This window comes from Streptomyces sp. NPDC003393 (assembly GCF_053589015.1).
In genome coordinates, this window is the sequence record NZ_JBSFRB010000028.1 from 1 (window position 1) to 55,696 (window position 55,696).

Here is a 55,696-nt window from a genome sequence, read left to right on the forward strand (position 1 = left end):
GGTGAGTCTGCTGCCTGATGCTGTGCGGAGGGAAGCGTTCGCGGAAGCGTCACGCTTCCGGGGCGAGTTCTACGAGTGTCTGACCGCCCGGCGCGATGAGTTGTTCGAGCTGGTGGACGCTGTGCTGTGCGCGGAGGGGGCGGTGAAGTCCCCGGTGGACCTGACGCTGCTGCCTGAGCACCGACGTGGGCACGGAGCGATGTACGGCGGCCTGAATCACGGCCGGATCGACACCGGCCGGCTGCGGACTGTCCTGGCCGGGCTGTCACTCCCGCGTTTCGACGGCGGGCGCCTGGTCCTGGCGGTCGACGTGTCGCCGTGGCTGCGTTCGGACGCGCCGTGCTCGGCGGAACGGCTGTTCTGCCACGTCTACGGCCGCGCGAAGACGGCCTCGCAGTTCATCCCGGGCTGGCCCTACTCCTTCGTGGCCGTGCTGGAGCCAGGGGCCACGTCCTGGACCGCGATCCTGGACGCGGTCCGGCTCGGCCCGGCGGACGACACGACCGCGGTCACCGCCGCCCAGCTCCGGGGAGTCGTCGAGCGGCTCATCACGGCTGGCCAGTGGCGGGCCGGGGACCCGGACATCATGATCGTCGGCGATGCCGGATACGACGTCACCCGCCTGGCCTGGGTCCTGCGCGACCTGCCCGTCGAGATGGTCGGCCGTGTCCGCTCCGACCGCGTCATGCGTCTGCCGAAACCACCCAGGATGCACGGCGTCAACGGCCGGCCTCCCAAGCACGGCCCGGAATTCCGCTTCGCCAAGCCGGAGACCTGGCCCGAGCCCGCGATCACCACCGTCACCGCCACCACCAACTACGGCAAAGCTCGGACCCAGGCATGGGACCGGGTCCACCCCCGGCTCACCCACCGCTCTTCCTGGCTCGACCACGACGGTGAACTGCCCCTGGTCGAGGGAACCTTGATCCGGCTGAACGTCGAGCACCTGTCGAAGGACCGGGACGCTCCACCGGTCTGGCTCTGGTCCTCGAGGACCGGCGCCGCCCCGGACGACGTGGACCGCTGCTGGCAGGCGTTCCTCCGCCGCTTCGACCTGGAACACACCTTCCGCTTCGCGAAGCAGACCCTCGGCTGGACCACTCCGAAACTCCGCAGCCCGGAGGCGGCGGACCGCTGGACCTGGATCCTGATCGTCGCTCACACCCAACTCCGGCTCGCCCGTCCCCTCGCCGCCGACCTCCGCCGCCCGTGGGAGAAGCCCACCGCCTCCGACAGGCTTACGCCCGCCCGGGTCCGCCGGGGGTTCAGGAACATCCGCGCTCACCTCGCCCGCCCGGCCCGTGTTCCCCAACCCCGAGGCGCCGGCCCCGGACGCCCACCCGGCACCAAGAACAGACACCGGGCACCCCGCTACGACGTCGGCAAAACCGTCAAACGCCCCGAGACCCTCAAGGCCATCGGCAAACCCGGAAGATCTTGGTAGATAAAGAACAAGCTTAGCGTCGGATAATCCGTGTCGCATCGGGAGCCAAGCCCGGCCCTCAGGGAGTACCCGAACGGAAATTAGCGGTAGCCGCTGACCCGGATCATGGTCTGTTGGACCATGGGGTTCAGCGCGGTTGCGGCAGGCCGGCCCAGGTGTAGGCGTCGTTGTAGAGGGTGGTGAGGTCGGCTGGCCGGTCGATGCCGTAGCGATCGTTGGGGACGGTGTAGCCACGTTCGGTCATCCACAGGCTCAGCATGCGGTAGGACGGCCGGCGCCCTTGCAGGTCTTCGTGGATCAAAGGGACGGTAGCCGCAGGGTTGACCGGGGTCATCGTGTCGTGGTCGAAGATCGCGACCGTCGCGTCCAGCCGCCAGGCGTCCCCTTCCCGTTCGGCGCGGTGCAGCATCCGCAGGTGCGCGGTGAGGTCGGTCTCGACGCCGCGGAAGGTGCCGCGCATCTCGATGGTCATCGGCATCTCGGCGATCGCACGAATGCCGTTGATGTCGATGACAGGCAATCCGAGGCGGTGGTTGGACGGGGTCTGCTCGAACACCCGCTTGGACACCTCGATGTAGTCCGCCGCGGTGCCGTCGAACCAGCTGGTCTGGATGGTCGCCTCCGCTGTGTAGCACCGCTCGAGGACCGACCACCAGCCCCGGTCGCGGGCTTGCCGCTCGTGGGTGAGCAGAGACAACACCCTCGTCAGCTCGGAGTCAGTTCCGGACATGAGCCGCATCTCCTTCAGTCGGATCAAAGCCTGGTCGCGTCGCCTTGACACTCTTCCCGTAACATCTATGGTTCAGTATATACCAACCAATGCATAGGAGTACTCATGACACGCTATGTCATCGAGGGTGCCCAGGTGTTCGACGGTGAGCAGATGATCGGCATGCGGACCGTGGAAGTGGAAGGCTCGCGAATCGTCGCGGTCGGCGAACCCGGTGGGTCCGGGCCTGCCGCGGCCGAGCGGATCGAGGGCAGCGGCGCGACCCTGCTGCCCGGCCTGATCGACACGCACACCCATTCCGACGTGGAGACACTCGGCCACGCCCTGCGGTTCGGAGTGACCACCGAGCTGGACCTGTTCTCCTTCCCGCACCAGATGGACGAGGTGCGCCGCGCCGCCGCAGAGCGGACCGACATCGCGGATGTCCGTTCGGCCTCAGTAGGCCTAACGGCACCCGGCGGACACCCGACCCAGCTGCGCGGCAGCCGCAACGACCCGGAGCTGCCGGTGGTCACCCGCGCCGAGGACGCCGCCGGCTTCGTCGACGAGCGGATCGCGGAAGGCGCGGACTACATCAAGGTGATGATCGAAAGAGGCGAGACGCTCGGAAAGGACGTGCCCGTCGTCGAAGACAGCGTCGTCCGGGCGGCGGTGACCGCCGCGCACGAGCGCGACCGCATGGTGATCGCCCACGCCCTGACCATCGAGACGACCCGGCGGGCGCTGGCCGCCGGTGTCGACGGGTTCGCGCACCTGTTCATCGACGGCCCGTGCCCGCCCGACCTCCTGGAGGCGATCCGCGCGGCAGGGGTGTTCGTCACCCCGACACTGAACCTGCTGGCCTCGCTCACCGGCCAGCACCTCGGTGCCGACCTGGCGCGCGACAACCGCGTCACCGCCGTCCTGCCCCAGCCCTGGCTGGACAACCTCAGCCGCGAGTTCAACACCTATCCCGACGGGGATTTCACCGCCGCCCTAGCCACGGTGAAGGCCCTGCACGCCGCCGGCGTCCCGATCCTCGCCGGCTCCGACGCCAACCAGCTCCACGCCCTCGGCATGGCCCACGGGGCGAGCCTTCACGGCGAACTGCGACTGCTCGTCCGGGCCGGACTCACCCCGACCGAGGCACTACGGGCCGCCACCAGCCTGCCCGCCGCAACGTTCGGCCTCCACGACCGCGGCCGCATCACGCCGGGCGCACGCGCCGATCTGCTGCTGGTCCAGGGCGATCCCACCAGCAGGATCGAGGACGCCCTGTCGATCAAGGACGTGTGGCGGAGCGGATCCCGAACCGTTCGCTGAGATCGTCGTGCGACCCGGACGACTTTGGAAGGGCGGCCTGCGCGACCGACTCAAGCGCAGTCCGTAGGGCCTGACGGGCCTGATCACTGAGACCGGCGAGCAGCCGGGTCATCACATCCTCGACAGTGCGGTTGCAACGTTGCACGAGCTCGTCGCCCTCCGGAGTGATCCGGTGCAGGATCGCCTTGCCCGTGCCGGGCCTGCGTTCGAGCAACCCTCGCCGCTGCAGACGGGCGACCACCGCACCCGCGGACTGATCGGACTGCCCGACGAAGACTGCCAGCGCATGGGTCGAGGAATCAGGCTCGGTCGCGACGGCGTACAGCATCCCCCACTGCGGCAACGTCAGCCCCGCCTCGGCGAGCGCGGCTTCGCAGGCCACCTGCTTGCGCAACTGCGCCCGCCGCAGGAGCATCGCGATATCCACGCCACTGGGGACATCCTGATCAGTTGTCATCCCCCCAGTCTAGAACCATCCCCTACTCCTTATATATAAACTCGTAGATGCGGGTCGGCTGGGAATAGCGGCCAGGCAACAGCGACTCGCCCGACATCCTCGGCCTCTACGCCCTCCGCACTTCCGGCCGCGTCCAGGCCGAGCTGTCCCGTCGCAAACGATCAAGTCCGTGGCCGTGGCTGTGACCTGCGACGACCAGGAGACGGAGTCAGCCAGCGCGTCTCAGCCCGGATCCAGGCTCTTATCAGGTCACGTCCGGCCGGCGGCAGCGTTTGCTGCGTGCCCGGCCGGACGGTCGACAGATCAACGCCAGGACACCCTCAGGGTCGGTCGTAGCAAGAGTCAGACCGTCACGGCCGGGGCCACCGAATCCTTGCGGGATCCGGTGCCAAGAGACTGACAGTCGTACGAGTCACCCTTGGAGCCGACCGAGGCCACGGCGGCCTCGTGTTCGAGACGTTCGGTGTAGCGCAGAGCCCGGTATTGGACTCCGCGGTCGGAGTGGTGCGTGAGGCCGGTGAGGTCGGCGCCGGTGTGTCGGCGGCGCCAGATCGCCATCTCCAGCGCGTCGAGGGCGAGGTCGGTGTAGAGGGAGGTGGCGACCTGCCAGCCGACGACCATACGGGAGAAGACGTCAATGACGAAGGCGGCGTAGACCCAGCCGGAGAAGGTTCTGATGTAGGTGATGTCCGCGACCCATAGCTGGTTCGGCGCACTCACGGTGAACTGCCGCTCGACCAAGTCGGCGGGCCGGTCGGTCTCGGGTGCGGGGCGGGTGGTGCGTGGGCTCTTGGCCCGGATCACCCCGCGCAGACCGGCCGCGCGCATGAGGCGCTCGACCGTGCAGCGGGCCACCTCGAACCCCTCGCGCTGGAGGGCGGCGTGGACCTTGCGGGCCCCGTAGACGCTGTAGTTGGCCCCGCGGATCCGGCGTATCTCCCTGGTGATCTCCTCGTCTCGCAGACTGCGGGCCGAGGGCGGGCGGGTGCGGGCGGCGTAGTAGGTGCTCGGCGCGATCGGCGCGTCCGTCTCAGCGAGGACGTCGCAGATCGGCTGGACGCCGAACGTCTCCTTGTACTGGTCGATGTAGGCGACCTTCATCGCAGTGGACGGTCCAGCTCCGCGGCGAAGAAAGCCGAGGCAGACTTCAATATCGCGTTCGCCCGCCGTAGTTCCTTCACCTCCCGCTCCAGCTCCGCGATCCGAGCGGCGTCACCGCTGGTGGTCCCGGGCACGATGCCCTCATCGGTCTCCGCCCGCTTGACCCAGCCGCGCAGAGCCTCGGGGTGCACGTCCAGCTGGTCGGCGATCCGCTTGATCGCACCGGCACGACCGGCCGGGTCCTTGCGGGCCTCGACCGCCAGACGCGTGGCACGCTCGCGCAGTTCGTCGGGATACTTACGGGGAGCAGCCATGATCGGCATCCTTCCGGGTCTTCGATGTCTCCATCAAACCCGGGGCGATTCAGCGGTGGCCAGGCCGTGCCCGCCGGCGCCGACGACGACCACGTCGTACGACGGCCTGGGGTCGGGGTTGCGCCACAGGAAGACCGGGAGCTCGGGAGGGACGTCACCGGGCGTGGCGGGAACGTCGGCGTACCGGCGCGTCACCGAGGACCTTCTTGTGCCGAGAGGTGCGGGCCGGGGGTGTGGACAGTCATGGGAACTCCCTCGAACGAGGCCGGACGGCCACTGGTCGTCGACTGATGGGAGACTGAAAGGAAACTGATATATCAACTGCCGTGTCGCGATACGCTAGGAGGATGGATCGGGCCGCGTCAAGGGAGGATGTGAGCGTGACGTCGACGACCTCCGCCGCCGGGCGACCCGGAACGCTGGCCGACCAGGCCTATCGCGCCATCGCGGACCGCCTGGTGACCCTCCGGATCCGTCCCGGGCAACCCGTCAACGACGACCGGATCGCCGCCGAACTCGGCTTCGGGCGCACCCCCGTCCGCGAGGCGCTCAAGCGGCTGGAACACGAACGCCTCATCGTCGCCTACCCCCGGCGCGGCACCTTCGCCACCGAGGTGCAGATCGCCGATCTCGGCCATATCTCCGAGGTACGCCTCCAACTGGAGCCCCTCGCCGCGGGCCTGGCCGCCGAACGGGCGAGCGAGGCCGACCGCGCCGGACTCACCCGGCTGCTCACGCAGTTGGCGAAGTCCCCCGACCGCGACGAGAACGAGCTGATCCGGCTCGACATGACCCTGCACCGGGCGATCTACGCCGCCACCCGCAACCCCTACCTCGAGGACACCCTGATCCGGTACGACAACCTGGCCACGCGGATCTGGTGCCTCTTCCTCGACCGGCTGCCGGGACTCGCGGGGCATGTGCACGAGCACGGACCACTGCTGCGCGCCGTCGTCGACCGCGACGCGGAGAAGGCCCGGGCGCTCGCCGCCGCCCACGTGGAGGGCTTCGAGACGGCGATCCGCGGCGTCATCTGACGACCGGGATACGGTGATCGTCGTACCTGCCCGCGGCAGGCGTGGGCGGTGGTGGTCGGAGCACCGCGAGACGAGGGGGGCGATGGATGCGGGTCGAACAGATATGGCGGTATCCGGTGAAGTCGGTGGGCGGTGAGCCGCTGACCGCCGCAGCGGTCGGTCCGCTGGGCGTCGAGGGGGACCGGGGTGTCGCCGTTCGCGACGAGCGGGACGAGGTCACCTGGGCCGGTGCGGTGCCCGCGCTGATGCGGGTGCGGGCGGTCGCGGTCGGGCCGGGACTGGCCGAGCTGATCCTGCCCGACGGCCGGCGGTTCCGCTCCGACGCGCCGGACGCCGCCGACCGGCTCAGTGCCGCCGTCCAGGCCCGCGTCACGCTGGCCCGGCACCGGCCTGCGCATCCTCCGCAGGCCGCGCTGCACGTGATGACGACGACGGCGCTGCGCAGCCTGGCAGCGGCGCTGCCGGACAGTGCGCTGGACGCCAGCCGGTTCCGGCCCAACCTGGTGCTCCACGGGGTGCAGGGGGAAGGCGACCGGGACGACACGGGCGGGTACCCCGAACACGGCTGGATCGGCCGGCGCATGGCCATCGGTTCGCTGCGGTTGCGCTTCACCGAGGGATGCGACCGCTGCGTCATGATCACCAAGGAGACCCCGAGCGTCCCGCACGACCGCTCCGTGCTGCGCTGGGTCGCCCGCGAACTGGGCAATAACCTCGGCGTGTACGCGGCGGTCGAGGCACCGGGCCGGGTCCGTGTCGGGGACACGGCGCGCTGGCTCTGAGGGCCGGTCCTCCCGCCCCCTGCGGGCCCGCGCGGCGGGCCCGCGCCGGCCCGCTCAGGCGGTGGCCTCGTCGAGGAGTTCCAGTACGTGCCGGTAGGGGCGGCCGGTGGCCCGGGTCATGCCCATCTCGCAGGTGCGGTTGCAGGAGGCGTACGCGTCGTAGCTGCCCGCGGTGATCTCGGCCGCCTGCGCCGACGTCGCCGCCGCGGTGATCTCCGGGTGGAGCAGGCCGCGGTCGCCGGCGAACGCGCAGCAGCCCCAGTTGTCGGGAACGGTGACCGCGTCGCTCACGGCCGCGGCCACGGCGCGCAGCGAGCCGTCGATGCCCAGGTGGACGGTGGAGCAGGTGGGATGCAGGGCGAGGCTGCCCAGGCGGCGCGGTTCGGGCAGGGCGGGCAGCAGGTGCTCGGCGGTGAACACGACGCTGTCGACGAAGCGCAGAGAGGCGAAGCGGGCGCGGTCCGGTTCCGGGACCGCGTCGAGCAGTTGCTCCAGGCCGTGGGTGCACGAGGAGGCGTCGCAGACCACGGGCAGGCGGCCGTGGCCGCTCGCCTCCCACAGCGCCTCGAGCGTGCGGGCGGCCATGGTGCGGTGCCCGGCGGTGTACCCCTTGGACTGCCAGGGTGTGCCGCAGCACAGGTCCGCCAGCCCGGTGGGCACGGTGACGGGAACGCCCGCCCGTTCGCACAGCCGCAGGAAGGCGGCCGCCGCGCCCTTGGTTTCTCCGGTGGCCGCCTCGGGGGCGAAGACGCTGCCGATGCAGGCGGCGAAGAACACCGCGCGCGCGTCCGCGGGCCGCCGGGGCGCGGGGCGGGCCGGACCGCCGCGCGGGATGTCGTCGGTCCAGGCGGGCACCAGCTCCCCCGCCCCGAGCCGCCGGACCGCTCCGGTGGCGGCACGCAGTGCGGGGACGGGCAGGACGTGCGCGGTGTCCAGCGCGGCGCGCACGCCCTTGACCGCCGTTCCCCAGTGCCGGGCCGCGGCGTTCCCGGCGCGCTGCGCGGTGGCGCCGTGGCGTTCGGCGCGCAGGCGCTTCATGACCGCGCCGGTGTCGATGGTGACCGGGCAGGCGGTGACGCACAGGCTGTCGGCCGCGCAGCTGTCGACGGCCGCGTAGGTGTAGTCGTCCTCCAGGGCGCGGCGGCGTTCGTCGTCTCCGGCGGCGGTGGCCAGCGCGATCTCGCGCTGGAGGGCGATGCGCTGGCGGGGTGTCGTGGTGACGTCGGCGGTGGGGCAGACGGGCTCGCAGTAGCCGCACTCCACGCACGCGTCCACGGCGGGGTCCACCTTGGGCACGCTCTTGAGGCTGCGCAGGTGTGCGGCCGGGTCGTCCTCCAGGAGGACACCGGGGTTGAGGACGCCGTGCGGGTCGCACAGGTGCTTCAGCTCGCGCATGATGTCGTGCAGTTCGTCGCCGTACTGCCGGCGGACGAAGGGGGCCATGGCGCGGCCGGTGCCGTGCTCGGCCTTGAGCGTGCCGCCGGCATCCAGGACCAGGTCGACCATGGCGTCGGTGAACCGGGCGTAGCGTTCGGTCTCCTGGGCGGAGTCGAAGTCCTGGGTGAGCATGAAGTGCAGGTTGCCGTCGCGGGCGTGGCCGAAGATCACCGCGTCCTGGTAGCCGTGCCGGTCGAAGAGGCCGATCAGGCCCTCGCAGGTGCCGGTCAGCCGTTCCATCGGCACCGCGATGTCCTCCAGGAGCGCGGTGGTGCCGGGGCGGCGGGCGCCCGCGACCGCGGTGTACAGGCCCTTGCGCAGGTGCCAGAGCCGGGCCCGGACGCGCGGGTCGCGCACGAGGGAGGTGCCGGTGACGGCGGGCAGGCGGTCCAGGACCGGCTGCGCGGTCGCCACCGTCTCCTGGAGCAGTTCGGCGCTGTCCTCGGCGAACTCGACCAGCAGGGCGGCGTGCCGTTCGACGCGCAGGCCGCGCAGTTCCTCCACGGGATCCGGGGACTGCTGGGCCACGCGCAGCGACGCCGCGTCCAGGAGTTCGGCGGTGCGGGCGCCCGCGGCCAGCAGTGCGGGCAGCGCGTCGGTGGCGTCGGCGAGTGAGGGCAGCACCAGCAGGCCGGTGGCGGTGTGCGGCAACAGGGGAACGGTGCGGAAGACGGCTTCGCCCACGAAACCCAGGGTGCCCTCGCTGCCGATCATGAGGTGGGCGAGGATGTCGGCCGGCTCGGTGTGGTCCAGGAACGAGTTCAGGCCGTATCCCATGGTGTTCTTCATGGAGAACAGCCGCTCGAGGGTGGCGCGTGAGCCGGCCGAGTCGCGGATGCGGTCGCGCAGCCGCAGCAGTCCCGCGTGCAGTTCGGGCTCCTTGGCGCGCAGCGCCTGGTCGGCGTCGGGGGCCGCGGTGTCGACCACGGTGCCGGAGGGCATCACGAACTGCAGGGACTCCATGGTCCGGTAGGCGTTGTCCCGGGTGCCGCAGTTCATGCCGCTGGAGTTGTTGGCCACCAGGCCGCCGATGGTGCAGGCGGACTCGCTCGCCGGGTCGGGGCCGAGCCGGCGGCCGTACCGGGCGAGGCGCGCGTTGGCCTGACGTACCGTCAGGCCCGGTTGCAGCCGGATGCGCCGGCCCTCGTCGAGGACCTCGGCGGTGCGCCAGTGGCTGCGGACGTCCACGAGGATGCCGTCGCCCCCGGCCTGCCCGGCCAGGCTGGTGCCGCCCGAGCGCAGGGTCAGCGGCAGTCCGGCGGCGCGCGCCCCGGCCATCAGGGCGCCGACCTCGGTCGCGGACGCGGCGCGCACGACGGCCCGGGGTGTGAACAGGTACGGCGAGGCGTCGTGGGCGGCCGCGATGCGGCGGGGCAGGTCGGTGCTCACCCGGGCCGGGTCGCTGACGCACCCGGCGAGGAGTTCGGCGAGACCGGCGGCCGGGGCGGCAGGTGTGGCGGCGGTGCGGCTCATGGGTCCTCGGTGCTGGAGTGGGGTGTCAGGGGGCGATCCGCAGCAGCCGCGGCGGACGTGCGGCGGGTTCGGGCAGACGCAGCGGTCCCCGGCCGGGGGTGATGCTGCCCAGCAGTGTGGCCCGGCGCGCTCCGGTGCCGGACGTCAGTGTGCCGGGCAGGCCGTGGGCCGTGAGGAAGCCGAGGACCGCGAAGGCGAGGGCCTCCTTGGCGTCGGAGGGCAGGCCCAGGTCGTCGCTGGGGCGCAGCGGCACGCCGGGCAGTTCCTCGGCGATCATGCGCATCAGCACGGGGTTGCGCGTGCCGCCGCCGGAGGCGACCAGTTCGGTGACCCCGTGGGCGCGGCACGCGTCGGCGACGGTGACGGCGGTCAGCCGGGTCAGGGTGGCGATCACGTCGTCCGCTTCGGGGGCCGGCGTGGGCAGCGCGTCCAGCGCGTTGTGCAGGTAGGGCAGGTGGAAGTGTTCCTTGCCGGTGCTCTTCGGGGCGGGCCTGCGGTAGTAGGGGTCGTCCAGCAGGATGCGGAGCAGCTCGGGGTGAGTGTGTCCGGCGGCTGCCCTGCGTCCGTCCTCGTCGTAGGCGGCGGCGCCGTCGGTGAAGTGCCGTACGGCCGCGTCGAGCAGGGCGTTGGCCGGTCCGGTGTCGAAGGCCAGCGGCTCGGCTCCGGGGACGAGGACGGTGATGTTGGCGATGCCGCCGAGATTGAGGGCCGCGGGTGTGCCGGGGAGGCCGCGCAGCAGCAGGGTGTCGGTCATGCCGACCAGCGGGGCGCCCTGCCCGCCCGCGGCCACGTCCCTGCTGCGCAGGTCGGACACGACGGGGAGGCCGGTGGCCTCGGCGATCCAGGCGGGCTGTCCGAGCTGGAGCGTGCCGCGGACGGTGCCGTCCTCGACCCAGTGGTGCATGGTCTGGCCGTGGGAGACCACGAGGTCGGCGGTGCCGTCGCACAGCTCGCGCAGGGCGCGCTCGGCGGCGCCGGCGAAGGCCTGGCCGATGCCGGTGTCCAGGGCGCAGATGTCCTGGGTGGTCGTGGCGGCCGGCGGGAGGGTGGCGGCGATCAGGTCCCGCAGTGCGTCCGGGTAGGGGACGGACAGGTGGCCGAGGAAACGCAGCAGCAGGGTGTCGGCGTCCAGGGTGAGGTCCGCGGCGGCGGCCTCGATGGCGTCGTAGGAGGTGCCCGACATCAGGCCGATCACACGCACGGCGTCTCCCGGGGTTCGTTCCGCCACGCCGGCGGGGTCGGTTGTGACACGGCTGTCTCCTTCGGAGGGCGGTGCGGGGCCGGAATGCCGCCGCGGGGCCGCCGTGGCGGCGGCCCCGCGGCGGGCGGTGGTCAGTCCCGGCCGGCGGCCACGACGCGGTCGGGGCCCAGCCCCGGCTCGTCGTCGGCCGCGGGGACCTCGGCGATCTCGGGGGCGCGGTGGAACAGGCTCATCACGCCGCCGACGACCAGGGTGACGACGACGCCGATCGGCACCAGCCACTGGGCGGCGATCGCCGTGGGCACGGTGGCGCCGGCCACGTGCACGTCGATCTTCACGCCGCGCACGATGTACGTCATGAGGCCGACCGTCACCAGGAACGCCACGATGGAGTCGACCTCGTTGGCACGGCGGACGAGCCGGCCGAGCAGGAACGCGCCGAGCAGCGCGCCGTAGGTGTAGCCGGCGATGGTCAGACCGGTGAGGTAGACGTTGCCGGTGCTGGTGCTGAAGGCGCAGGCGAAGATCGCCATCAGTACCGCCCACACGAGCGTCATCACGCGGGCGAGCTTGAGCAGGAACTCCTCGGAGGGCGTGCCGCGGAAGAAGCTGTGGATGATGTCGGCGACCGTCGAGTTCGACATGGAGTTCAGCGCCGAGGACAGCGAGCCCATCGCGGCGCCGAGGATGCCGGCGACGAGCAGGCCGGAGATCACCACGGGCAGCCCGTGCAGGATGAAGTTCGGGTAGAGGTTGTCGGCGCTGGTCAGACCCAGGTCCTTGAAGCTCTTGCCCTGGTTGTAGGACCACAGCAGGGCTCCGACGAGGGAGAAGGCGGCGAACTGCAGGGTGACGAAGACACCCGAGGCGATCATGGCCTTCTGGCCGTCGCGCAGCGAGCGGGTGGCCAGGACGCGCTGGACGATCAGCTGGTCGGAGCCGTGGCTGGCCATCGCGAAGATCGCGCCGCCGATGATCGCGGTCGGCAGGGCGAACGGGCTGGTGAGCACGTGCGCGAGGTCGAAGTTGGTGTCGAAGAGCTTGAAGTGGCCGGTGTGCAGGGCGTTCGAGAATCCGTCACCGCCGACGTGGCCGGAGAGCACGGCGATGGCGAGGATCGCGCCGCCGAGGTACAGGCCCATCTGGATGGCGTCGGTCCAGATGACGGCCTTGATGCCGCCGAGGTAGGTGTAGACGACGGTGATCAGGGTGAGCACGATGATGATGGCCCGGTAGCCGGCGTGCACGCCGAACTCGTCGAGCAGCAGCTTGATCGGGATCGCGGAGGCGAACAGGCGGACGCCCTCCGCGAGGAGCCGGGTGAAGACGAAGGTCACCGAGGCGAGACCCTGGAGTTTCAGCCCGAACCTGCTGCCCAGGTACTGGTAGGCGCTGACGAAGCCGCCGCGCTTGTAGAGCGGGATCAGCACGGTCGCCACCACCACGCGGCCGATGACGTATCCCAGCGCGAGTTCGACGTTGCCGAAGCCCTGTCCGCTGTAGGCGCCGCCGGGGACGCTGATCACGGTGAGCACACTGGTCTCGGTGGCCACCACGGAGAACGAGACGGTCCACCACGGCATGTGTCCTTCGCCGACGAAGTAGTCCTTCGCCGTCTTCTGGCGGCCGGCCAGGCGCAGTCCGATCACGGCGATCGCCACCAGATAGACGACGACCACCACGAGGTCGAGTTGGCGCACGCTTACTCCTAGGCAGTGGCCGGCGGGGTCGCCGGCCGGGTGGGGACAGGGGACGGGGACGTCGTCCGGCGCAGGCGGACGACGTGGGGTTCGTGCGGTGCCGACGTGTTCAGCGCCAGCAGGCGGGCACCGTCCAGCGGGTCCCCGAGCGGGGGCCGCAGGTGCAGGGGGTGCGGGGAGGCGGCGAGTGCCGAGCGCAGCGGGCCGAGGAGCGGTTCGCCGAGGCCGGTGAGCCCGCCCGTGACGGTGACGGGGAGGGCGTCGCCGCCGATGCGGCGGGCGGCGGCGGTCACCGCCGCACCGAGTGCGGTGGCGGCGTCCTGGATGATCGCGGCTGCGGCGGCGTCACCCGCGGCGGCCGTGCGGGCCACGTCCGGGGCGAAGGAGGCCGCGGTGCGGGCCGGATTCCCGTCCCGCCCGACCGCCGAGGGCAGCCGGTCCGGGTCGCCGAAGCGCTCCGCGGCGGCGGCCAGCAGCGCCGTGTCCGGTCCGCGTCCGTCGTGGGCGCGGAGCGCTGCCCGCAGTCCGGCGGCGCCGATCCAGGCACCGCTGCCCTCGTCGCCGAGCCAGGGGCCCCAGCCGTCGACGCGGGCGTAGGAGCCGTGGTCGCCGATGCCGACGGCGACCGATCCGGTGCCGATCGCGAGCACGACACCGGTGCTGCCGCCGAGGGCGCCCGCATGGGCGGTGACCGCGTCGCTGGTGACGGCCACCTCGTCCGCGGGCAGGTCGTGCAGGAGCAGACCGGCCAGTTCGCGAGCCGCCTCCGGTGCGGTGGCCGCACCCGCCGCGCCCACGCAGAGCGCCGCCAGCCGGGACGGCGGCTGCCCTTCCAGAAGTGGCAGGACGGCGGCGCGCACGGCGGCCAGGGCCCTCGCCACACCGTCGTCGGCGGCGAGCCCGGGGGCTCCGGGCACTTCGTGGACGTGGGAGACGGAACCGGTGCCGTCGTGCCACAGCACGGCACGGCAGCCGGTCTTGCCCAGGTCCACCGCCACTGCTGCTGTCATGCGCCACGCCTTCGTGTCTTCGGGGATCCGCCGCGTCCGGCGCGGTCACGGACGGCCGGCGGATGCCGGGGACCGGTGACCGGTACGGACGCGGTCCAGCGAGTATCGGAAGGCCAACATCCGGATGTCAATAAGTAACTTCAGGCAATTCAGTGCGTAACTTTTTGACGAAGCGTCCGGCGCATGGTTAACGTGTCGCCCAGCCACTGTGAAGGGAACCTCCCATGGCCCGCCAGGAACCACCCCGTGGACCAGCCCAGCCGGCGCAGGACGCCTCCCCCGCCGCGACCCTGGCGCGCATCCACGCGGCACTGCCCTCCCTGCCCCCTTCGGAACGTCGGGTGGCCGAGGCCGTACTGAGCGATCCGGCACAGGCGTCGGAACTGTCCATCAGTGCGCTCGCCGGGCGTGCCGCCACATCCGTGGCCACCGTGATGCGCTTCTGCCGGACCATAGGGATCGGCAACTACCCCCAGTTGCGCCTCACCCTGGCCGCGGCCGCGGCCCGTGAGAGCGCCCTCGGCGGGGAGCGTCCCGCGCCGAGCACCGACATCAGCGCCACGGACACGCTCGGCGAGATCGTCAGCAAGATCATCTACAACGAGGTGCGTGCCCTGGAGGACTCCGGGGAGGAGCTGGACATCGAGGTGTTGCGGGGCGCCGTCGACGCCGTGGCGGCGGCCCGGCGGATCGACATCTTCGGCGTCGGGGCCAGCGCGTTCGTCGGCCAGGACCTGCACCAGAAGCTGCACCGCATCGGCCGCATGGCGTTCGTCTGGACCGACCGGCACGCCGCCCTCACCGCCACCGCGCTCCTCGGCCCGGGTGACGTCGCCCTGGCCATCTCCCACTCCGGGGAGACCGAGGACACCGTCGAACCCCTCCAGGCCGCCGCCGACCGCGGCGCCACCACCATCGCCCTGACCAACGTGTCGCGCTCCACCCTCGCTCGGAGCGCGGACCTCGTGCTGACGACCTGCGCCCGGGAGACCCCCTTCCGCTCGGGCGCGACCGTCAGCCGCATCGCCCAGCTCGCCGTCATCGACTGCCTGTTCGTCGGCGTCGCCCAGCGCTCCTTCGACGCCACGACCGCGGCGCTGGAGAAGACGTACCGGGCGGTCTACCGCCGCAGGCGCCCGCAGGCGCAGCGCCGCGCCCCGGCCGGCGACTGACCGCCTGCGCGCGCCTCCCCTGAGCACCACCCCGAAAGGACGACCCGCCCCGTGGACCTCAGCACACTCGGCACCGAAACCCGCAACGACCGGACCGCCGAACTCGACCGCATGCCGGTCACCGAACTGCTCTCGGTCATGAACGCCGAGGACCAGACCGTCGCCCTCGCCGTACGCGACGCCCTCCCGGAGATCGGCGCCGCCGTCGAGGCGATCACCGAGTCGCTGCGGCGGGGCGGTCGGCTGATCTACCTCGGGGCCGGCACCAGCGGGCGTATCGGCCTGCTCGACGCCGTCGAGTGCCCGCCGACCTTCGGCACCTCCCCCGACCAGGTCGTGGGCCTGCTCTCCGGCGGCCCGAGCGCCTTCGTCACGGCGGTCGAGGGGGCGGAGGACGAGCCCGAGCGGGCGGTCGTGGACCTCGACGAGATCGGCGTGAACGAACGGGACACGGTCGTCGGGCTCGCCGCCAGCGGCCGCACGCCGTACGTCGTCGGCGGCCTGAAGCACGCCGCCGCCAAGGGCGCCGCCACCGTGTCGGTCGCCTGCAACCGCGACGCGCTGATCAGCCGTTACGCGGACATCCCGATCGAGGTCCCGACCGGCCCCGAGGTCCTCACCGGATCGACCCGCCTCAAGGGCGGCACCGCCGAGAAGATGGTCTGCAACATGCTCTCCACCGCCTCGATGGTGCGGGTCGGCAAGGTCTACGGCAACCTCATGGTCGACGTCCGGGCCAGTAACGACAAGCTCGTCGACCGGGCCCGCCGCATGGTCGTCCAGGCCACCGGTGCCGACCCCGAGACGGCCGCCGAGGCCCTGCGGGCGGCCGACGGCCATGCCAAGACCGCCGTCGTCATGCTCCTCGCCCACTGCACGGCCGCCGAGGCCGCCCGGCGCCTGGAGGCGTCGCACGGTGACACCCGGACGGCCGTCGGCCAGTCCTGACCAGGTGCGTCCCTCTCCGCGGCGCGGCCCCGCGCCGGGCGGGACCGCGTCACCTCGCGTCGGTCACCCGGCCGTGCGCCCTCCCCGCCGGAGGGCCTCGGCGAGGATCTGCACCAGGTGGCGGCCGTCCAGGCCGGCGAGGTCGCGCACCTGGGTGCGGCAGGAGAAGCCGTCGGCGAGGATCTGACGGTCCCCTCCGGCGGATGCCTTGGCGAGGATGCCGTCGCGCGCGATCTTCTCGGACAGCTCGTAGTGGCCCTTCTCCATGCCGAAGTTCCCGGCGAGACCGCAGCATCCCGCGGAGATCTCGACATCGCAGCCCATGGCCTCCAGGAGTGCCCGGTCCGCGTCGTATCCCATGACGGAGTAGTGGTGGCAGTGCGGCTGGACAAGGAGTTTGTGCGCCGCTCGGGGCGGCGTCCAGCCGATGGAGGTGAGGAACTCGGCGACGGTCCTGACCGAGCGGGACAGCTCCGCTGCGCGGGGGTCGTCGGGGAGGAGCTCGAGCAGGTCCGAGCGCAGCGTGGCGGTGCAGCTGGGCTCGAGGCCCACGACGGTCCGGCCCTCCCTGACATGGGGAAGCAGGACGTCGACGGTCTTTCGGAGAGCGGCCTTGGCGGCGGTGAGCTGGCCGGTGGAGACGAGGGTCAGTCCGCAGCAGGCGCCGGGGCCGGCGATCTCGACGTCGCACCCGGCGGCGAACAGCACCTCGAGGGCGTCCCGCGGGATGTCCGGGGCCAGAGCGTCCGAGAAGGAGTCGACCCAGAGCAGCACCTTGGGACCGCCCGGGGCGACACCGCCGGTTCTCGGCGGCTTCCGCCGGCGGAACGGCGTCCTGGGCAGCGGCGGCAGCGACCGGCGGGTGTCCGCGCCCATCATCGTCATCATCGCTTTGCGCAGCACCGGAATCCGGCCGGCGAGGTTGACGAGCGGAGCCAGCGGCGCGGCCAGCCTGAGCCACTGCGGAAGCCGGCCCAGCGTGTAGTGGCTGAGCGGGCGCAAGCGCCCCTGGTAGGTCCGGTGCAGGGCCTCCGACTTGAACATCGCCATGTCGATGCCGGTGGGGCAGTCGCTCGCGCAGGCCTTGCAGCTCAGGCACAGGTCGAGGGCCTCGTGAACCTCGGGAGAGGCCCAGCCTCGCGTGACCACGCCGCCGTTGAGCATCTCCTGGAGCGTCCGCGCGCGGCCCCTCGTGGAGTCCTTCTCGTCCCGTGTCGCGGTGTAGGAGGGACACATGAAGCCGCCCTGTCCGCGGAGATCGGCCCGGCACTTGCCCACCCCGACGCATCGGTGGACGGAGTCGGTGATGTTCCCGCCGTCGTGCGCGAAGGCGAAGCCGTCAGCGGCACGGAGCTCGAGCGCCTGGGGACGGCGCAGGTCCGCGTCCAGCGGAGCCGGGCGGACGACGACCCCTGGGTTCATGAGGTCCTCGGGATCAAGGAGGGCCTTGAACGCCTCCATCGCCCGCAGCGCTTCGGGGCTGTACATGGTGGGCAGCAGCTCGGAGCGGGCGCGCCCGTCCCCGTGTTCCCCGGACAACGAGCCGCCGTGCTCGGCGGCCAGGGCCGCGGCGCGCTGGAGGAACCTGCGCATGAGCCCGCCCCCGTTCTCCAGGGGAAAGTCGATGCGGACGTGCACGCATCCGTCGCCGAAGTGGCCGTAGGCCAGTCCGGACACCCCCTCCTCGGCCATGAGGGCCTCGAGCCCGCGCAGGTAGTCTCCGAGTCTTTCCGGGGGGACGGCGGAGTCCTCCCAGCCCGGCCAGGCCTGATGGCCGTCGGCGGTGCGTCCGGCGAGGCCGGCGCCGTCGGCGCGGATCTGCCAGAGCCTGGTCGCCTCGGGACCCGCGGGCAGGACCACCCAGTCGGTCGCGCCGGACGCGGCGACGAGCTTGTGCGCCGCCTCGACCGCGTCGTGTGAGGTCGCGCCGCCGACCTCGGCCATCAGCCATCCCCCGCCCGCGGGCAGCGGCGGGACGCCGGCGCCGCCGTGCGCCCGGCGGACGACGTCGACGAGTTGTGCGTCCAGGCCTTCCAGCGCGAGTGGCTCGAAGGGGAGCAGGTGCGGCACATCGTCGGCGGCGGCGGCCATGTCGCTGTAGCCGAGGACAGACAAGGCCGGCGCCGACGCGCGCGGGACGAGCCTGACGGTGGCTTCCAGGAGGATTCCGCAGCTTCCTTCGGTGCCGGTGAGGGCGGCCGCGAGGTTGCGTCCGTTCTCCGGCAGCAGGTGCTCGAGCGAGTAGCCGGAGATCTGGCGTCCGAAGCGTCCGAACTCGGTGCGCAGCACGGCCATGTGCTCCGAGACGAAGGCGTCGAGACCGGGAACCGCGGTGAACGCGCCGGTTCCCGAGCCGGCGGTGACGACCTCGCCGCGGCCGGTCAGCCAGGTCATCGAGACCACGTTGTCGGCGGTACGTCCGTAGGAGAGACCGTGCGGACCGCAGGCGTTGTTGCCGATCATCCCGCCGATGGTGCAGCGGGAGGCGGTGGACGGATCGGGGCCGAACCGCAGCCCGAAGGGCAGGGCCGCGTCCTGGAGCGTGCTCAGGACGACCCCGGGCTCCACCACGGCCGTGGAGGACTCGGGGTCGATCGAGAGGACACGGTGCATGAACCGGGAGAAGTCGATGACGAGGCCGGGGCCCACGGCGTTGCCTGCGCAGGAGGTGCCGGCACCCCTGACGGTGACGGGAACGCGGTGCGCGCGGGCGATCCGGACGGCCGCCACCACGTCGTCCTTCGATCTGGGTGTGAGCACCGCCAGCGGGACGACCCGGTAGTTCGATGCGTCGGTCGCATAGAGCGCCGTGGTCAGGGACGAGTCGTCGACCAGGCCGCCGAGGCGCGCGCGAAGGCCGTCCAGGAACGCCTCGGCGTCGACCGAGGGACTGTCTGTTGCGTCTGTCGGGGTTGAGGCCATCTCCTGCTGTACTCCTGCTGTTGCTGCGCCTGGATGTGCTGGTGTCGGTGGGGAGGCACGCGGCGGGGTGGTTGTCCGCGGCGCGTCCGCGCGAGCCTGCGGCCGGGCCCGGACCGCGGCGGCTTCTCCGGGCTCGGCCGTCGCCGTCAGGGGAGAACGAGCCTCCTGGGCGTGTCGCCGGCGGCGTCCCGAAGCAGTCCAGGGTCCAGTCCCTGACCGGCGAGGGTGTCGATGAGCTGGTCGAGGGCCATGGGGGGCTGCGGGCTGTCGGGCTGTCCGGCGTCGGAGGCGAGGACCAGTCGTGGCCCCGCTGCCCGCGCGACGGCGGCCAGCCTGGAGGCTGTCATCCCCGGCTGGTGGAGGAGTTGGTACGCGGTGATCTCGACGTAGGCGCCCCTGCCGGCGAGTTCGGCGATCTCCGGCACGGCCATGTCGGGGACGGTGTAGGAGGGGTGCGTGAGCAGGAATCTGCTGATGCCCCGGTCGAGGGCCTGTTCCAGCAGCCACCCGCACTCCGCTCCGCTGAGATGCCCGGTGCACAGCACGGCATCGTGCTCGGCGATCAGGTCCAGGACGAGGCCGATGTTGTTCGCGGCCTCGTCGTCCGCGGACAGGACCGGGGGAACGGCCAGCACGGAGCGGTCCAGTCGCTGGTCCAGGTCCCCCAGCCGCGGCAGGTGGGCGCTCTCCTGGGTGTGGGCGTCCGCGGTGGGAAACCACACGACCCGGCCGCCCGTGGACAGAGCCGAGAGGACGGCCGCCGGGTTGATTCCGCCCACGGCACGGTTGAGGACGACTCCCCCGACGACGTCCAGCCCCGAGGAGCGGTGCAGGGCACTGGCCCGGCCCACGGTGGACTCGTGGTGCGCCTTCAGGACGAAGCCGCTGTAACCCGCGGCGGCGTAGCTCGCGCCGATCTGGTCGTCGTAGCCGATCCGTTCCAGCACGTCGGGGGCGGCATGGACATGGACGTCAAACACGCGTCTGCTCCCGTTCGGGGATGTGGTGGGCGCCGAGCGCGGCGGCCAGAAACCCGGTCCGGGACTCCGCGAGCACGGGGACGTCCTGGCGCAGTCGGCGCAGGGCCGTCATGTCGAGTTCGGCCACGGCGGTCCCCGGCCGGTCTCCGAGGCGGGCGAGCACGCCGCCGTCGGGGCCCAGGACGCGTGAGCCGCCCCAGAACCGGTTTCCCTCGTCCGTGCCGCAACGGTTGACGAAGACGACGTAGCACTGCAGCAGCACGGCGGCGTGCTCCAGGATCACCTCCCAGGTGCGGCGGATTCCCGTGGGGTCGGCGCCCTCCATGCTGGCCACGGGTACGACGAGTACCTCGGCTCCGCCGTGGGCGGCCAGCCAGGGGACGACGGGGTGCCACATGTCGTTGCAGATGGCGGTGGCGATGGTGGCGGTGCCGATGTCGGCGGTCGGCAGTTCGGTGCCGGGCTGGAACGTCAGGTGCTCGTTCCACGGCGCGTACGAGACGGGATGCAGCTTGCGCTGAAGGTGCCGGACGCCTGTCACGGGGTCGGTCAGGAGGTAGGTGTTCCAGGGCAGACCGGAGTCGTTTCGCTCGGCGAAGCCCACCGCGACCCCTTGCGAGGTGAGTCCCGCGAGCCGGGGGTCGTCGCTCGTGAACAGGTCCGACTCGCTGTGGGGGGTGAATCCGTAGCCGTTGACGGACAGCTCCGGGGTGAGGGCGAGGTCGACCGGGCCGAGGCCGGCGCGCAGTTCGGCGATGTGGGCGAGGTTGTCCTCCACGGCGCCGAAGACCGGCGCGGTCTGGAGGAGTCCGACGCGCAGCGTCCCGGACGCGGGCCCGCTCGTCACTTCAGCTTGTTGTCGCTGAGCCACTGGCTTGCGACCTCCTCGGGAGTCTTGCCGTCGACGTCGATCCGTGCGTTGAGTTTCTGCAGCTGGGACGTGGTGAGCAGCTTGCTCACCGGGGCCATCACCGTCGATATGTCCGGATTCTTGTGCAGGACGGCGCCTCGTACGTCGAGCGAGAGGTTGTAGGGCGGGAAGTATTTCTTGTCGTCCTTCAGGACGGTCAGCCCGAGGGCGGAGATCCTGCCGTCGGTGGCGAAGACCTCACCGAAGTCGCAGGGGTTGCCCTTGGCGACGGCGTTGTAGATCGGCCCTTCCGCGAGCTCGGCCACCTTGTCCTTGGGGAGCCGGAAGCCGTAGGTCTTCTGCAGCCCGGGCCACCCGTCGTCGCGGCCGAAGAACTCCGAGGCGCCGCAGAAGCCGGCGCTTCCGGGGTCTGCCGCGGCGAGCCTGGCGTAGTCGGACAGGGTGGAGACATGGAGCTTCTTCGCCGTCTGCGTCTTCGCCGCGACCGCGTAGGTGTTGTTCGCCGCCGCGGGCGGCAGCCACACCACGTCGTTCCTGGCCTTGTCCATGGCGCTGAGCTTCCGGTACAGGGTCTGCGGGTCGGTGACGGCCTCCTTCTGCTGCAGGGCCAGCCAGCCGGAACCGGTGTACTCCCAGTACATGTCGACCGCGCCGCTGGTCAGTGCCGCGCGGACGGCGTTGGTTCCGCTCATGCCGCACGTGCGCTTGACCTTCGCTCCCTGTGACTCGAGCCGCTGGGCGGTGATCTCACACAAGAGCAGCTGCTCGGTGAAGTTCTTGGAAGCGACATTCAGGGTGACGCCCTTGAGGGGGCCGTCCTCGGCGGGGCCGCCGCCTCGGCCGGGGGGACTGCTGGTGAGGGCGCAGCCACTGCTCAGCGCGGCGCACAGCAGGGCTACGGCCGCGGGCATGACCTTGCGCATGCGAAACACCTCCTACGGTGAGGAACGGGGGTCGGGGGTTACGGGAGCGAGCTCGGTCTCAGATGCCGCGCGGGCGCAGCACACGCTCGGCCAGGCCGGCCAGCCAGTCGACGGTCAGGGCCAGGGCCATCGTGAGGGCGCTGCCGACGATGAGCACCGGCATCCGGTCGAGGGCGATGCCGGAGGAGATGACGGAGCCGAGGCCTCCGGCGTTGGTGAACGCCGCGAGGGTGGCCACGCCGACGTTCAGGATCAGTGCCACGCGGATGCCGGCCAGCATCACCGGGACGGCCAGGGGCAGTTCGATGGTGCGCAGCACCTCCGCGGCACTCATCCCCATTCCGCGGCCCGCGTCGATCAGCGCGGGGTCGACCTGCCGGATCCCCACCATGGTGTTGCGCAGCACGGGAAGGAGGGCGTACAGCACCAGCGCCACCACCGCCATCCAGAAGCCCACGCCGAAGATCATGGCCAGCACGACCAGCACTCCGATGGACGGCACCGCCTGGCTGGCGTTGGCCGCCGCGAGCACGATCGCGCCGGCCCTCTTGGTGCGGGGCCTGGTCAGGAGCACTCCCAGGGGGACGCCGATCGCGATGGTCAGGACCGTCGACGCGACGACGAGCTGAACGTGCTCCCAGAGCGCGGTCAGGACGACGTCGGGTGCCAGACTGCGCGCCTCGATGGAGTCCATGTGGAGGGAGTGGACATAGGCCCAGACGACGCCCAGCAGGACCAGCACGACCAGTGGCAGGGCCCATGTGCTGGAGCGGGGCGTGCCGGGTGCGGGGACTTCCTCGACTGCCGCGCTGCTCATGACAGCACCTTCGTCGGCTGAGCGGCGCAGGTGAGCAGGGTCTGGAGATCCAGGCAGCGGCTGCCGCCCCCGGCGACGTCGACCTTGATGCCCTCCGCGCCGGAGGCCAGCACGAGTTCGAGCGCCCTGTGGACGGTCTCGGCGGCATCGACCGGAACCACGTTCGCCGTGCCGGGCAGGTCGGCGGGGGACGACTCGACGACGTCCGAGACCGTCAGGAGGGACAGCCTGCGGACCGATGCGCCCGAGCCGACGAAGTCGCGGACGAAGTCGTCGGCGGGATCGCTCAGGATCGCCAACGGCGTGTCGAACTGGGCCAGGCGGGAGCCGGGGCCGAAGACGGCGATGCGGTCGCCCAGTCGCAGTGCCTCGTCGATGTCGTGAGTGACCATCACGATCGTCTTGCGGATACGGGTCTGGAGTTGCAGGAACTCCGCCTGCAGCTTCTCCCGCACGATGGGGTCGACGGCGCCGAACGGTTCGTCCATCAGCATCACCGGCGGGTCCGCGGCGAGGGCCCGGGCCACACCGACCCGCTGCTGCTGTCCGCCGGAGAGCTGCTTGGGGTACCGGCCGGCGTAGACGGCCGGATCGAGCCCGACCAGCTCCAGCAGTTCCTCCGCCCGCCGATGACGCTCCGACTTCTTCGCCCCGAGCATCTTGGGCACCAGAGCGACGTTGTCGGCGATGGTCAGGTGGGGCAGCAGGCCGATCTGCTGGATGACGTAGCCGATGCCGCGGCGCAGACTGTCCACGTCGGCGTGGGTGACGTCCTTGCCGTCGATGAAGATCCGTCCCCGGGTCGGCTCGACCAGGCGGTTGATCATTCGCAGAGTGGTGGTCTTGCCGCATCCGGACGGGCCGACCAGGACGACGAACTCTCCTCGCCCGATCTCCATCGACAGCTCCGAGACGGCTGCCTCGGCCTGACCTGGGTACTGTTTCGAGACGCCGTCAAGGAAGATCATGGCGTCCTGGCTCGGGGCGGGCCTATCTGACATTCAGTCCTCGCAGAGCGGTGATCTTGGCTATCACGATGAACAACAGGTCGAGAATCAGAGCGACGAGTACCACTCCGATCACTCCCGAGAGGGCTTCCTCCAGGGCGTTCGCTCCCCCGATGCGCTCCAGGCCCCGGAAGATCTCCTGGCCCAGGCCGGGGCCGTGCACGACGGCTCCGATGGCCGCCGTCGCGACCAGCATGATCGTCGCCGTCCGGATCCCGTTGAGGATGACGGGCCAGGCAAGAGGCAGGACGACGGTGCGCATCCTGCGGCCCGCGCTCATGCCGAGGCCGCGTGCGGCCTCGACGACGGCGGGGTCGACCGCCTCGATGCCGGTGACCGTGTTGCGCAGGATCGGGAAGACGCCGTAGACGGCGAGGGCCACGATCGTCGGTGCGACGCCGAGCCCCAGGAGCGGGATCATGAGGGCGAACAAGGCGAAGGACGGGATGGTCAGCAGGGTTCCCGTCAGGGACAGCAGCGCGTGCCGCAGACGCGGGGCGGACTGGGTGAGGAGGGCGAGCCCGATCCCGATGACGGCGGAGATCCCGACGCTGACCAGCACGAGTTCGATGTGCTGCTCCGTCAGGAACAACAGCAGGTCGGCGTTGTCGGTCATATAGGCGACGAGTCTCATCGGCCGGCCGGGCCTTTCCGGTCACGGCGCGAGGCCGCGGCCAGGAGCGGCCGGCGCGGGCCGGTGGCGCCGGACTCGGTGAGCGGTTGGGCTGGATGTTCCATGGTTGTCGTCCTGGGCTCTGGTCGATGGGTGTCTGTGGTCGTCCCGCGAGGGACGGGTACCGGCGGGTGCCGGCGGCCGTTCAGGGATCGCCCGGGTCGGCGCCGGAGCGCACGTCGGAGCAGAGGGAGGCCTGCAGGGCCTGCACCGTCGAGAGCAGGTGGCCGGCGAACGCCTTGATGCGCGGCTCGATCCGGAACGCCGGGCCGGAGATGTTCACCGCGGCGTCGATCCGGCCGGAGAAGCCCCGCACCGGCACCCCTATGCCCAGCAGTTCCGGATCGAAGATCCGGTTCGCCACCGTGTATCCCCGTTCCCGGGCCTGCTGTACGCGAGCCAGGAACTCGCGGGCTGCGCGAGGCGAGACCCCGTCCTCCCGCTGGACCATGGCGAGGATGTGCTCGTCGTCGTGGTCGAGCAACAGGGCCATGCCACTGGAACTCTTGTGCACGGGCACCGTGCGGCCCACCCAGTCCACGGCCTCGATCGAGCGTCGCGAGCTCTCCGAGTGCACGGTGAGCACCTCGCCGTCGCTGAGAACGGTCAGGTAGCTGCGCTCCCGCACGGTCTCGGACAGTCTGAGCAGCAACGGGGCCGCGAGTGTGGTCAGCCGCTGGTCTCCCGCGCGCACCGCCAGCGCGAACAGGCGCCAGCTCAGCTCGTACCGGCCCGAGGGGCGCCTGGCGATCAGACCTGCCTCGAGCAGACTCCTCAGCTGCCGGGAGACCACGGACTTCTCCCGCCCCAGTGCCCTGGCCACGTCCGCGACGCTCATTCCGTCCGGGAACGCGGCAGGGTCGGCCGAGGAGAGTGCGTCCAGTATCGCCATCACCCGCGAAGCGCCGCTCTGCGCCGCGGGACCACGCTTCTGCTCCAGAACCATCCCGGCACCTTAGAAACAGGTTGTGAAACACGCAACGGCGTGTTGCATGTTCTGCATCACAGGGCGGCGGGGCGCCCGCTGCGCGGTCGCGGTCAGGCCGAGACGCTTCGGTCCGGAGCGACGCGGGCGTTGAAGGCCTCGTCGAAGAAGTCCCTCAGGCGGTCGCACAGGAGCAGGAACTCAGGGTGGTCGCTGTACATGAAGTCGTTGTGCCGCCCGTCGACCGTGTAGAGGGTCTTGGGTGAAGCGGCGGAGGCGTACAGGGACAGAGCCTCGTCGTAGGGGTGCAGCGTGTTGCGCTCGCCGTGGGCGATGAACAGCGGTGTGGGCGAGAGGCCGGCCACCACGCTCTCGACCTTCAGGTCCATGATGGACTCGGTGAACTGCAGCCGCGTCGGGTGCCCGAAGCCGTAGACCTGGGCCAGCTCCTTCTGGACGTAGTCATCGGTCGCGGGGTCCAGCGGGTAGTGGACAAAGGTGTCCGCGAGCTTGGACTCGCCCTGGAGGACCCGGCGCACCCGGTCCTCCCGCACCTCGTCGACGATCTTCAGATACTCGTCGTAGGTGTGGATGGACTTCAGCCAGCGCTCCCCGTCGTAGAAGCCGTTCAGGGCGGCCACGCCGGCGACATCGCCACCCTTCTCGGCGGCGAGGACGACGTTCGCGGCCCCCATGCCCCAGCCGACGAGGCCGACACGGCGGGGGTCGACGTCCTCCTGTGCGCGGATGAACGTCACGGCGTTGCGCACGTCCTGGACCTGCTCCTCGATGAGGACCCGGCCCTTCTCGCCCTCGCTGTCGGCCATGCCCCGGTAGTCGAAGCCCAGGCAGACGAACCCGCGCTCGGTCATCCGACCGGCGAACATCTTCGGGTAGAACTCGTTGAACCCCTGGTAGCCGGAGTTGATGACCAGGGCCGGGTGCTGCCCGCCCTCCGGCAGATCGTCGGGGTAGTAGACGGTGGCCTTGAGGCGGCTGCCCTCGCTGTAGAAAGTCGTTTCCTTCTCGATCACCGCGGTGCTCCTTGCGCTTGGTGCGTTCGACGGGTTCACCTTCGGCATACGATGCAGTGAGCGCAATGACACGATGCGTTTTCTGCAACCTCCGGGTGTCCGGCACCACTTCGGGCTTCGGGTGTTCCGGATGAGGTGGGTGCGCCGGGCATGCCGCCCTCCGGCCCGGTGCGTTCCCTCGGCCGGTCGCACCGGAGCGGCCGTGGCCCGGGTGGGGCGCACCCGCGACGGATCTCGGAGCACGCACGTACCGCAGGTGGACGCGTTCATCCATGCGCTGGTGTTCCGGCGGCATCGCGGCACTCTGAACAGCGTTCGACATCACGAACGACGGCTGCGGCGCAGTCGGTCTCGGTACCGGCGTCTATCGTCGTCCTGCTCGACACCCTGTGAAGCACCAGAGGAGAACCCTCCGTTGACCTCCCACTCCGACACCGGCAGCTACTACACCCGGATCGACGCGTCCCGCTACAAGCCCACGGCGCACGCCGGTGGCGCCTGGGACCCGGACGAGCAGCACTTCAGCCCGCTCGGCGGCCTCGTGGCCCACGCCGTGGACCGTCACGTGGCCGCGCGCCCCGACGGCGGTCGGCTGCTGCCCGCCCGGATCAGCTACGACATTCTCGGCCGCCTCGCCCTCGACGAGTGCGAGATCGAGGTAGAGACCGTCCGGCCCGGCCGCACCATCGAACTCCTCGAAGCCACCGTCCGCATCGCCGACCGTCCGGTGGTCAGGGCCCGCGTCTGGCTCCTCGCCGCCCTCGACACCTCGGCCGTCGCCGGTGACCCCGCCGAGCGGCTCACCCCACCGGAGCGACTCGCCCCCTGGCCGATGAGCGAGCTGTGGCCCGGCGGTTACATCGCCTCCCTCGACGTCCGGCCCCTCACGCCGCCGCGGCCCGGCCGCACCACCGCCTGGGTGTCCACCCCGCTCTCCCTGGTGGCCGGCGAGACCAGCAGCCCGCTCGCGTCCTACCTCGCCCTGGTGGACACGGCCAACGGCATCGCCGTACGGCAGCCGCCCACCGCGTGGATGTTCCCCAACGTCGACCTGACCGTCCACCTCCACCGGCAGCCCGTGGGCGACTGGACCGGCCTGGACACCACCGTCACCTTCGGCCCCACCGGCCAGGGCCTCACCAGCACCGTCCTGCACGACACCACCGGCCCGGTGGGCCACGCCCAGCAGATACTCACCGTCCGCCCCCTGGCCCACTGACCGGCTGTTGCGTCCGTCTCCGGCCACGGGACCGGTCCGGGTTCGAAGGAGCGGCGGGCGGCAGCCCGAAGGGCGGCCCGTTCGCCTGCCCGGCGTTCCGAGCGCGGCCCGGCGCGCCGGGCGGTCACCCCGCCCCGACGCGGATCAGTGCCCCCGCGAGGGACAGGTGGGCGCCGGACTGTGCGAGGGGGGAAACGGTCACGTCCACGAAGGTGAGGCTGCGTGCGGGGGTGGGCGGCCCCGCCAGCCAGTAGGGCACGGAGCCGGGTGTGACGGTGACGGTGCGCTCGGCCGGGAGCGGGGTGCCGCCGAGGGCCGTGAGCGTGCCGGACAGCGAGCGGACGTAGAGCGTCACCTCGTTGTCTTCGCCCCGGCCCTCGAGCGTGGACGTGCTACCGGCTCCCGTCCGCAGCCGCATCACCGCGCGGCCCCGGCCCACGGTCATGTCGAGGCTGACGACGTCCACCGACCGCGCGGTGAACTTCAGCGACTCGACAGCGCCGGCCCCCGTGCGTACGACGACGACGCCGCGGAACACGGCGGCCCGCAGTACGAGTCGGTCGGCGCGCACCGTCCAGGGGACCTCCGCGGGGCGAACGGCCGGCTGCTCGGCCGGCGGTGCGCCGGAGGGCGAGGGCGAGGTGCCCGTCACCGCCGGCGTGGAACTCCCGGACGCCTGCGCCTCGGGCGCGGGGGTCGCCACGTCGGCATCGGAGATCGCCGGCCAGGAACCGGCCGGGCTGGGGACCGTGCTCCTGGGGGCCGGTGTGATGCCGGGTGACGGCGGTGGGGTGAGCCCGGGTGCCGGCAGGCCGCTCACCACTGCCATGGGAGTGCCCGTCCCGCCGGGGGTGGCGAACGGAGCCACCGGCGAGGGCCAGGGGGCGGGAAGGTGCAGGGCCAACGGCACGGTGGCCAGGGCGAGCGCGCGGGCGACGGGCCGTGGCGTCCGGCCGGACGCCAGACCGAAGAACGGCCGGACAGGGCCCGGCCGGCGGGGTGCGGGGCCGTGACGGTGCGTGTCCCGGGGGGCGCGGTCAGGTGCCACGTCGGCTCTCTCCCGACGGCACGGTCGTGGACTCCTGGTGCGCGGTGACCGGGGGCGGTTCGGTCGCGGTGGGCGGTTCGGTGTCGTCGGGCGGGATCCAGGAGCAGGCGAGACTGCCGCCGACCAGGCCGCTGATCAGCCCGAGGAACAGGCCGCCGAGGTTGGCGACGGAAAAGGAGACGAGGGTGAGCAGCAGCGTGCTGATCCCCGCGAACACGCGAAGATGGGGGCGGGACCAGAGGGTGAGGCCCAGGACGACGAGCAGGGTTCCGATGACCAGGGATCCGGCGCCGGATGTGGTCGACAGGGCCAGCGGGATTCTGCCCAGGTTCAGGTCGGCGTACGGCCAGTACAGGATGGGCAGGCCCGCCGCCGACGTGAACAGCCCGGCCCAGAAGGGGCGTTCGCCGCGCCAGGTTCTGAATGCGCGCCGGGCGCGCGCCACGAGGACACGCGGGCGGGGGCGTGGGCCGGAGTGCGCTCGCGGGCGTCCGGTGGGGCGGTGAGGGATCACGTACCGTCCTGGTCAGCGGTGCCGCGTGCACGGAGAGCCGAGTGGGGTGGACGCCGGGCCCACCGCGAGTGTTCCCGCCGGGGTCAGGAGCAGCGGGGTCAGAAGCATGCCTGGTGGCCCTTCTCGAACTTCAGGTGCAGGCCGGGGATGGTGAACGTGCCGGCGGAGACGGCGACCGCGGTCAGGCGCACATGGGTCAACGTGGTCGACACGGCCTGCTGCCCGACTCCGTTGGGGTCGAAGAACCGCGAGTTCCTGTCACCCGGGTCGACCGGCCCCTTGGTGATCGCGCCCTGCGCCACGCCGATGTCGACGTCCTGGAAGTCCGCCTGCCCGACCGTCTCGCTCGTCGCGTCGATGAACATGTTCGACGCCGTGGCGGGACGCTCGTCGCCGCCGGTGAGCTTCAAGGTGAGCGGGCCCAGCGGCGGAAGGTCGATCGGTACGGACTGGCACAGTCCGCTGATCGTCGCATGCCGGGCACCGGTGACCATGACCGGCACCCGCTCGCCCTTCTTGGTCACGTCCACGATGACGTAGGAACTGAACCCGCGTACGGTCAGGGTGTCCACGCTGATCTGGAACCGCTGGCCGGAGATGAGGAACGACGCGGCGAGTGCTCCCTGGGCCATGGCGATGCCGAGAGCGGCGCAGGCCGCGACGCTGGGAGTCAGGATGAGCGCGAAGCGTCGCCACCGGGTTCTGCCGGCACGATGCGACATCCTGTCTCCTTCGCTACACCACCCGCAACTTGCCGGTTCCAGGCACCGCAGACATCTGTTGCCCAGTGACGGATCCTAGGCTTGCGGGCAGGTCGATCCCCTGCACGTCAGGCCCGGCGTACGGGTGATGCCGCTCCCACCGGGCCCTTCGGGCCGCGGGTGCGGGTCCGGACGAGTGACGGGCGGCTTCCCCGCGGGACGTGACGGCGGCCGGGTTCCTGGAGCTCCCGCGCGTCGCCGAAGGAGCTCGGGGGCAACGCTTCTCGGAAGGGCGGGCGCCCTGTGCACGGCGGCGGCCTGCCCCGGAATCGTCCGGGGCGGCCGCCGCGGTGGTACGGGAACGGTGGCCCGTCAGGACACGGTGCAGCCGGCACCGTTGAGAGTGAAGGCGGTGGGTGAGGTGGTGCCGGAGCCCGTCCCCTGGAATCCGAAGCTGGTGGAACCGCCGGGCGGGATGGTCCCGTTGTAGCCCAGGTCGGTGGCGGTCACGGTCGCGCCGGACTGGGTGGCGTCGGCGTTCCAGGCGCTGGTGATCTTCTGGTCGGCGGGGAAGGTCCATGTGAGCGACCAGCCGTTGACGGAACCGCTGCCCGTGTTGCGCACGGTCACATCCGCGGTGAAGCCGCCGTTCCAGGCGCTGGCGACCTTGTAGGTGACGGAGCAGGAGGCGCCGGCCGGCGTCGTGGGCGGGGTGGTCGTCGGCGGGGGCGTGGTGGGCGGGGTGGTGGTCGGCGGGGGCGTCGTCGGTGGGGTGGTCACGGGCGGGGTCGGGTCCGAGGATCCGGCGGAGGCCAGCGCGTACGCCCCGTCCGGCAGGAAGGTGCCCGCGGCGCCGGCACAGCCGTCCGCCTCACCCGGCGGCTTCACCCAGAGGAAGGCGTCGATCGCCGGGTCCCCGGTGTCGGCCGTGGGGTAGTCGCCGATCGCCCGGCCGGACGGGTCGCACCATGCCCCGCCGGGGGCGGGGCCGTTGCCGTTGCGGCTGGTGTCCACCACGGCGTGCAGATCGGCCGGATTGCCCAGCGCGGCCAGCACGTTCTTGGCGTAGCTGACCTCGTTCGCCGTGGTGTTGAAGTTGGAGACGTTGGTGAAGAGGCCGTCGGCGTTGGTCAGGATGCCGGCGCTGCGCAGTCGGCCCGCCTGGTCCGAGGCGCTGTTCCAGGCGGAGTGGCCGCCGTCCAGGTAGACCATGGCGTCGGGTGAGGCGGCGTGGATGGTGGCCGCCGCCCGGGAGAGCGAGGCGAATCGGTCGGCCTGCTGCTGTGCGGAGAGGCAGGTGGTCAGGGCGATGGAGTCGGGCTCCAGGATGATGATCGACCGGCCGCTGCCCAGCCCGGCGGCGAACTCGCGTACCCAGGTGTCGTACGAGGCCAGGTCCGGCGCGCCGCCGGCGGAGGCACCGCCGCAGTCGCGGTTGGGGATCTCGTAGACGGCGAGTACGGGCACCTGTCCGGCGGCGGCAGCGGCTGTGGTGACGGCTCTGACGTCGTCGGTGACGGTGGAGGGGCGGTAGTCGGAGAACCAGATGGCCTGCGGCTGGGAGGCGATCCGCCGGGAGATGACCGGCTGGCGGGAGTCGCCGGGATGGGCGGCGACCCACCGGGCGACCTGGGAGTCGGGGTCCTTGTAGAACTGGGTGCCGGCGGGGATGCTGCCCTGCACCGCGGCGCCCGCGGTGACCTTGGTGCCCAGCGCGATACCGGCGGCGGCCAGGCCCGCGGCCAGGCCGATCGCCGTGGCCCTGCGCAGCCGCGACCCGCGCGCGGGGGCGGCCGCCCCGGCGGGGTGTGGGGTGCGGATGAGGGGTGTCACAGTCGTCCTCCGTGCTCTCGGGTGAGGGCCCTCGGGAGTGAGGGTGGGCTGCGGCCATCATGGGAGCGCTCCCGCAACTGCCGGGCCGAGCCTAGCCAGCTTGACGTGGGCACGTAATCCTTGAGCGGGGTGCATTTTTGGCCATCATGGGAGCGCTCCCGCCTTACGGAGAGGCGACGGGGTCGCCGTCATGGCGCACCTGGCGGCCGCGACGCCGTCGGCCGTCCTCGCGCCGCAGCCGGCGCCCCCCGGACGGGGGCCGCCGGCTTCCGCCAGGGCCGCTCGGGCCTCAGCGACCGCGCCGGATCATGTCGAGGTCGACGGCGTCGGCCATCACCTGGTAGCCCGGGTCGCCCGGGTGCAGGTGGTCGCCCGAGTCGTAGGCCGGGAGCATGGACGACGGGTCGGCGGGGTCGCGGACCGCCTTGTCGAAGTCGATGACGCCGTCGAACGCGCCGCTGGTGCGGATCCAGTGGTTCACGGCCAGGCGCTGCCGCTCGCCGTAGGCGCTGCCGTAGTCGCCGCCGAAGCGGCCGTTGGAACCCATGAAAGGCGTCAGCGTGCCGCCGTAGATCTTCAGTCCGCGGGCGTGCGCCCGGTCGATGATCTCCTGGTAGCCGGAGATCAGGGACGGCGCGCTCGCGCCGGCCGCGCCGATGTCGTTGATCCCCTCCAGCAGGATCACGGACTTGACGCCGCTCCGGCCGAGCACGTCACGGTCCAGGCGGTGCAGGGCGCTGATCCCGTAGTAGACCGGGACACGGTCGACCAGCACCTCGTTGCCGCTGATGGCGGCGTTGGCCACGGCGGGAACGGATCCGGGCAGTGCCGACAGACGCCGGACCAGGTAGTCGGGCCAGCGGTGGTCGGTGTTCAGGGTGGAGGCGGCGCCGTCGGTGATGGAGTCGCCGAGGGTGACGACGGTGCCGTCGGCGCCCCGGTTGCGCACCACTTCGACGCCGTCGACCAGCATCATGCAGGTCATGGACGTCGGGTAGCCCGAGCCGTCACCGCTGCCGGCGTGGTCCCCGGCGGCGGACAGGAAGCTGTGCTGCATGCCGAGGCGGTGGTTGGTGACGGGCCCGGTGGAGCCCGGCACGTAGACGCTCACCGACAGGTGCGCGAGCTCCTCGACGCTCAGGTTCACCGGATCGCTGAACCGCTCCGCCCCGGCCGGCACGTCGACGGACTTCCTGCCGGAGAAGGTCAGTTCGCGCAGCGTGCCGGGCTCGAGGGAGGCGCCGCTGCTCTGACGGGCGACGGTGGCGTGGCCGACGTGCAGTGCGCTCGTCCCGAAGGAGTTGCTCAGCCGCACGCGGATGCGGCCCCCGGCCGCCCCGGTGGTGACGACGTTGCGGACGGTCCGGTCGGTCAGACCCTCGGCGCTGGGGCAGGTGGATTGCGAGGTGATGCCCTGTACCGGGCTGCCGGCCCAGGCCGTGGCCCACGGGCCGGCGGCGACCCCGGACGCGGCCGGGGAAGGGACGGCCCCGGTGAGCGAAGCGCCCGTGGCGAGCAGGGCCGAAAGGGCGACGACGGCGGTGCGTGCGCGCGGTCTGGTCATGAAGCCTCCTGTCCGGTACCGGCGTTGATTCTCGCGGTCGCGCACGTGCGATGGGGACGGGGAAGGGCCGGGCATCGGCACCTGAGAATTGAACATCAAGGGTTCACATTTGATTGCCTACGGTGTTCGACAAGCTGGTGTGCGCTCACATCAACAGTCCCTGTCCGGTGCGGACTTCGCAGTGACACAGGTCGGTCGCGCCCGCGCCGCCCCGGGGGGAGCGCGACAGGGCGGACGAATCCGGCGCACCCGAGGATGTTCGCTTCACAGAAAACGAACAGGAGTCATCGGTGGGGGAAGAGGTGCGGACGCCGGCCGAGGAGGGCGGGCGAAAGCCGCGCGAGCGACGGGAGCGGATCAAGGGCCGTGTCGTGGACGAGGGCTTCGTCCGCATCGAGCAACTCGCCGAGGAGCTGGGCGTGACGCCGATGACCATCCGGCGCGACCTGGACCACCTGCAGAGCAAGGGATGGCCGCGCAAGGTGCGCGGCGGGGCGACGGCGCAGCCGTCGACGGCGTTCCACGGGGATGTCCGCCACCGCACACGGGCCATGGCGGAGGAGAAGGAGGCGCTCGCCCGCACCGCGCTGCCCCTGGTCAAGCCCGGACAGTCGGTCATCGTCGACGACAGCCACCACGGCGCTCGCCCTCGCCCGGCTGCTCACACAGCGCGCGCCGCTGACGGTCATCACCAACTTCGTGCCCGCGACCCAGGTCCTCGCCGGCAGCCCGGGCATCGAGCTCATCTCGCTCGGCGGCACCTACTTCCCCGCCTACGACGCCTTCCTCGGTGTGCGCACCGTCGACGCCGCGGCCAGCCTCCACGCCGACCTGCTCTTCGCCTCCACGACGGCCATCACCCGCGGCCACTGCTACCACCAGTCGCAGGAGACGGTGGCGGTGAAGCGGGCCCTCATGGCCGCCTGCCACCGCAAGGTCCTCCTGGTGGACCACACCAAGTTCCGGCGCCGCGGGCTCTACCAACTGGCCCCCGTCAGGGCGTTCGACCTCGTCGTCGTCGACCCCGGCATCCCCCCGGCCGACCTCGACGCGCTCCAGGCCCAGGGCGTGGACGTCATCGTCGCCGGCCGGGAGTGACGGGCCCCGGTCTCCGGTGGACGAGGTGTCCGCTCCGCAGGGCCGGGATCGATTGTCAGTGGTGGGTGGAACGATCGGAGCATCGACTCGGAACGAAAGAGGGGGAGCCGTCATGTCCGGAACCCAGAACTACATCAACCACGTTGCTCTCGTGCTGGACGCCAGTTCGTCCATGTCCCACCTGAGCCGCACGGTGGTCGACGTCGCCGACCGGCAGATCGCCTACCTGGCCCGCCGATCGAGGGAACTGGACCAGGAGACCCGCGTCACGGTGTACGTCTTCGCCGACAAGGTGGAGTGCGTCATCTACGACAAGGACGTGCTGAGGATGCCGTCGCTGAAGCAGCTGTACCGGGTCGGTGGGATGACCGCTCTGCTGGCGGCCGCACTGAAGTCGCAGCGGGAGCTGGCACAGACCGCTCAACTCTACGGGGACCACAGCTTCCTGACGTTCATACTCACCGACGGCCAGGAGAACGCGAGCCACCGCTGCCCGGACGCCCCCGCCAGGGATCCGCGTGAACTGGTCGAGGCCGTGGCCGAGATGATCAAGACGCAGGAGGACAACTGGACGCTGGCCGTGCTGGTGCCGGACCAGATGGGCAAGCGCGAGGCCGTGCAGTGCGGTTTCCCGAAGGACAACGTCGCCATCTGGGACGCCACCAGCACCCAGGGTCTGGAGGAGGCCGGGCAGGTCATCCAGCTGGCCACCGAGAAGTTCATGGTGGGCCGCACCAAGGGCATCCGGGGATCGCGGGCGGTGTTCTCCACGAGTGCGGACGCGGTCAACAGGGACACCATCGAGGCGGCCGGCCTCACCCCGTTGAACCCGTCGGACTACCAGCTGCTCGCGGTGGATCGTGACGCGGCGATCCGCGACTGGGTCGTCGAGCGCGGGCACACCTACCGTACCGGGGGCGCGTTCTACCAGCTGAGCAAGTCGGAGAAGATCCAGGCCCGCAAGCAGATCGCGGTGCTGGAGAAGAAGACGGACCGGGTGTACACGGGACCGGAGGCCCGCGCCCTGCTCGGCCTGCCGGACGTGGAGGTGCGCGTCAGGCCGGACCACAACGACGACTTCACCATCTTCGTGCAGAGCACCAGCGTGAACCGCAAGCTGGTTCCTCACACACGGCTGCTGCTGATGCTCTGACACCCAGTGGGCGTCGCTCGCCCGCCGTGCTCGCCGGCCCGATGATCGTGGTGCGGGTGGGCCCGGTGTTCCTCCGCCCCGCCGACATCAAGGACGCCTACCCCAGGGACCGGAGCCTGGTCACGCTGTCGGCGAGGGTACGACGGCAGAAGGCGAGATGGTCGCCGCCGTAGCCGCGGGGGCCGCACTCTATGACGAGCAGCAGCCCGAGATAGAGATGGTAGAGGGCGAGCCGGTGGTGGAACGCGGGGCCGAAGTCCAGGCTTCCTCCGGCCTCGGTGTAGCCCGCGACGAGGTCGCTGTCCGGACCGGTGTCGCCGCCGAAGGCCAGGGAGACCAGTTCGGCCGCGGGATCGCCCCAGAACGCCCGCTCGTGGTCGATGAGACCGGTGATCCGGGTGTTCGTCCCGTCGTCGGCGAGGTGGACGAAGATGTTGCCCGGCCACAGGTCGAAGTGGACCAGCCGTGGTTCGGTGACCTCGTCGAGGGCGTACCCGCCTTCGGCGACCAGTTCGCGTATGTCCTCGGGGGACACTCCGAGCGCGGACTGCCAGTGCTCGGCGTCGTCCAGCAGCGCGTTCACCATGGCGGTGAACGCCGTCCGCCAGTCGGCGGCGGACAGCGCGGACTCGGCGGCCGGGTATCCGAACCGCCCGTCCTCCGGCGCCAGGGTGTGCAGCCGTGCGGTGATCGCGCCCAACTCACGGCGCAGCGCCGCCTGGACGGTGGGTGCCAGGCTGTCGGTCGCCTTGTCCCAAGGGGTGCCCGCCAAGTGGGAGAGGACGAGGAACTCCTTGCCCGCGTGCAGCAGGGAGGGGCCCGGCACCGCGCCGTCCGGCAGACCGGCGATGCGCCGGTAGACCATCGCCTCCGTGCCGAGGATGCCCAGTTCGTAGCGCAGGACCTCGACGTCGACGGGCGGGGCGATCTTGACCACGGCGGCCCGGCCGTCGTCCAGCGTGACGCGATAGGCGGTGTTGAACCAGCCGTCGGCCAGTTCGGCCTCCAGGCGGCACCCGATGCCGGAGGAGGCACGCAGCATGGAGTCGAGTTCGTCGGGGGTCACGCTGCGCTTGGTCTGACTCTGCATGAGGCACGCCTTCGGACACGAGACATGGAAGCGCTCCCATCGTGCCGGTCGCCCGCGGTCCCGTCCAGTGGCACCGGGGCGCGTCCTGATCGGTGGGCGGTCTTATCGGATTGCCGCCGATCGGCCCGGTCGGATAGGAAGCCTGCATGCTGAAGGGCGACAAGGTCGGGCTCAGGGCCCGGCACGAGGAAGACATCCCGGTCCTGCGGGCCGAGCTCTACGACGACGTGGTCAACGCCTCGCGGGCCGAAAGCGGACCGTGGCGGCCGATCTCGCCCGGCACGAAGGATCCGCGGCTCGTGGTGGACGACAAGGAGCAGCGTCACGTCCCGTTCTCCGTCGTGGAGTTGGACGGCGGCACACTGATCGGTGCGGCGACGCTGTGGGGCATAGACAATCACAACCGGTCCGCGCACATCGGGCTGGGGCTGCTGCCGTCCTGCCGCGGGAAGGGTTACGGCACCGACGTGGTCGCGGTGCTGTGCCACTACGGTTTCGTGGTGCGCGGACTGCACCGCCTGCAGATCGAGACCCTCGCGGACAACGCCGCGATGCTGCGCGCCGCCGAGCGCAACGGCTTCGTACGCGAAGGCGTGCTGCGTTCCTCGGCCTGGGTCATGGGCCAGTTCCTCGACGAGGTGCTGCTGGGGGTCCTCGTTCAGGAGTGGAAGAGCGCGCCCTAGATGTGCCGTCCGGGAACGTCGATGACACGCGTGCTGGGTGCTTGAACAGGTGAGGGCCTTCTGGGTTGGCGTGGATCGCGACTCTACGCCTGACCGCAGGAGGCCCCTCGTGTCGGTACCACTCAGACCCGGGCGCCGCGAAGCGTTCCTGCCCTTGCTGCACACGCACCATCACCACCACGCACACACCGCGCTCGGGGACCAACCACCCACCGGCCGCGTCCCCCACCTATTCCGGCACGACGGCGACGCTCTGGAGCCGAACGGCGTCCTCGTGGGGCGGTGCGCCGAACATCCGGCGGTACTCCCGAGTGAACTGTGACGCGCTGGTGTAGCCCACGGCGTGGCCGACCGCGGCTACGTCGGACGGGTCGGCGACGAGACGGGCTCGGGCCCACTGGAGGCGCAGCAACTTCTGGTACTGCAGCGGGCTCATCGACGTAGCCGACCGGAAGTGCCGGTTGAGAGTCGAGACACTGAGGCCGACGTCCGCGGCGAGGTCCGCGATCCGGATCGGCTGGGCGTAGTGCTCCTTGAGCCAGCCGATCGCTCGTGCCACGAGCGCGAGGCGGCCCTCGGCCACGCCGACCTGGCGGATCAGCCGGGCCTGCGGTCCGGTGAGCAGGCGCCAATGGATCTCGCGTCTGATCGCGGGCCCGAGGACCCTCCGGTCGGTGGGGGAATCCGCGAGCCGCAGGAGTCGTACGAAGGCGTCGAGCAGCTCCGAGGAGGCGTCGCTGGTCGCGAGCGCGGGACCGCTGCCGGCCGCCGCCAGTCCCGGGGGTGCCGGAAGCAGCGGCACCTCGAACAGAAGTTCGGCGACGGTCGGCGGGTCGAGTGGCAGGCTGACGGCGAGAAAGGGCTCGACGTCATCGGCCGCGGAGATCCAGGAGGTGAGTGGCAGCTCGACGGTCACCACCAGGAACTGACCGGCTGCATAGTCGAAAACTCGGTCGCCCAGCACCGACCGCTTCGCACCCTGGGCGACCAGCGCCACCACCGGCTCGGCGACGTTGCCCAGGGGAGCGGTCGTCCGCGTGGTCGAGAAGACGGTGACGCCGACGCCGTCGACCGTACGCGGCCGGGGACGGCCGGCGGCAAGACGACCGATCAGTGTGCGCAGCTCCTCGAGCTCCGGCGTGGCCATGGGCCGAGTGAACCAGCTCGACGTCGATCGCGCCAGCGGTGAGCGGATCAGGCAAAGACCTGCGCGGATCGGTCTAGGGGATGCCGCGTGCGGCGGATGCACTGGAGGAGCACCACCCCGACGAGTTCCCCGAGGAAACCCATGTCCCTGACGTCTTATGTCACCCTCGGCCGGTCCGGCCTGCGGATCAGCCCCTTCACCCTCGGCACGATGACCTTCGGCGAGGACCACGGCTGGGGCTCGAGCCCCGAGGAGTCCACCAGGATCCTGGCTGCCTACCTCGACCGCGGCGGCAACTCGGTCGACACCGCGAACATCTACACCGGCGGTCACTCCGAGGTCATCATCGGTGACTACTTGGCCGCCAACCCGAGCGTGCGTGAGCGGATCGTGCTGGGGACGAAGTTCTTCTGGAACCTCCACCCGGGCGACCCGAACGGAGGCGGCCCCGGTCGCAAGAGCATCATCGGCCAGCTCGAGGAGTCGTTGCGCCGGCTGCGCACGGACTACGTCGACGTCTACTGGCTGCACAACTTCGACCCCGTCACGCCGGTCGAGGAGACCCTTCGCACACTCGACGATCTCGTGACCGCCGGCAAGATCCGCTACGTGGGCTTCTCCGACGTCCCCGCCTGGGCGTGTGCACAGGCGGCGACGATCGCGCGCTTCCGCGGCTGGTCGCCGATCATCGCCCTGCAACTGGAGTACTCCCTGCTCGAGCGGACCAGCGAGGGCGAGCTGCTCCCCATGGCCCAGGCGCTCGGGTTCGGCGTGCTCCCCTGGGGGCCGCTCAAGAGCGGTTTCCTCTCGGGGAAGTACGCGAGCGGGCGAACCGGCCCGGTCGACACGACCCGCGACTTCGCGGGGACCCCCACCCCCGAGCAGTACGCCGTCATCGACACGGTCAACGAGGTCGCCGACGAGCTGGGGACGGCGCCGGCGAGCGTCGCGCTGGCCTGGGTCCGGACCCGGGCCGGTATCACCTCGACGCTCGTCGGCGCGCGCACGATGGCCCAGCTCGAGACGAACCTGTCCGGCCTGGAGGTCGATCTGAGCGCCGACCAGCTCGACCGTCTGGAGAAGGTGTCGCGTCCACAGTTGAACTTCCCCGCCGAGAACAATGCGACCTTCGCCCGGCTCGCCCGCAACGGCGGGACCACTGTCGACGGTGTCCCGACGCCCCTGGCGCCGCAGCTCGCCCACGGCGTACCGCGGTGGTGAGGAACAGCGCCACTACGGCAGAGGCCGGAGCATCACCGGGTGGACGCCCTTCACAAGCTGCACCGCCGTCCGGCGGACGCGGTGGTCCGGATGTATGGGCACGAGCGTTGTTCACCGTCAGGGCTTGAGAGCGTCTCGATGACGCGGCGCTCGTCCATGGCCTTGTAACCTTCGGCGACCGGCAGGACACGCCGCAGCGCGGCATCGTCGCATCGCTCAGGACAGGAGAACCGACTCATGCGCATCCGTCTCGCCCTCGCCGTCACCGCGGTCGCGGCACTCGCCCTCACCGGCTGTTCCGATCAGCACAAGCACGATCCCTCCGGGAAGGTGATAGCGAAGGACACCGACCGCGAGTGCAAGTCCAAGGGGACCGGCAAGAAGAAGCGCCGCTCGTGCCACACCGAGTACGAGCTGACGGTGCGTACCTCGAAGGGGGACGAGGTCGAGTTCGACGTGTCCAGTTCGGACTACAACGCGTGCTCCCAGGGCGCCTCCTATCCGAGGTGCGCCAAACGGTGACCGTGCCGCGTCCGGCCGGGATGCGGGGCGAGCCGCGGGCGTACGAAGGCCCCTGGCGTACGAAGGCCTCCGGTCCTCCCGTACGGCGGGAACGGCCGGAGGCCTCGAGCAGTCGGCGAAGAGAGCGAAGAGGCTGGATTCAAGGAGGTGTGAGAAGGAAGCCCCTTCATGGCCTCGCCACGGCCACGCTAGCAGTCAGGCGGGGATCAGGTCACGCAGATTCTCGGGGGTGACGATCCGTGACGCGGGGTGCAGCCCGTCGGGCCGTTCCAGGCCGATGTAGGTGACCGGACCCGCCGGAACCGTCTTCCCGTCCCACAGGGTGACGGTCGTCGTGCCGCGGGACATGAGGTCGACGAGATACCGGACGGTGAGCTGCTCGGTGTCGACGAAGGCGCGCAGCAGCATCGCGACCGTCACCGTGTGGCCCTCGACCCGGTTGGAGGTCGGAGTCCCCGTCAGGTACAGATGCAGCCACTTGGCACGCCACCGGCCGTCGGCGCCTCGCAGAAACACCAGCGGCAAGGCGACTCGGCCAGGACCGCGCAGCTCCGACTTCATGCGCACGGTGCGCGGCTCGAAGGGGCGTCCCTTCTGCTCCGTCTCTCGCAGCATGAATCCGAAGAACGACTCCTCGACCTCTTCGAAGCCTTCCCCGGAGAAGATGTCGACCTGCGGGACGATGCAGGCGCCCCGCACGGCGCCCAGTCGCAGGTCGATGAACTCCGATGCCCCTTCGGGCGCTTCCGTGATGTCGCCGGAGTGCCGGCCCCCGGCGCCACGCAGGTTGGTGTACGACAGCCAGGAGACGGTCTTGTAGTCGGCGTTCAGCAGCAGCGCGGACAGGTCGTAGTCGGTGGTGCGCTCGGTCTGCTTCCAGTACACGAAGAAGCGCAGCAGTTCCCCGTCGACCGGGGACACCGAGCCGCGCGGCAGCACACCGAACCCGGACGCGGTCGCCTTGCCGCTGAGCGGCAGCGCCACGTCCAGGGCGTCCGGGTCGATCAGCACATGCTCCGCGGCGGGCAGCCGGCGGCGCAGCTCCGCGTCCAGCGCGGCGATCAGCCGCTCGCGCTCGGGGGCACGCACCTGCGGGCGGGTGTCGTCGGTGGCCCAGGCACGGCCGAGACGGTTGACGAACACCCGGCGCCGGCCGGTCTGCGGTGCACGGTTGTGCAGGTGCTGCCGCACCGACAGCACGACCCGGCCGGCGACGTCGGGGACGACCTGCTCGGCAGCGGCCACCACGGCGTCCCGTTCGCTCTGCGTGCGGGCGTCGCGCAGCAGCCGGTCCAGGGAGCGGAACAGCCTGCCGGGCGCGGACTTCAGCAGTTCGACCGCGCCGGTGAGCTCACCCATGGCGAGCAGCTCCTCCACCCGGCTGTCCAGGGAGCGCGCCACCTTCTCCCCGCGGGCGACGGCGAACACGTCGGCCGCGTGTGGCCACTGCGGGTACTCGTGCGGGTGCAGCCGCTCGCCGAGCCGCTTCCACATCTCACGGTGCGCGGGCACGTCGGCGAGCTTGGCCGGCGCCGCGGCGACCACCGCGTCGAGGCCCGCGAGCAGCGCCCGGCGCAGCGCGCGGGGCACCGCCCGGAACCGCGTCGGCTCCCGCAGGGTCACATCGCCGCCCACCAGCGCGCAGGCCAGCCGGAGCACATCGGTGACCGTGTCCACCAGCAGGCTCGCTCCGGCCAGGAGCCGAACCCGGTTGATCAGGGCGCGGTTCTCCCGCACCGGGATCCGGGCGGGCTGTGGTCCGTCCGCGCAGTGACCGGCGAGGTCCTCCAGATCCCGCAGGCCGTCCTCGCCCAGCGGCGTGCCGCTGCCCGCCAACGTCAGGTAGAGCGCGCTGAGTTCGTCCTCCAGCGCGCCGCCCAGGTGCAGCACGGTGACACGGTCGCCCGCCGCGGCGATCAGCTCGTCGTGGTGGGCGAGCATCTCGGCGTAGGTGTGCCGGTAGGTGCCGTACGTCGGCAGGGTGAGGAGATTCACCACGCCTGTGCTCAGCTGCTGGAGCGTGCTGGTGCGGGTCCTGTCGTCGGCGAGCGCTTCGGCTGTGCACCGTATCCAGAAGTCGAGGGTGTCGGGCACGTTGGCCGGGAAGTCGATGAAGTACGCGTTGTGCCGGACGTGGTCGCCGACCATCTCACGGACCGTCTCCAGCGTTCGTACGGCGGTGCGGACAACCATGGCCTCGGACAGTGCCGACAGATGCTCGAGCATCTCCGCCGAGAGCTTGAAGCCCACGGACATCAGCGCGGCGTCGAACTGCCGTGCCACGACGGCGCCTTCTCCGGCGGGACCCGCGGGCGCGAGAATGCGGTGGGTGTGACGTAGGACCAGAGAGTCGAGTCGGTGGACCATCCCGGCATGTTCCCAAGGCCCGGCGAGCGGCCGCACCGGGTTTTCGCGAGGGCGCGCCCCGGGGGTCAGGTCAGGGTGGTACTGGCGAGAATCGCGTCGACCGCGCCCTCGGTTGCGGGATCCGAGGAGCCGACGACCATCCCGAGGACGAACGAGGTGCGCGACCTGTGTTCCGTCACGACCGTCATCTCCAGGCGCCCGGGGGTGCCGTCCTCGGCCAGTACGGTCAGGGTGACCGTGTGGGCCGGCTGTCCGTCCACCGTCGTCGTCCGGGAGTCCTCCACCTTGACCGGCTGGTCCGGGAAGAAGAACTCGGCGTTCGACCGGGCCGCCCGCTCGGTCGCCCGCGGCAGATCGGCGCGGGGGACGACCTGTCCCGACCGGCCGGCGGCGGCGGAGGCGCCGGTGCCGCCCGCGTCGGAGTCCTTGCTGATCTGGGAGGTGAAGGCGCTGATCAGGTCCTTGTCCTTGGCCGCGTCGTGCGTCCAGCCCTCCGGGATGGCGTACGAGAGCCCGGCCTCGGTGTCGGTGACGCGGGGCCTTCCCGCCAGGGGGCCGCCCCCGTCGCGGCCGGCCCACCACGCCACCGCCCCGCCCGTGACGGCCAGGATCACGACCAGCACGAGCGCCGTCAGTCGGCGCCGACGCTTGCGCGGCGGCACCGGGGAAACGTGCGGAGAACAGCCGGGGCCGGGCGGAAAAGCCGAAGTCGAAGGCGTCGTCATGCCCTTCACCCTTCCGCGCTTCTCGCGCGCGCACCTGAGTAGGCGTACTCAGAGCCAAGACTCTGGTACCTACGACTCGGGTCCGCTCGGATCACCACGGGTGGTGCCGCCTGGCAGGTGGCCGGCCCGCCTGCTGCCCGATCGCACACCGCCGGCTCCCGGAGGGGACGGGGTCACGAGCGCGAGCCCTGGGCCACCGCGACGATGAACAGCACCATCGTGATCAAGAGGAGTGCGGCGAGGGCGACGGCGGTCGGACGTCCGGGTCGTGGCCGCCCGACGTGGCCCCGCCCGTCCGCTCCGTACGTGGCCGATGCCTCGGACGTGGCCACGTGGCGCCAGCCGCGGCACGCGGCGCAGGGCCGGTCCGGGAAGGGGACCCGGACGCTGCGGCTGCTCAGCCCCGAGGTGGGGAAGACCGGCCGCACACCAGGGGAGGTGGGGGTGAAGCCGTGGAGGTAGATGGCGGTGCGTTCCCGGTCGAGGATCGCCGAAAGGTCGTCGCCGGGGTGGGCCAGCGCGGCCACGACGTGTGCCGTGACCAGGGAGATCAGTTGGATGTCCACCCGGGCGCCGCGTGCGGCGTCGGTGTCGGACGCCGAGCGCCGGAACGCCGCCGCGCACTCGTAGCAGGGCGTTCGCCTGCCGGGGAGTACCCACAGGATCTCGCCGACCTCGGCGTCACGGATCCGTGGATCCACCCAGAGCGCCGGATACACCGCGGGTCTGCCGACCGCCAACGCGACCCGGTTGACGTGCCGTTGGCACGCGGCCGAGTCGGTCGCGGCCACGACCACGTCGGCGTCCCGCACCAGTGTCCGCTGCCGGTCGGCCGGCAGCGCCAGGAAGTCGGCGCGCAGACCGGTGCTGTCGCACGGCGGGAAGTCGCGGCGAATCTGTTCGGCCAGTGCGGGGGCTTTGGGTCGTCCCAGGTCCGTCGCGCCCAGCGGGTGCCGGACCAGGTTCTCCACGGCGAGCGTGTCGGGATCGACCAGGCGCAGCGGGCCGAACCCGATCCGTGCCAGCTCTTCGGCCAGGAAACCGCCCACCGCTCCCGCACCGACGACCAGAACCGAGCCTGGACGCCGCCGGTGCCGGGCCCAGACCCGGTCCTCGGGCAGCTCGGTCAATCGAACGTCCAGCGGGACACTCTGACGGCGCTCGGCCCGCCCTGCGGGTCGCTGTCGGACCGCTGGTCCGGCCCGTCGGGCCGCAGTTCCCCGGTGTCGGTGTCGAGGAACCACGAGCGCTCGCTGTCGCGGACCTCTTCCGGCTTCGGTTCCGCGTGCTCCAAGGTCTCCGGTGCTGTACCCACCGTCGCTCCTTCCGTCTCCGGCGACGACGCGCGGCCTGGCTGTGTCGCCGTGTCGCGCCCGTCGCCATCGGTCACCACCCCGCGTACCACGGTGGGACAGAAGGGATGCGTGTCCCGCCTCGGCCTTGTGCCGGCCTCGTGCATCTCCGGTTCCACGTTACCCACCGGTATCCAGTTCGCATCCCGGACCGGGCGATGACCACTGCCGCGTGTGGACGCGTGGGGCCTCGGCCGGAGGCCCGCGCCGTTGACCATGGGGCGGGGGGCTGGTTGACGTTACGGAAACGACTTCCTTACAGTCGAGCAGATTTTCCGCAATGCGACCATTGACTTTCACGTAACGAAAAGAGCAGGGGCCGGGCCGACGTGGCGAACGTCGGCCCAGAGGAACGGACCTGGGGCAGGGGCGTCTGCGAACGACGCAGCTGGGTCGCCGCGTCGGGCTGAATCGATCTAAATGGCGACGCGAAGCCTTGTCAAGGAGTTGGACAGGGGTCGGTAATCGCTTTCTATCAGTCCTCGCGGGCCTCCGGACTTGGGCGCACCGCCGAGCGGGCACTTCCCGCGGCAAAGTCGGATAGCGCTTTCCCAACCTCTTGACGGACTCCGACAGCCACCCTACGGTGCCGTGGCATCGAGATTATGAATCGATTCACCACCTGTTCACCATCTGGGCTTCACCCTCTTCACCGACTTTCCCCCTGTCCGGCACGAAGGAGACTTGCCATGACCAGCAGCTTGCGCCGCCGCGGTGCCCACATCCTGGTGGGCGCGGTCTCGTTCGCCCTCGCCGGAACGTTGAGCGGCTGCGGTTCGTCCTCGAGCGGCAGCGGCGGAGCGCAGACCATCCGGTTCGTGTGGTGGGGCAACCAGGACCGGGCCGACGCGACCAAGAAGGCCGTCGCGCTCTTCGAGAAGAAGTACCCCGACATCCACGTCAAGACCGAGTTCAGCGGCTACCCCGCGTACGTGCAGAAGCTCACCACCCAGGTGGCCGGAGGAGCGGCGCCGGACCTGATGCAGCTCGACCGCCCCACCTTCGGCGAGTACCAGCACCGGCACGTGCTGGCCGACCTCGGCGGCTACGCGGGCAGCACGCTGCACCTGGACAAGATCCCCGCCAACCTGCTCTCCGGCGGCAAGGCGGACGGCAAGCAGTACGCCGTCCCCGCCGGGCAGACCACGCAGATGCTGGTCTACGACCAGGACCTGTTCGCCAAGGCCGGCGTCAAGGTCCCCGAGGACGGCTGGACCTGGAAGCAGTTCACCCAGGACATGGAGAAGGTCGGCGCGAAGACCGGCGTGGCCGGCACCACCGACTTCGGCTGGGCCGTCGACTGGTTCGACTCCTGGCTGCACGAGCACGGCAAGCAGCTCTACACCTCCGACGGCAAGCTCGGTTTCACCGCGGGCGACCTCGAGCAGTTCTGGAACACCACCGCGGCGCTGCGCAAGAACAAGGGCGTGAGCGCTCCCCAGGCGACCACCAAGATGGACGGCTCCACCCAGAACTCGGCGCTGGTGCTCAAGCAAGCCGCCTCCGAGGTGAACTACGACTCCAACCTCACCTCCTACCTGTCCTCCTACCGGGGCGACCTGAAGACCGCGCCCCTGCCCAGCGACAGCCCGGCGAACTCGGGCATGGCCGCGCTCCCCCCTGTCTACTTCGGCATCGCCCAGCACTCCTCCCACAAGGACGCGGCGGCCAAGCTGCTGGACTTCCTCGTCAACGACCCCGCGGCGGGCGAGGCGCTGGGCGCGACCCGCGGTGTGCCGGCCAACTCCGACGTCCGCGCGAAGGTCTGCGCCGCCGCCACCGACGACGGCAAGGCGGTGTGCGACTACGAGAAGCACGTGGAGAGCCGGATGGGCCCCTCCGACACGTGGCAGTGGCCCAGCGGCTCCTCCGCCGTCAAGACGAACTTCCAGCAGGTCTACGACGACGTGATCTTCGGTCGGACCAGCGTCGCCGCCGGTGCCGAGCGGGTCGTCAAGGACGCCCAGCAGTCGCTCGACCAGTGAGGCCCGTGGCGACGCGGCCGGCGACCCCACCCGGTGCCGCCGGCCGCGTCCCGCCCCTCCTCCGCCCGCACCACACCGGAAAGGCTGTTCCCCCGTGCTCCATCTGGACCCCGGCGAGGCGGCACCCGGTCCCGAACCCGGCGACCTGAGCGACCCGCCGACCGTGCGGGCCCTCGACCACGGGCGGCACGCGGCGGCCCCCGGCCCGCTCGGCGCCGCCGATCCGCGGCGGGACGTACCGGGCGCGAACCCGGCCGCCGATCGGGAGGCGCACACCCCGGCGAAGGAAGGATGAGCAGATGGCGAACACCGCACTGGCCCGCCCCGCGCGAGGGCAGGCCACTCCACGGCCGGCGGAAGGGGCCCGGCCGCGCCGCCGCGGACAGCGCGCGGCGTACGTGTTCCTGTCGCCGTGGATCATCGGAGCCACGGTGCTGACGGTGGGCCCGATGCTCGCCTCGCTGTACCTGTCGTTCACGGACTACGACCTGTTCGACTCCCCGAAGTGGGTGGGCCTGGACAACTACGTCCGGATGTTCACCGAGGACGACCGCTACTGGCACGCGGTGACGGCCACCGTGGAGTACGTGGCGATCTCGGTGCCGCTGAAGCTGGCCCTGGCGCTCGCGGTGGCGATGCTCCTCAACAAGGAGCGGCGCGGCACCGGCTTCTACCGCTCGGCCTTCTACGCGCCCTCCCTGCTGGGCGCGAGCGTCAGCGTGGCGCTGGTGTGGCGTGCGATGTACGGCGACGGCGGCGGCGTCGGGCGGCTGCTGGGGGTGTTCGGCATCCACGTCGGCAGCATGGTGGACCAGCCACGCTACGCGCTGCTCACCGTGATCGCCCTGGCGGTGTGGCAGTTCGGTGCCCCGATGGTGATCTTCCTGGCCGGCCTCAAGCAAGTGCCCAGAGAGCTGTACGAGGCCGCATCGCTGGACGGCGCCGGGCCGGTGCGCAGATTCTTCGCGGTGACCCTGCCGATGCTGTCGCCGGTGCTGCTGTTCAATCTGGTGCTGGAGATCATCCACGCCTTCCAGTCGTTCACCAGCGCGTTCATCATCAGCAGCGGCCGCGGCGGCCCGAGCGACTCGACCCTGCTGTACACGCTCTACCTGTACCAGCGCGGGTTCAACGACTTCCGCATGGGCTACGCCTCGGCGATGGCCTGGGTGCTGCTGGTCGCGGTCGCCGCCATCACCGTCCTGCTGTTCCGCAGTGCCAGCAAGTGGGTCTTCTACGCCGGGGAGGGCACGCGATGAGTGCTGACGCGACGACCGCACCGGCGGTGGTGAGAAGCCGTCCCGCCGGCCGCACCGGCCGGTCCGTGCTGTGGCACGCGGGAGTGCTGGTGGTCGTACTGGTCCTGCTGTACCCGATCGTCTGGCTGGTGGCCACGTCCTTCAAGCCTGCCGACGAGGTGCTCTCCAGCCTGGCGCTGTTGCCGAAGCACGCCACCACCGGGAACTACGGCCAGGTGTTCGGCGGCGTGGCGGGCTACAGCATCTGGCAGTACTTCGGGAACTCGCTGGTGATCTCGGCCGGCGCGGTGGCGGGCAACGTACTGTCCTGCTCACTGGCCGCCTACGCCTTCGGCCGGCTCCATTTCCGGGGCCGCGCGCCGCTGTTCGGGTTCATGATCTCCACGATCATGCTGCCGCAGCACGTGGTGCTGATCCCGCAGTACATCATCTTCCAGAAGCTGGGACTGGTGAACACGTTCTGGCCGCTGATCCTGCCGAAGTTCCTGGCCACCGACGCCTTCTTCGTCTTCCTCATGGTGCAGTTCGTCCGCGGCCTGCCCCGCGAGCTGGACGAGACGGCGACCGTCGACGGTTGCGGACCGTTCCGGACCTTCTGGTACGTGATCCTGCCGCTGCTGCGGCCGGCCGTCATCACCACCTCGATCTTCACCTTCATCTGGACCTGGAACGACTTCTTCACCCAGCTGATCTACCTCAACGACCCGTCGAAGTTCACGCTCCCGCTGGCGTTGCAGATCTTTGTCGACCAGACCAGCAAGTCCGCCTTCGGCCCGATGTTCGCCATGTCGGTCCTCGCCCTGGTCCCGATCGGGCTGTTCTTCCTGGCCTTCCAACGGTTCCTGGTGGAAGGCGTGTCCACCTCGGGTCTGAAGGGTTAGGAGATGCCGGTGTCGAGCACGGGGAACGAACTCCCGGAGCCCCAGGCGGCCGTCAGGCACCTGACGCTGTGGGCGGAGGTCATGCTGATCGGCGTCCTCGTCTGCGCGGCCGCGCTCCCGGTGGTCACCGCGCTGGCGGCGGCCGGAGCCGGCTCGGTGCTGCTGCGCGAGCTCGTCGAGGACGAGCGGACGCCCACCGTGCGGCGCTTCCTCGCGCTGCTGGCCGCCTCGCTGCGGCAGCCGCTGGCGTCGCTGGCTCCGGTGGCGGCACTCGCCGTGGTGGGGCTGGACGTACTGGCGCTCTCCGCCGGCCTGCCGGGAGCCGGGGCGCTGGGTCCCGCGCTGCCCGTAACGCTGACGCTGGTGCTTCTGACCGCCGTTCGCGCCGCGGCCCGGTGGCGGCCGGGCCTGGCCTGGCGGTCCGCGCTGGGCGAGGCGGCCGCCGTGGTCGTGCGCGACTGGGCGGGCAGCCTGATGCTGACGGGCGCGCTGGTGGTGCTCGCCGTGGTGGCACTCCAGGTGCCGGGCTTCGTCGTCGTCCTGCCCGGCCTGTTGGTGATGGCGGCCGTGGCGGTGGAGCGGCGGGTGACCCGGTGATCCGTTCAGTGGTCCTGGCCGGGGCTTCCGGATACGGCCGCGGCTATCTGCGCCGGCTGGCCGAACTCGAGGCGACCGGGACCGTGCGGCTGGCCGGTGTGTGCGACGTCCACCCGCTCGACGGCGAGGGCCGCGAGCTGGTCGGCGACCGGCCGGTGGAGCCGGATCTGACGCGGCTGCTGACCCGGACGGGGGCGGACGTCGCCGTCGTCGCCACCCCCATCCACACCCATCTGCCGTTGGGACGGGAGGCGCTGACCGCCGGGGCGCACCTGCTTCTGGAGAAGCCTCCGGCCCCCACTTCAAAGGAGTGGCTCGCCCTGCGCGCCCTCGCCCGGACGTCCGGCCGGGCCTGCCAGATCGGTTTCCAGAGCCTCGGCTCGAAGGCGTTCGCCCGGCTGGCCCGCCTGATCGACGAGGGCCGTCTGGGCCGGCTGCGCGGTATCGGTGTGTACGGCGCCTGGTCGCGCCCCGACGGCTACTACCGGCGGGCCCGCTGGGCGGGCCGCCGGGAGCTGGACGGCGTCCCGGTGGTGGACGGCGCGCTGACGAACCCGTTCGCCCACGCGATCGCCACGGCGCTGGCCCTGGACGGGAGCACCGGCTGGGACGACGTCACCTCCGTGGAACTGGAACTTCTGCGCACCCGCGACATCCAGGCCGACGACACCTCCTGCATGCGGCTGCGCACCGCGCGCGGCACGGTGGTGACCGTCGCGGTGACCCTGTGCGCGGCCGTGACGTCGGAGCCGGTGCTCGTGGTGCACGGCGCCCGGGGCCGGGCCGAACTGCACTACACCGAGGACCTGCTGGTGCTCGACGGCGTCGCCGAGCGTCACGACCGCGTCCCGCCGCTGGACAACCTGCTGGCCCATCTGGACGATCCGCGGGTCCCCCTCCAGTCCGGCATCGACGACTGCGGCGGCTTCATGCACGTCCTGGAGGCCGTGCGCACGGCCCCCGACCCCACGCCCATCGACCCGCGGTGGCTGGACCGTCGGGGGGCGGGCGACGACGCCCGGGTGGCCGTCACCGGAGTCGAGGAGGCCGTGCGCGCCTCGGCCGACCGCCTGGCGACGTTCGCCGAACTCGGCGTGCCGTGGGCGGTGCGCACCGGGGGCCCGGTGGCATCCGTGGAGGGTGGCGAATGACCCGGCTGACCGTGGCGGGCGACGAGGTGGGCCGCTACCGCCTGGCCGACGGCGGAGTGCCGCGCACGGTGCCGCGATGGGCCCTGCATCCACTGCGCACGCTGTCCGGCACGACGGTCACCGGCGCACACCCGCAGGACCACCCTTGGCACTACGGCCTGGGGCTGGCGCTGCCGGACGTCGACGGCGTCAACCTCTGGGGCGGCCCGACGTACGTGCGGGACGCCGGCTACCGGGACGGCGAACTCGGCATGGTCCGTGAGCGCTCGGCCTCACGGACGGCCGCCGGGACCCTCACGCACGAGCTGGCCTGGTGCGATGCCGCGGGCCGTGAACTGCTGCACGAGGAGCGGCGCCTGCGCACCGGAGGCGGGTCAGGCGGACGCTGGTGGCTGGAGTCGTGCAGTGTGCTGTCCCCGGCCGGCGAGCGGCCCGTCACGCTCGGCAGTCCCGGCAGCAACGGCCGGACCGGTGCCGGGTACGGCGGGTTCTTCTGGCGGCTGCCCGACGTCGAGCCGGCACGGGTGAGGGTGTTCACCCCGGATGCCCAGGGAGAACGGGAGGTGAACGGCGCGCGGGCGGACTGGCTGGCGGTGACGGTGGACGACGGGGCCTCCTCCTGGACGGCAGTGCTCTCCGGCGCGGACGAGCGCACCGCCGCCGATCCATGGTTCGTGCGCACCGGCGAGTACGCCGGCATCGGCTCCGCTCTCGCCTGGGACCGTCCGATGCGGCTGCGGCCCGGAGAGCGGTGTCCCGTCACGATCCGGCTCGTGCTGGCCGACGGGTCGGCCAACCGGCGGGACGCGGCCCGACTCCGGGACGCGGCGTTCCGGGAGGAAGGGTGAGGTGGGCGTCGTCGAACAAGCCATGGGACGGCCGTGGTCCGGGGCCCGGCCCGGGACTCCCGGCCGCCTGGCATCAGGCTGGTCAGGAGCCGTGTCCGGGACGGCAGCGAGCGACGGGCCGGCGGACGACGGTCCGGCGCGGACATGACGGGTGCGGTGACCCTCCAGGACGTCGCCCGCACCGCGGGGGTGTCGCTCGCCACCGCCTCCCGGGTGCTCAACGGCAGCACCCGTTCGGTGGGCGAGCAGTTGCGGCAGCGTGTGCTCGCTGTCGCATCGGAGCTCAACTACACGCCCAACGCCCCCGCGCAGGCGATGGTGCGCGGCCACCTCGATGTCGTGGGCGTCATCGTGCACGACATCGACGACCCCTACTTCTCCGCCGTGGCGGCGGGCGTGATGCAGCGAGCCGAGCGGGCAGGCCTGCTCGTCGCGGTCTCCAGCACCCGCAACCGGGCCGAACACGACGCCGAGTACATCGCCGCGTTCCGGCGGCAGCGGGTCCGCGCCGTCATCCTGGTGGGCAGCCGGACCACCGACCGCGAACAACTGGCCCGGCTGCGCGCCGAGGTGGAGCGATTCCGGGCCACCGGGGCCCGGGTCGCCGCGGTCAGCCAGCGTCACCTGCCCGTGGACACCGTCGTGGTGGAGAACCGGGGCGGGGCGCAGGCACTGGCCGAGGAACTGGTGGTGCTGGGGTACCGCCGCTTCGCGGTGCTGGCGGGCCCGTCCACGCTGGTGACCGCCCGCGACCGGCTCGCGGGCTTCCGGGCCGGCCTGGCCCACCACGGCGTGAGCCTGTCCGCGCGGTGTGTCGTCCCGTGCGTCTTCAGCCGCGACGGCGCCTACGCGGCGATGCGCCAGGCGCTGGCCCGCGGCCTGGAGGCGGAGTGCGTCTTCGCGGTCAGCGATGTCATGGCGGTGGGCGCGATGGCCGCGCTGCGCGACCACGGCGTACGTCTGCCCACCGACATGGCGGTGGCCGGATTCGACGACATCGCCACACTGCGGGACGTCACCCCGCGGCTGACGACCGTTCACGTGGACCTCGAGCGGCTCGGCGAGACGGCGCTGGAACTCGTGCTCGGGGAGACCGCCCCCGCGCCACGGGTGCGCCGGGGGCGCGGCCGGGTGGTCCTCCGGGAGAGCACGCCGCCACGTTGACACCCCCTAGGCCCATCGTCCGAGACCACCGCGGCCCTTCCCCGCTCCTGTCCTCACTCGTGCACCCCTGAAAGGAGAGCCGACTCCGTGAGCGAGCAGGCGACGTGATCCGACTTGATGCGGGGCGTTCCCGGAACGGATCCGGGTGCGTTCCCGTATCCGGTCCGAGGGCGTTCCCGGAACCGATCCGGGGCGTTCGCGGACGTCCGTCGCCGCCCGGTCCGCTCCGCCGGCCCCGTCACCGTCCCCCGACCGGTTCGCCGGCGAGAGTCCGCACATCGGACCCGCCGGGCCGCTCCACGACAACGGGGAGCCTGGCGAGCCGCACCGGCCCACCCCCGGCCGGCGGCGTGCTGCCTCCGGGAGCCGAAGGAGCGGCTCGCTCCGGCGCCGGTCCGGGCCGGTCCACCCACTCACCACGGAGGCCGACCCGGTGCGGTCGGCCCGCCCTCACCACCATGGAGACAGACATGCCCGTCGGTCCCGCCCCGTCCGCGCACTCCTCCCGCCGGCCGACCGCCGGCCGGGGTGTGCGCCGGTACGCGCTCCACGGCACCGGACACCGTGCCTCGATGTACGTCGACGCCATGCTCGACAGCTTCTCCGACCTGGCGGCACCCGTCGCCTGGTGCGATCCCAACGAGACACGGATGCGGCACTACAGCACCCGCGTCCGTGCGGCCGGCCACCCCTCCCCCGCCCACTACCACCCCGACCGACTGAAGGACATGCTCGAGCGGGAGCGGATCGACGTGCTCATCGTCTGCTCCTCCGACCACACCCATGCCCGGGCCGTCTGCACCGCGCTGCGCGCCGGCGTGGACGTTGTATGCGAGAAACCCCTGACCACCGACGCCGAGGGACTGCGGGCCATCGACGAGGCGGTCGCCGCCTCCGACGCCCGGCTCACCGTCACCTTCAACTACCGCTACTCACCGCGCAACACGGCCCTGAAGCGCGTCATCGCCGACGGCGCCGTGGGCCGGGTGCTGTCCGTGCACTTCGAGTGGCTCCTCGACACCGTCCACGGGTCCGACTACTTCCGCCGCTGGCACCGGGAGAAGTCGTCCTCCGGCGGTCTCGCCGTCCACAAGTCGACCCACCACTTCGACCTGGTCAACTGGTGGCTCGACGACGTGCCCGAGGTCGTGCACGCCCTGGGCGGGCTGCGGTTCTACGGTGACCACGGCGCGGGCCGCCCCGAGGGTCCGCGTCCCCGGCTGGGCCGGGACGCCGCCGCCGACGACCCCTTCGGCTTCGACATGTCCGCCGACGACCACCTGCGCGGCCTGTACCTCGACGCGGAGGCGGAGGACGGCTACCTGCGGGACCGGGACGTCTTCGACCAGGGCATCGACATCGAGGACACCCTCAGTGTCCTGGTCGGCTACCGCAGCGGTGCCTCCATGACGTACTCCCTGACCGCGCACAGCCCGTGGGAGGGATACCGCGTCAGCGTCAACGGCACCCGGGGGCGGGCCGAGCTGGAGGTCGTGGAGCGCGCGCACGTGGCCTCGGGCGCCGCCTCCGACATGCTGGCGTGGAGTGACCGCGACACACACGCCCCCGGACATCGGGAGCAGCCGGGCGTGCGCCCCGCCGTCGACCCGAGCATCGCCCGGGGCAGCGGCGGAGCCGGTACGGGCGCCCGCAGCGACGGCAGCCGGCTGGTCGTTCAGCAGCACTGGGACGTCGCCCGCGAGGTCCCCGTCGAGGAAGGCTCCGGCGGACACGGTGGTGGCGACGGTCTGCTGCTCTCGGACCTCTTCCGCGGTCCGGGCGAGGACCCGTTGCGCCGACGGGCCGGCCACCGCGACGGGCTGCGCAGCGTGGCCGTGGGCGTCGCGGTGAACAGGAGCCTGGCCACCGGCCGCCCGGTGCGCACCGCGGACCTGGGACCGCGCTGGGACTGAAGGACCGGCCGTGCGGTGCCTGCCGAGGCCGGGGCGGCGCCGGGCGCCTTGCCGCGGCACTGCCGGAGCAGGCCGCGGACCGCGATGCGCTGTCGGGGCGCGTTCCTCGTCGCACCACTCGGCCGGCACCGGAGCGCCCGCGGCACCCCGACCGGGGAAGGTCGTCAGGACGGAGCAGCCCCAGCGCGGTTCCCGAGAAATCCTGTACACCGGCGGAACGTTTCGCGCGAACGGCTCCTCTGGAGGGTGACGGATCGCCGAAGTCCCGCAGGAGGATTCCCGTGCCGTACCGGCCCGACGCACCCGCCCCCACCCGCGCCGCCGCGCTCGTCGCCTCGGTGCTGACCGCGGACGCCCTGCTTCACCTGTACTGGATGACGGGCGCCACCTGGCCGGCGGCCGACGCCAGGAACCTGTCCGAAGCCGTTCTCGGTGCGGACGTGCCCTTCACACCGCCGATCCTGCTGCCTCTCGTCGTCCTCCTGCTCAGCGCCGCCACCCTCGTCGTCGCCCACTCCCGCCGGCCCGGGCCGTTGGTCCTCCGCCTCGGCGCCCTGGCCGTGTCCGCGGGCCTCTCGCTGCGCGCCCTCGCGGGAATCTACTGGCTGTTCGCCACGGAGGGCGGCACCGCCTTCTACTGGCTCAACCTCGCGCTCTACACCCCGCTGTGCGCCGTCCTGGCGATCGCCGCCCTGCGTGTGGCGCGGTGGAAGGATGAGGCACGTGCCCGATGAGCGATCCGATGACCGGACGGTCCGGCTGGTGCGCGCCGCGCAGCGCGGCGACACGCTGGCCATGGCCGACCTGATGGACCTGCTCGTCCCGTACGTGGGCCGCGTCTGTACGGCCATCGCCCTGGAGCAGGGGGCGGACGCGGCGCAGGAGGCCCTGGTGGCGGTCTTCCGATCGCTGCGGACCCTGAAGGACCCGGCCGCCCTGCGCGGTTGGGTCCGTGCCATCGCGGTGCGCGAGGCGGTCCGCGTCGCGCACCGCGCCGCCCGCACGGTACCGGCCGACCTCAGCACGCTCCCCTCGCGGGGCGAGCCTCAACTGGCCGCCGACATCAGGGACGTGCTGGACCGGCTCTCGCCCGAACACCGGGCGGTGCTGATGCTGCGTGACGTGGAGGGCCTGGACGAGCGCACCGCCGCGGCACTGCTCGGTGTGCGCACGGGCACCGTCAAGTCGCGGCTGCACCGGGCCCGCGACACCTTCCGGAAGGCGTGGACGTCATGAACGAGTTCTGGCCCACCACCGACCTCGACCCGGTACGTCGCCTGCACGCCCTGGCCGCCGGGATTCACGGAGCCCATGTCACCGAGGCGTACCTCGACGCACCCTTCGAGCGGGTCTGGTCACTGCTGGGTGACCTGGAGGGCGGGTTCGGGCAGGTCGTGCCCG

General features: G+C 71.5%; 52 protein-coding genes, 1 pseudogene and 1 other annotated feature (1 of these 54 cut by a window edge). Of the genes and pseudogenes, 24 read left to right on the forward strand and 29 right to left on the reverse strand.

The annotated features are described in order from the left end of the window. Window position 1: 1 nt before the first annotated feature. On the forward strand, window positions 2–1,444 hold the full coding sequence (locus tag ACWDUZ_RS24635) for an NF041680 family putative transposase (protein ID WP_451633965.1): 1,443 nt from the start codon (window positions 2–4) through the stop codon (window positions 1,442–1,444). 127 nt (window positions 1,445–1,571) lie between these two features. Here the strand turns inward: ACWDUZ_RS24635 and ACWDUZ_RS24640 are convergent, their stop codons facing one another. Further along, window positions 1,572–2,174: a nuclear transport factor 2 family protein gene (locus tag ACWDUZ_RS24640; RefSeq protein WP_451633966.1), complete on the reverse strand. Its 603-nt coding sequence runs from the start codon at window positions 2,172–2,174 to the stop codon at window positions 1,572–1,574. Window positions 2,175–2,279: 105 nt separating this feature from the next. On the opposite strand from ACWDUZ_RS24640, the gene ACWDUZ_RS24645 reads away from it, so the two are divergent. Then, window positions 2,280–3,476, forward strand: a complete 1,197-nt coding sequence (locus tag ACWDUZ_RS24645; RefSeq protein WP_451633967.1) for an amidohydrolase family protein — start codon at window positions 2,280–2,282, stop codon at window positions 3,474–3,476. Here ACWDUZ_RS24645 and ACWDUZ_RS24650 read toward each other — a convergent pair. The 4 genes from ACWDUZ_RS24650 to ACWDUZ_RS24665 form a co-directional block, all read right to left on the reverse strand. Next, the gene (locus tag ACWDUZ_RS24650; RefSeq protein WP_451633968.1) at window positions 3,436–3,933 is read right to left on the reverse strand and encodes a MarR family winged helix-turn-helix transcriptional regulator; all 498 of its coding nucleotides are present in this window, start codon (window positions 3,931–3,933) and stop codon (window positions 3,436–3,438) included. The two genes, ACWDUZ_RS24645 and ACWDUZ_RS24650, sit on opposite strands and share 41 nt — an antisense overlap. A gap of 342 nt (window positions 3,934–4,275) precedes the next feature. Beyond that, window positions 4,276–5,034 (reverse strand): IS3 family transposase, encoded by a 759-nt coding sequence (locus ACWDUZ_RS24655; RefSeq protein WP_451633969.1) that lies wholly within the window; start codon window positions 5,032–5,034, stop codon window positions 4,276–4,278. Beyond that, window positions 4,942–5,070 (reverse strand) — a sequence feature (AL1L pseudoknot). (Overlaps the previous gene by 93 nt.) After that, window positions 5,031–5,348 carry a transposase gene (locus tag ACWDUZ_RS24660; RefSeq protein ID WP_451633970.1) on the reverse strand — a complete coding sequence of 106 codons (318 nt, stop codon included), beginning with the start codon at window positions 5,346–5,348 and terminating at the stop codon, window positions 5,031–5,033. Its footprint overlaps the feature before it by 40 nt. Before ACWDUZ_RS24660 ends, ACWDUZ_RS24655 begins: the two co-directional genes overlap by 4 nt. Before the next feature lie 33 nt (window positions 5,349–5,381). Further along, window positions 5,382–5,543, reverse strand: a complete 162-nt coding sequence (locus ACWDUZ_RS24665) for a hypothetical protein (protein ID WP_451634057.1) — start codon at window positions 5,541–5,543, stop codon at window positions 5,382–5,384. Window positions 5,544–5,722: 179 nt separating this feature from the next. On the opposite strand from ACWDUZ_RS24665, the gene ACWDUZ_RS24670 reads away from it, so the two are divergent. Beyond that, window positions 5,723–6,385, forward strand: a complete 663-nt coding sequence (locus tag ACWDUZ_RS24670) for a GntR family transcriptional regulator (protein WP_451633971.1) — start codon at window positions 5,723–5,725, stop codon at window positions 6,383–6,385. Between the two features lie 86 nt (window positions 6,386–6,471). Further along, on the forward strand, window positions 6,472–7,167 hold the full coding sequence (locus tag ACWDUZ_RS24675; RefSeq protein ID WP_451633972.1) for an MOSC domain-containing protein: 696 nt from the start codon (window positions 6,472–6,474) through the stop codon (window positions 7,165–7,167). Between the two features lie 54 nt (window positions 7,168–7,221). Here the strand turns inward: ACWDUZ_RS24675 and ACWDUZ_RS24680 are convergent, their stop codons facing one another. From ACWDUZ_RS24680 to ACWDUZ_RS24695, 4 genes are all read right to left on the reverse strand, one after another. Beyond that, window positions 7,222–10,077, reverse strand: coding sequence for an FAD-binding and (Fe-S)-binding domain-containing protein (locus ACWDUZ_RS24680; protein WP_451633973.1), 2,856 nt, complete (start codon window positions 10,075–10,077; stop codon window positions 7,222–7,224). A gap of 25 nt (window positions 10,078–10,102) precedes the next feature. Next, a complete protein-coding gene (locus ACWDUZ_RS24685; RefSeq protein ID WP_451634056.1) occupies window positions 10,103–11,278 on the reverse strand; it encodes an anhydro-N-acetylmuramic acid kinase in 1,176 nt (391 codons plus the stop codon). A 131-nt stretch (window positions 11,279–11,409) separates the two neighbouring features. Next, a complete protein-coding gene (locus tag ACWDUZ_RS24690) occupies window positions 11,410–12,978 on the reverse strand; it encodes a sodium:solute symporter (protein ID WP_451633974.1) in 1,569 nt (522 codons plus the stop codon). A gap of 8 nt (window positions 12,979–12,986) precedes the next feature. Then, window positions 12,987–13,988 (reverse strand): N-acetylglucosamine kinase, encoded by a 1,002-nt coding sequence (locus ACWDUZ_RS24695; RefSeq protein ID WP_451633975.1) that lies wholly within the window; start codon window positions 13,986–13,988, stop codon window positions 12,987–12,989. Between the two features lie 224 nt (window positions 13,989–14,212). On the opposite strand from ACWDUZ_RS24695, the gene ACWDUZ_RS24700 reads away from it, so the two are divergent. Next, entirely contained in the window at window positions 14,213–15,160 is a 948-nt protein-coding gene (locus ACWDUZ_RS24700; protein ID WP_451633976.1) for a MurR/RpiR family transcriptional regulator, read from the forward strand. 51 nt (window positions 15,161–15,211) lie between these two features. After that, a complete protein-coding gene (gene murQ / locus ACWDUZ_RS24705) occupies window positions 15,212–16,108 on the forward strand; it encodes an N-acetylmuramic acid 6-phosphate etherase (protein WP_451633977.1) in 897 nt (298 codons plus the stop codon). 63 nt (window positions 16,109–16,171) lie between these two features. Here the strand turns inward: murQ and ACWDUZ_RS24710 are convergent, their stop codons facing one another. The 9 genes from ACWDUZ_RS24710 to ACWDUZ_RS24750 all read right to left on the reverse strand — a co-directional run bounded on the left by ACWDUZ_RS24710 (window position 16,172) and on the right by ACWDUZ_RS24750 (window position 26,260). Then, window positions 16,172–19,030 (reverse strand): FAD-binding and (Fe-S)-binding domain-containing protein, encoded by a 2,859-nt coding sequence (locus ACWDUZ_RS24710; RefSeq protein WP_451633978.1) that lies wholly within the window; start codon window positions 19,028–19,030, stop codon window positions 16,172–16,174. A gap of 146 nt (window positions 19,031–19,176) precedes the next feature. Continuing rightward, entirely contained in the window at window positions 19,177–20,010 is an 834-nt protein-coding gene (locus tag ACWDUZ_RS24715) for a DUF6282 family protein (protein ID WP_451633979.1), read from the reverse strand. Then, window positions 20,003–20,857 carry a carbon-nitrogen hydrolase family protein gene (locus ACWDUZ_RS24720; RefSeq protein ID WP_451633980.1) on the reverse strand — a complete coding sequence of 285 codons (855 nt, stop codon included), beginning with the start codon at window positions 20,855–20,857 and terminating at the stop codon, window positions 20,003–20,005. Before ACWDUZ_RS24720 ends, ACWDUZ_RS24715 begins: the two co-directional genes overlap by 8 nt. Then, window positions 20,854–21,804, reverse strand: a complete 951-nt coding sequence (locus ACWDUZ_RS24725; protein ID WP_451633981.1) for a glycine betaine ABC transporter substrate-binding protein — start codon at window positions 21,802–21,804, stop codon at window positions 20,854–20,856. Before ACWDUZ_RS24725 ends, ACWDUZ_RS24720 begins: the two co-directional genes overlap by 4 nt. Window positions 21,805–21,862: 58 nt before the next feature. Next, the gene (locus tag ACWDUZ_RS24730) at window positions 21,863–22,621 is read right to left on the reverse strand and encodes an ABC transporter permease (RefSeq protein ID WP_451633982.1); all 759 of its coding nucleotides are present in this window, start codon (window positions 22,619–22,621) and stop codon (window positions 21,863–21,865) included. After that, entirely contained in the window at window positions 22,618–23,622 is a 1,005-nt protein-coding gene (locus ACWDUZ_RS24735; protein ID WP_451633983.1) for an ABC transporter ATP-binding protein, read from the reverse strand. The genes ACWDUZ_RS24730 and ACWDUZ_RS24735 overlap by 4 nt, the downstream gene beginning before the upstream one ends. Then, window positions 23,612–24,244 (reverse strand): ABC transporter permease, encoded by a 633-nt coding sequence (locus ACWDUZ_RS24740; protein ID WP_451633984.1) that lies wholly within the window; start codon window positions 24,242–24,244, stop codon window positions 23,612–23,614. The genes ACWDUZ_RS24735 and ACWDUZ_RS24740 overlap by 11 nt, the downstream gene beginning before the upstream one ends. Before the next feature lie 202 nt (window positions 24,245–24,446). Then, window positions 24,447–25,247, reverse strand: a complete 801-nt coding sequence (locus ACWDUZ_RS24745) for an IclR family transcriptional regulator (RefSeq protein ID WP_451633985.1) — start codon at window positions 25,245–25,247, stop codon at window positions 24,447–24,449. 92 nt (window positions 25,248–25,339) lie between these two features. After that, window positions 25,340–26,260 carry an alpha/beta hydrolase gene (locus ACWDUZ_RS24750; protein ID WP_451633986.1) on the reverse strand — a complete coding sequence of 307 codons (921 nt, stop codon included), beginning with the start codon at window positions 26,258–26,260 and terminating at the stop codon, window positions 25,340–25,342. A gap of 415 nt (window positions 26,261–26,675) precedes the next feature. Between ACWDUZ_RS24750 and ACWDUZ_RS24755 the strand changes: the two genes are divergently transcribed. Beyond that, a complete protein-coding gene (locus ACWDUZ_RS24755) occupies window positions 26,676–27,479 on the forward strand; it encodes a thioesterase family protein (RefSeq protein WP_451633987.1) in 804 nt (267 codons plus the stop codon). A 124-nt stretch (window positions 27,480–27,603) separates the two neighbouring features. On the opposite strand, the gene ACWDUZ_RS24760 is transcribed toward ACWDUZ_RS24755, so the two are convergent. From ACWDUZ_RS24760 to ACWDUZ_RS24780, 5 genes are all read right to left on the reverse strand, one after another. After that, a complete protein-coding gene (locus ACWDUZ_RS24760) occupies window positions 27,604–28,527 on the reverse strand; it encodes a hypothetical protein (RefSeq protein ID WP_451633988.1) in 924 nt (307 codons plus the stop codon). Further along, window positions 28,517–29,041, reverse strand: coding sequence for a DUF6114 domain-containing protein (locus ACWDUZ_RS24765; RefSeq protein WP_451633989.1), 525 nt, complete (start codon window positions 29,039–29,041; stop codon window positions 28,517–28,519). Before ACWDUZ_RS24765 ends, ACWDUZ_RS24760 begins: the two co-directional genes overlap by 11 nt. 98 nt (window positions 29,042–29,139) lie before the next feature. Continuing rightward, complete coding sequence (locus ACWDUZ_RS24770) at window positions 29,140–29,763, reverse strand: DUF6230 family protein (RefSeq protein ID WP_451633990.1); 624 nt, start codon at window positions 29,761–29,763, stop codon at window positions 29,140–29,142. A 351-nt stretch (window positions 29,764–30,114) separates the two neighbouring features. Further along, entirely contained in the window at window positions 30,115–31,575 is a 1,461-nt protein-coding gene (locus ACWDUZ_RS24775; RefSeq protein WP_451633991.1) for a glycoside hydrolase family 6 protein, read from the reverse strand. A 289-nt stretch (window positions 31,576–31,864) separates the two neighbouring features. Beyond that, window positions 31,865–33,139, reverse strand: a complete 1,275-nt coding sequence (locus ACWDUZ_RS24780) for an SGNH/GDSL hydrolase family protein (RefSeq protein WP_451633992.1) — start codon at window positions 33,137–33,139, stop codon at window positions 31,865–31,867. Between the two features lie 371 nt (window positions 33,140–33,510). Between ACWDUZ_RS24780 and ACWDUZ_RS24785 the strand changes: the two are divergent. Continuing rightward, window positions 33,511–34,237: pseudogene (locus ACWDUZ_RS24785) on the forward strand (DeoR/GlpR family DNA-binding transcription regulator). Between the two features lie 112 nt (window positions 34,238–34,349). Beyond that, window positions 34,350–35,390, forward strand: coding sequence for a vWA domain-containing protein (locus ACWDUZ_RS24790; RefSeq protein WP_451633993.1), 1,041 nt, complete (start codon window positions 34,350–34,352; stop codon window positions 35,388–35,390). Window positions 35,391–35,487: 97 nt separating this feature from the next. On the opposite strand, the gene ACWDUZ_RS24795 is transcribed toward ACWDUZ_RS24790, so the two are convergent. After that, a complete protein-coding gene (locus ACWDUZ_RS24795; RefSeq protein WP_451633994.1) occupies window positions 35,488–36,480 on the reverse strand; it encodes a phosphotransferase family protein in 993 nt (330 codons plus the stop codon). Window positions 36,481–36,626: 146 nt separating this feature from the next. Here ACWDUZ_RS24795 and ACWDUZ_RS24800 point away from each other — a divergent pair, with 146 nt between their 5' ends. Next, entirely contained in the window at window positions 36,627–37,163 is a 537-nt protein-coding gene (locus tag ACWDUZ_RS24800) for a GNAT family N-acetyltransferase (RefSeq protein ID WP_451633995.1), read from the forward strand. A gap of 229 nt (window positions 37,164–37,392) precedes the next feature. Here ACWDUZ_RS24800 and ACWDUZ_RS24805 read toward each other — a convergent pair whose 3' ends face one another. Next, the gene (locus ACWDUZ_RS24805; RefSeq protein ID WP_451633996.1) at window positions 37,393–38,310 is read right to left on the reverse strand and encodes an AraC family transcriptional regulator N-terminal domain-containing protein; all 918 of its coding nucleotides are present in this window, start codon (window positions 38,308–38,310) and stop codon (window positions 37,393–37,395) included. 141 nt (window positions 38,311–38,451) lie between these two features. Between ACWDUZ_RS24805 and ACWDUZ_RS24810 the strand changes: the two genes are divergently transcribed. Beyond that, complete coding sequence (locus ACWDUZ_RS24810) at window positions 38,452–39,531, forward strand: aldo/keto reductase (protein WP_451633997.1); 1,080 nt, start codon at window positions 38,452–38,454, stop codon at window positions 39,529–39,531. A gap of 237 nt (window positions 39,532–39,768) precedes the next feature. Further along, entirely contained in the window at window positions 39,769–40,053 is a 285-nt protein-coding gene (locus ACWDUZ_RS24815) for a hypothetical protein (RefSeq protein ID WP_451633998.1), read from the forward strand. A gap of 195 nt (window positions 40,054–40,248) precedes the next feature. Here ACWDUZ_RS24815 and ACWDUZ_RS24820 read toward each other — a convergent pair whose 3' ends face one another. The 4 genes from ACWDUZ_RS24820 to ACWDUZ_RS24835 all read right to left on the reverse strand — a co-directional run bounded on the left by ACWDUZ_RS24820 (window position 40,249) and on the right by ACWDUZ_RS24835 (window position 44,460). Next, window positions 40,249–42,420, reverse strand: coding sequence for a hypothetical protein (locus ACWDUZ_RS24820; RefSeq protein ID WP_451633999.1), 2,172 nt, complete (start codon window positions 42,418–42,420; stop codon window positions 40,249–40,251). 65 nt (window positions 42,421–42,485) lie between these two features. Next, on the reverse strand, window positions 42,486–43,082 hold the full coding sequence (locus ACWDUZ_RS24825) for a hypothetical protein (protein ID WP_451634000.1): 597 nt from the start codon (window positions 43,080–43,082) through the stop codon (window positions 42,486–42,488). 236 nt (window positions 43,083–43,318) lie between these two features. Then, window positions 43,319–44,275, reverse strand: coding sequence for a HesA/MoeB/ThiF family protein (locus tag ACWDUZ_RS24830; RefSeq protein ID WP_451634001.1), 957 nt, complete (start codon window positions 44,273–44,275; stop codon window positions 43,319–43,321). Continuing rightward, window positions 44,272–44,460 carry a hypothetical protein gene (locus ACWDUZ_RS24835; protein ID WP_451634002.1) on the reverse strand — a complete coding sequence of 63 codons (189 nt, stop codon included), beginning with the start codon at window positions 44,458–44,460 and terminating at the stop codon, window positions 44,272–44,274. Before ACWDUZ_RS24835 ends, ACWDUZ_RS24830 begins: the two co-directional genes overlap by 4 nt. Window positions 44,461–45,186: 726 nt before the next feature. Between ACWDUZ_RS24835 and ACWDUZ_RS24840 the strand changes: the two genes are divergently transcribed. The 12 genes from ACWDUZ_RS24840 to ACWDUZ_RS24895 form a co-directional block, all read left to right on the forward strand. Then, window positions 45,187–46,482: an ABC transporter substrate-binding protein gene (locus ACWDUZ_RS24840; protein WP_451634003.1), complete on the forward strand. Its 1,296-nt coding sequence runs from the start codon at window positions 45,187–45,189 to the stop codon at window positions 46,480–46,482. Between the two features lie 94 nt (window positions 46,483–46,576). Further along, window positions 46,577–46,777: a hypothetical protein gene (locus ACWDUZ_RS24845; protein ID WP_451634004.1), complete on the forward strand. Its 201-nt coding sequence runs from the start codon at window positions 46,577–46,579 to the stop codon at window positions 46,775–46,777. A 4-nt stretch (window positions 46,778–46,781) separates the two neighbouring features. Further along, a complete protein-coding gene (locus ACWDUZ_RS24850; protein ID WP_451634005.1) occupies window positions 46,782–47,741 on the forward strand; it encodes a carbohydrate ABC transporter permease in 960 nt (319 codons plus the stop codon). Then, window positions 47,738–48,622, forward strand: a complete 885-nt coding sequence (locus ACWDUZ_RS24855) for a carbohydrate ABC transporter permease (RefSeq protein ID WP_451634006.1) — start codon at window positions 47,738–47,740, stop codon at window positions 48,620–48,622. Before ACWDUZ_RS24850 ends, ACWDUZ_RS24855 begins: the two co-directional genes overlap by 4 nt. 9 nt (window positions 48,623–48,631) lie before the next feature. Continuing rightward, window positions 48,632–49,219 carry a hypothetical protein gene (locus ACWDUZ_RS24860; protein ID WP_451634007.1) on the forward strand — a complete coding sequence of 196 codons (588 nt, stop codon included), beginning with the start codon at window positions 48,632–48,634 and terminating at the stop codon, window positions 49,217–49,219. Continuing rightward, window positions 49,216–50,370, forward strand: coding sequence for a Gfo/Idh/MocA family protein (locus ACWDUZ_RS24865; protein ID WP_451634008.1), 1,155 nt, complete (start codon window positions 49,216–49,218; stop codon window positions 50,368–50,370). The genes ACWDUZ_RS24860 and ACWDUZ_RS24865 overlap by 4 nt, the downstream gene beginning before the upstream one ends. After that, complete coding sequence (locus ACWDUZ_RS24870) at window positions 50,367–51,218, forward strand: DUF6807 domain-containing protein (RefSeq protein WP_451634009.1); 852 nt, start codon at window positions 50,367–50,369, stop codon at window positions 51,216–51,218. The genes ACWDUZ_RS24865 and ACWDUZ_RS24870 overlap by 4 nt, the downstream gene beginning before the upstream one ends. Window positions 51,219–51,362: 144 nt before the next feature. Further along, window positions 51,363–52,382: a LacI family DNA-binding transcriptional regulator gene (locus tag ACWDUZ_RS24875; RefSeq protein WP_451634010.1), complete on the forward strand. Its 1,020-nt coding sequence runs from the start codon at window positions 51,363–51,365 to the stop codon at window positions 52,380–52,382. A 470-nt stretch (window positions 52,383–52,852) separates the two neighbouring features. Further along, window positions 52,853–54,295: a Gfo/Idh/MocA family protein gene (locus ACWDUZ_RS24880; protein WP_451634011.1), complete on the forward strand. Its 1,443-nt coding sequence runs from the start codon at window positions 52,853–52,855 to the stop codon at window positions 54,293–54,295. A 281-nt stretch (window positions 54,296–54,576) separates the two neighbouring features. Then, on the forward strand, window positions 54,577–55,029 hold the full coding sequence (locus ACWDUZ_RS24885) for a DUF3995 domain-containing protein (RefSeq protein ID WP_451634012.1): 453 nt from the start codon (window positions 54,577–54,579) through the stop codon (window positions 55,027–55,029). After that, the gene (locus ACWDUZ_RS24890) at window positions 55,010–55,531 is read left to right on the forward strand and encodes an RNA polymerase sigma factor (RefSeq protein WP_451634013.1); all 522 of its coding nucleotides are present in this window, start codon (window positions 55,010–55,012) and stop codon (window positions 55,529–55,531) included. Before ACWDUZ_RS24885 ends, ACWDUZ_RS24890 begins: the two co-directional genes overlap by 20 nt. Beyond that, window positions 55,528–55,696 carry the 5' portion of a hypothetical protein gene (locus ACWDUZ_RS24895; RefSeq protein ID WP_451634014.1) on the forward strand. The gene runs 284 nt beyond the window's last position, so only the first 169 of its 453 coding nucleotides appear in the window; it begins with the start codon at window positions 55,528–55,530; the stop codon falls past the right edge of the window. The genes ACWDUZ_RS24890 and ACWDUZ_RS24895 overlap by 4 nt, the downstream gene beginning before the upstream one ends.

Excerpts from the sequence above, each read along its gene's own strand:
- ACWDUZ_RS24800 (WP_451633995.1), top strand. The coding sequence starts at position 36,627 with ATGCTGAAGGGCGACAAGGTCGGGCTCAGGGCCCGGCACGAGGAAGAC.
- ACWDUZ_RS24810 (WP_451633997.1), top strand. The coding sequence starts at position 38,452 with ATGTCCCTGACGTCTTATGTCACCCTCGGCCGGTCCGGCCTGCGGATC.
- ACWDUZ_RS24730 (WP_451633982.1), bottom strand. The coding sequence starts at position 22,621 with ATGAGCAGCGCGGCAGTCGAGGAAGTCCCCGCACCCGGCACGCCCCGC.
- ACWDUZ_RS24870 (WP_451634009.1), top strand. The coding sequence starts at position 50,367 with ATGACCCGGCTGACCGTGGCGGGCGACGAGGTGGGCCGCTACCGCCTG.
- ACWDUZ_RS24680 (WP_451633973.1), bottom strand. The coding sequence starts at position 10,077 with ATGAGCCGCACCGCCGCCACACCTGCCGCCCCGGCCGCCGGTCTCGCC.
- ACWDUZ_RS24855 (WP_451634006.1), top strand. The coding sequence starts at position 47,738 with ATGAGTGCTGACGCGACGACCGCACCGGCGGTGGTGAGAAGCCGTCCC.
- ACWDUZ_RS24700 (WP_451633976.1), top strand. The coding sequence starts at position 14,213 with ATGGCCCGCCAGGAACCACCCCGTGGACCAGCCCAGCCGGCGCAGGAC.
- ACWDUZ_RS24890 (WP_451634013.1), top strand. The coding sequence starts at position 55,010 with ATGAGGCACGTGCCCGATGAGCGATCCGATGACCGGACGGTCCGGCTG.
- ACWDUZ_RS24780 (WP_451633992.1), bottom strand. The coding sequence starts at position 33,139 with ATGACCAGACCGCGCGCACGCACCGCCGTCGTCGCCCTTTCGGCCCTG.
- ACWDUZ_RS24815 (WP_451633998.1), top strand. The coding sequence starts at position 39,769 with ATGCGCATCCGTCTCGCCCTCGCCGTCACCGCGGTCGCGGCACTCGCC.
- ACWDUZ_RS24740 (WP_451633984.1), bottom strand. The coding sequence starts at position 24,244 with ATGACCGACAACGCCGACCTGCTGTTGTTCCTGACGGAGCAGCACATC.
- ACWDUZ_RS24880 (WP_451634011.1), top strand. The coding sequence starts at position 52,853 with ATGCCCGTCGGTCCCGCCCCGTCCGCGCACTCCTCCCGCCGGCCGACC.
- ACWDUZ_RS24725 (WP_451633981.1), bottom strand. The coding sequence starts at position 21,804 with ATGCGCAAGGTCATGCCCGCGGCCGTAGCCCTGCTGTGCGCCGCGCTG.
- ACWDUZ_RS24735 (WP_451633983.1), bottom strand. The coding sequence starts at position 23,622 with ATGTCAGATAGGCCCGCCCCGAGCCAGGACGCCATGATCTTCCTTGAC.
- ACWDUZ_RS24675 (WP_451633972.1), top strand. The coding sequence starts at position 6,472 with ATGCGGGTCGAACAGATATGGCGGTATCCGGTGAAGTCGGTGGGCGGT.
- ACWDUZ_RS24640 (WP_451633966.1), bottom strand. The coding sequence starts at position 2,174 with ATGTCCGGAACTGACTCCGAGCTGACGAGGGTGTTGTCTCTGCTCACC.
- ACWDUZ_RS24850 (WP_451634005.1), top strand. The coding sequence starts at position 46,782 with ATGGCGAACACCGCACTGGCCCGCCCCGCGCGAGGGCAGGCCACTCCA.
- ACWDUZ_RS24650 (WP_451633968.1), bottom strand. The coding sequence starts at position 3,933 with ATGACAACTGATCAGGATGTCCCCAGTGGCGTGGATATCGCGATGCTC.
- ACWDUZ_RS24820 (WP_451633999.1), bottom strand. The coding sequence starts at position 42,420 with ATGGTCCACCGACTCGACTCTCTGGTCCTACGTCACACCCACCGCATT.
- ACWDUZ_RS24875 (WP_451634010.1), top strand. The coding sequence starts at position 51,363 with ATGACGGGTGCGGTGACCCTCCAGGACGTCGCCCGCACCGCGGGGGTG.
- ACWDUZ_RS24710 (WP_451633978.1), bottom strand. The coding sequence starts at position 19,030 with ATGGCCTCAACCCCGACAGACGCAACAGACAGTCCCTCGGTCGACGCC.
- ACWDUZ_RS24795 (WP_451633994.1), bottom strand. The coding sequence starts at position 36,480 with ATGCAGAGTCAGACCAAGCGCAGCGTGACCCCCGACGAACTCGACTCC.
- ACWDUZ_RS24645 (WP_451633967.1), top strand. The coding sequence starts at position 2,280 with ATGACACGCTATGTCATCGAGGGTGCCCAGGTGTTCGACGGTGAGCAG.
- ACWDUZ_RS24695 (WP_451633975.1), bottom strand. The coding sequence starts at position 13,988 with ATGACAGCAGCAGTGGCGGTGGACCTGGGCAAGACCGGCTGCCGTGCC.
- ACWDUZ_RS24655 (WP_451633969.1), bottom strand. The coding sequence starts at position 5,034 with ATGAAGGTCGCCTACATCGACCAGTACAAGGAGACGTTCGGCGTCCAG.
- ACWDUZ_RS24840 (WP_451634003.1), top strand. The coding sequence starts at position 45,187 with ATGACCAGCAGCTTGCGCCGCCGCGGTGCCCACATCCTGGTGGGCGCG.
- ACWDUZ_RS24745 (WP_451633985.1), bottom strand. The coding sequence starts at position 25,247 with ATGGTTCTGGAGCAGAAGCGTGGTCCCGCGGCGCAGAGCGGCGCTTCG.
- ACWDUZ_RS24660 (WP_451633970.1), bottom strand. The coding sequence starts at position 5,348 with ATGGCTGCTCCCCGTAAGTATCCCGACGAACTGCGCGAGCGTGCCACG.
- ACWDUZ_RS24805 (WP_451633996.1), bottom strand. The coding sequence starts at position 38,310 with ATGGCCACGCCGGAGCTCGAGGAGCTGCGCACACTGATCGGTCGTCTT.
- ACWDUZ_RS24770 (WP_451633990.1), bottom strand. The coding sequence starts at position 29,763 with ATGTCGCATCGTGCCGGCAGAACCCGGTGGCGACGCTTCGCGCTCATC.
- ACWDUZ_RS24790 (WP_451633993.1), top strand. The coding sequence starts at position 34,350 with ATGTCCGGAACCCAGAACTACATCAACCACGTTGCTCTCGTGCTGGAC.